This is a genomic window from Methylibium rhizosphaerae (assembly GCF_006386545.1).
In the GTDB taxonomy this organism is placed as follows: Bacteria; Pseudomonadota; Gammaproteobacteria; order Burkholderiales; family Burkholderiaceae_C; genus Pseudorivibacter; species Pseudorivibacter rhizosphaerae.
In genome coordinates this window covers 1-56536 of record NZ_SWAR01000036.1, presented here as the reverse complement: position 1 = coordinate 56536, position 56536 = coordinate 1, and the positions used below count along the sequence as shown (strand labels likewise).

The 56536-nt window shown below is 68.5% G+C and carries 51 protein-coding genes; 35 read left to right on the top strand and 16 right to left on the bottom strand.

Annotation, left to right across the window (positions count from 1 at the left end; all coding sequences use genetic code 11):
• The coding region (locus tag E8D38_RS21735; RefSeq protein WP_140635525.1) for a type VI secretion system Vgr family protein at nucleotides 1-651 on the bottom strand (651 nt) is incomplete at its 3' end.
• Nucleotides 652-726: 75 nt separating this feature from the next.
• Nucleotides 727-1536: a hypothetical protein gene (locus E8D38_RS21730; protein WP_140635523.1), complete on the bottom strand. Its 810-nt coding sequence runs from the start codon at nucleotides 1534-1536 to the stop codon at nucleotides 727-729.
• A 174-nt stretch (nucleotides 1537-1710) separates the two neighbouring features.
• On the opposite strand from E8D38_RS21730, the gene E8D38_RS21725 reads away from it, so the two are divergent.
• From E8D38_RS21725 to E8D38_RS21700, 6 genes are all read left to right on the top strand, one after another.
• Nucleotides 1711-2544: a M15 family metallopeptidase gene (locus tag E8D38_RS21725; protein WP_425462809.1), complete on the top strand. Its 834-nt coding sequence runs from the start codon at nucleotides 1711-1713 to the stop codon at nucleotides 2542-2544.
• A 186-nt stretch (nucleotides 2545-2730) separates the two neighbouring features.
• Entirely contained in the window at nucleotides 2731-3000 is a 270-nt protein-coding gene (locus E8D38_RS21720) for a PAAR domain-containing protein (protein WP_140635519.1), read from the top strand.
• Nucleotides 3001-3013: 13 nt separating this feature from the next.
• Nucleotides 3014-4534, top strand: coding sequence for a hypothetical protein (locus tag E8D38_RS21715; RefSeq protein WP_140635517.1), 1521 nt, complete (start codon nucleotides 3014-3016; stop codon nucleotides 4532-4534).
• Nucleotides 4535-4580: 46 nt separating this feature from the next.
• Nucleotides 4581-8414 (top strand): type VI secretion system membrane subunit TssM, encoded by a 3834-nt coding sequence (gene tssM, locus E8D38_RS21710; protein ID WP_140635515.1) that lies wholly within the window; start codon nucleotides 4581-4583, stop codon nucleotides 8412-8414.
• The gene (gene tagF, locus E8D38_RS21705; RefSeq protein ID WP_140635513.1) at nucleotides 8411-9388 is read left to right on the top strand and encodes a type VI secretion system-associated protein TagF; all 978 of its coding nucleotides are present in this window, start codon (nucleotides 8411-8413) and stop codon (nucleotides 9386-9388) included. The genes tssM and tagF overlap by 4 nt, the downstream gene beginning before the upstream one ends.
• 4 nt (nucleotides 9389-9392) lie before the next feature.
• Nucleotides 9393-10184: an OmpA family protein gene (locus E8D38_RS21700; protein WP_140635511.1), complete on the top strand. Its 792-nt coding sequence runs from the start codon at nucleotides 9393-9395 to the stop codon at nucleotides 10182-10184.
• Between the two features lie 30 nt (nucleotides 10185-10214).
• Here the strand turns inward: E8D38_RS21700 and E8D38_RS21695 are convergent, their stop codons facing one another.
• Genes E8D38_RS21695 through tssJ form a run of 5 tightly spaced genes read right to left on the bottom strand, consistent with a single transcriptional unit; the run spans nucleotide 10215 to nucleotide 14624 of the window.
• Nucleotides 10215-10712 (bottom strand): hypothetical protein, encoded by a 498-nt coding sequence (locus E8D38_RS21695; RefSeq protein ID WP_140635509.1) that lies wholly within the window; start codon nucleotides 10710-10712, stop codon nucleotides 10215-10217.
• Between the two features lie 6 nt (nucleotides 10713-10718).
• Nucleotides 10719-11783, bottom strand: a complete 1065-nt coding sequence (tssA, locus tag E8D38_RS21690; protein ID WP_140635507.1) for a type VI secretion system protein TssA — start codon at nucleotides 11781-11783, stop codon at nucleotides 10719-10721.
• Nucleotides 11784-11811: 28 nt separating this feature from the next.
• Nucleotides 11812-12618, bottom strand: a complete 807-nt coding sequence (gene icmH / locus E8D38_RS21685; protein ID WP_140635505.1) for a type IVB secretion system protein IcmH/DotU — start codon at nucleotides 12616-12618, stop codon at nucleotides 11812-11814.
• A 16-nt stretch (nucleotides 12619-12634) separates the two neighbouring features.
• Nucleotides 12635-13984 carry a type VI secretion system baseplate subunit TssK gene (gene tssK, locus E8D38_RS21680; protein WP_140635503.1) on the bottom strand — a complete coding sequence of 450 codons (1350 nt, stop codon included), beginning with the start codon at nucleotides 13982-13984 and terminating at the stop codon, nucleotides 12635-12637.
• A gap of 25 nt (nucleotides 13985-14009) precedes the next feature.
• Nucleotides 14010-14624 (bottom strand): type VI secretion system lipoprotein TssJ, encoded by a 615-nt coding sequence (gene tssJ, locus E8D38_RS21675; RefSeq protein WP_181179326.1) that lies wholly within the window; start codon nucleotides 14622-14624, stop codon nucleotides 14010-14012.
• Nucleotides 14625-14944: 320 nt separating this feature from the next.
• Between tssJ and E8D38_RS21670 the strand changes: the two genes are divergently transcribed.
• From E8D38_RS21670 to E8D38_RS21605, 14 genes are all read left to right on the top strand, one after another.
• Nucleotides 14945-15607, top strand: coding sequence for a tetratricopeptide repeat protein (locus tag E8D38_RS21670; RefSeq protein WP_140635499.1), 663 nt, complete (start codon nucleotides 14945-14947; stop codon nucleotides 15605-15607).
• A gap of 27 nt (nucleotides 15608-15634) precedes the next feature.
• On the top strand, nucleotides 15635-16150 hold the full coding sequence (tssB, locus tag E8D38_RS21665; protein WP_140635497.1) for a type VI secretion system contractile sheath small subunit: 516 nt from the start codon (nucleotides 15635-15637) through the stop codon (nucleotides 16148-16150).
• Nucleotide 16151: 1 nt separating this feature from the next.
• Nucleotides 16152-17645: a type VI secretion system contractile sheath large subunit gene (gene tssC, locus E8D38_RS21660; protein WP_140635495.1), complete on the top strand. Its 1494-nt coding sequence runs from the start codon at nucleotides 16152-16154 to the stop codon at nucleotides 17643-17645.
• 38 nt (nucleotides 17646-17683) lie between these two features.
• On the top strand, nucleotides 17684-18202 hold the full coding sequence (locus E8D38_RS21655; RefSeq protein ID WP_140635493.1) for an Hcp family type VI secretion system effector: 519 nt from the start codon (nucleotides 17684-17686) through the stop codon (nucleotides 18200-18202).
• Nucleotides 18203-18289: 87 nt separating this feature from the next.
• Nucleotides 18290-18787 (top strand): type VI secretion system baseplate subunit TssE, encoded by a 498-nt coding sequence (gene tssE, locus E8D38_RS21650; protein WP_140635491.1) that lies wholly within the window; start codon nucleotides 18290-18292, stop codon nucleotides 18785-18787.
• Nucleotides 18780-20630, top strand: a complete 1851-nt coding sequence (gene tssF, locus E8D38_RS21645; RefSeq protein WP_140635489.1) for a type VI secretion system baseplate subunit TssF — start codon at nucleotides 18780-18782, stop codon at nucleotides 20628-20630. Before tssE ends, tssF begins: the two co-directional genes overlap by 8 nt.
• Complete coding sequence (gene tssG, locus E8D38_RS21640; RefSeq protein WP_140635487.1) at nucleotides 20594-21700, top strand: type VI secretion system baseplate subunit TssG; 1107 nt, start codon at nucleotides 20594-20596, stop codon at nucleotides 21698-21700. Before tssF ends, tssG begins: the two co-directional genes overlap by 37 nt.
• Nucleotides 21701-21745: 45 nt before the next feature.
• Nucleotides 21746-24487, top strand: a complete 2742-nt coding sequence (gene tssH, locus E8D38_RS21635) for a type VI secretion system ATPase TssH (RefSeq protein ID WP_140635485.1) — start codon at nucleotides 21746-21748, stop codon at nucleotides 24485-24487.
• A 43-nt stretch (nucleotides 24488-24530) separates the two neighbouring features.
• Nucleotides 24531-24926, top strand: a complete 396-nt coding sequence (locus E8D38_RS21630) for a hypothetical protein (RefSeq protein WP_140635482.1) — start codon at nucleotides 24531-24533, stop codon at nucleotides 24924-24926.
• On the top strand, nucleotides 24916-28002 hold the full coding sequence (locus E8D38_RS21625; RefSeq protein WP_140635480.1) for a type VI secretion system Vgr family protein: 3087 nt from the start codon (nucleotides 24916-24918) through the stop codon (nucleotides 28000-28002). Before E8D38_RS21630 ends, E8D38_RS21625 begins: the two co-directional genes overlap by 11 nt.
• A gap of 15 nt (nucleotides 28003-28017) precedes the next feature.
• Nucleotides 28018-28536, top strand: a complete 519-nt coding sequence (locus tag E8D38_RS21620; RefSeq protein ID WP_140635478.1) for a hypothetical protein — start codon at nucleotides 28018-28020, stop codon at nucleotides 28534-28536.
• On the top strand, nucleotides 28533-29057 hold the full coding sequence (locus E8D38_RS21615; protein ID WP_140635476.1) for a hypothetical protein: 525 nt from the start codon (nucleotides 28533-28535) through the stop codon (nucleotides 29055-29057). The genes E8D38_RS21620 and E8D38_RS21615 overlap by 4 nt, the downstream gene beginning before the upstream one ends.
• Complete coding sequence (locus tag E8D38_RS21610; RefSeq protein ID WP_140635474.1) at nucleotides 29054-29860, top strand: DUF2345 domain-containing protein; 807 nt, start codon at nucleotides 29054-29056, stop codon at nucleotides 29858-29860. The genes E8D38_RS21615 and E8D38_RS21610 overlap by 4 nt, the downstream gene beginning before the upstream one ends.
• A gap of 43 nt (nucleotides 29861-29903) precedes the next feature.
• Nucleotides 29904-32702, top strand: coding sequence for a DNA repair protein (locus E8D38_RS21605; protein ID WP_140635472.1), 2799 nt, complete (start codon nucleotides 29904-29906; stop codon nucleotides 32700-32702).
• Nucleotides 32703-32735: 33 nt separating this feature from the next.
• Here the strand turns inward: E8D38_RS21605 and E8D38_RS21600 are convergent, their stop codons facing one another.
• Nucleotides 32736-33983 (bottom strand): formylglycine-generating enzyme family protein, encoded by a 1248-nt coding sequence (locus E8D38_RS21600; protein ID WP_219851820.1) that lies wholly within the window; start codon nucleotides 33981-33983, stop codon nucleotides 32736-32738.
• 84 nt (nucleotides 33984-34067) lie between these two features.
• On the opposite strand from E8D38_RS21600, the gene E8D38_RS21595 reads away from it, so the two are divergent.
• The 7 genes from E8D38_RS21595 to E8D38_RS21565 all read left to right on the top strand — a co-directional run bounded on the left by E8D38_RS21595 (nucleotide 34068) and on the right by E8D38_RS21565 (nucleotide 37964).
• Nucleotides 34068-34496 carry a hypothetical protein gene (locus E8D38_RS21595; protein ID WP_140635470.1) on the top strand — a complete coding sequence of 143 codons (429 nt, stop codon included), beginning with the start codon at nucleotides 34068-34070 and terminating at the stop codon, nucleotides 34494-34496.
• The gene (locus E8D38_RS21590; RefSeq protein ID WP_342779592.1) at nucleotides 34403-34930 is read left to right on the top strand and encodes a DUF6708 domain-containing protein; all 528 of its coding nucleotides are present in this window, start codon (nucleotides 34403-34405) and stop codon (nucleotides 34928-34930) included. The genes E8D38_RS21595 and E8D38_RS21590 overlap by 94 nt, the downstream gene beginning before the upstream one ends.
• A gap of 196 nt (nucleotides 34931-35126) precedes the next feature.
• A complete protein-coding gene (locus tag E8D38_RS21585) occupies nucleotides 35127-35624 on the top strand; it encodes a hypothetical protein (protein WP_140635466.1) in 498 nt (165 codons plus the stop codon).
• A gap of 178 nt (nucleotides 35625-35802) precedes the next feature.
• Nucleotides 35803-36273 carry a hypothetical protein gene (locus E8D38_RS21580; protein ID WP_181179325.1) on the top strand — a complete coding sequence of 157 codons (471 nt, stop codon included), beginning with the start codon at nucleotides 35803-35805 and terminating at the stop codon, nucleotides 36271-36273.
• A gap of 49 nt (nucleotides 36274-36322) precedes the next feature.
• Nucleotides 36323-36520 carry a YqaE/Pmp3 family membrane protein gene (locus E8D38_RS21575; protein WP_140635462.1) on the top strand — a complete coding sequence of 66 codons (198 nt, stop codon included), beginning with the start codon at nucleotides 36323-36325 and terminating at the stop codon, nucleotides 36518-36520.
• Between the two features lie 42 nt (nucleotides 36521-36562).
• On the top strand, nucleotides 36563-37510 hold the full coding sequence (locus E8D38_RS21570) for a nucleoside hydrolase (RefSeq protein WP_140635459.1): 948 nt from the start codon (nucleotides 36563-36565) through the stop codon (nucleotides 37508-37510).
• 76 nt (nucleotides 37511-37586) lie between these two features.
• A complete protein-coding gene (locus tag E8D38_RS21565; RefSeq protein WP_140635457.1) occupies nucleotides 37587-37964 on the top strand; it encodes a four-helix bundle copper-binding protein in 378 nt (125 codons plus the stop codon).
• On the opposite strand, the gene mdoH is transcribed toward E8D38_RS21565, so the two are convergent.
• From mdoH to E8D38_RS21540, 5 genes are all read right to left on the bottom strand, one after another.
• The gene (gene mdoH, locus E8D38_RS21560) at nucleotides 37958-40159 is read right to left on the bottom strand and encodes a glucans biosynthesis glucosyltransferase MdoH (RefSeq protein WP_425462808.1); all 2202 of its coding nucleotides are present in this window, start codon (nucleotides 40157-40159) and stop codon (nucleotides 37958-37960) included. The two genes, E8D38_RS21565 and mdoH, sit on opposite strands and share 7 nt — an antisense overlap.
• Nucleotides 40132-41676, bottom strand: coding sequence for a glucan biosynthesis protein G (locus E8D38_RS21555; RefSeq protein WP_140635453.1), 1545 nt, complete (start codon nucleotides 41674-41676; stop codon nucleotides 40132-40134). Before E8D38_RS21555 ends, mdoH begins: the two co-directional genes overlap by 28 nt.
• Before the next feature lie 181 nt (nucleotides 41677-41857).
• A complete protein-coding gene (locus tag E8D38_RS21550) occupies nucleotides 41858-43213 on the bottom strand; it encodes a sigma 54-interacting transcriptional regulator (protein WP_425462807.1) in 1356 nt (451 codons plus the stop codon).
• Nucleotides 43214-43433: 220 nt separating this feature from the next.
• Entirely contained in the window at nucleotides 43434-44105 is a 672-nt protein-coding gene (locus E8D38_RS21545) for a hypothetical protein (RefSeq protein WP_140635448.1), read from the bottom strand.
• A complete protein-coding gene (locus E8D38_RS21540) occupies nucleotides 44092-45516 on the bottom strand; it encodes an ATP-binding protein (protein WP_140635446.1) in 1425 nt (474 codons plus the stop codon). Before E8D38_RS21540 ends, E8D38_RS21545 begins: the two co-directional genes overlap by 14 nt.
• A 280-nt stretch (nucleotides 45517-45796) precedes the next feature.
• Between E8D38_RS21540 and rsgA the strand changes: the two genes are divergently transcribed.
• The 4 genes from rsgA (at nucleotide 45797) to E8D38_RS21520 (ending at nucleotide 49304) form a co-directional block, all read left to right on the top strand.
• The gene (gene rsgA / locus E8D38_RS21535; protein WP_140635444.1) at nucleotides 45797-46873 is read left to right on the top strand and encodes a ribosome small subunit-dependent GTPase A; all 1077 of its coding nucleotides are present in this window, start codon (nucleotides 45797-45799) and stop codon (nucleotides 46871-46873) included.
• 21 nt (nucleotides 46874-46894) lie between these two features.
• On the top strand, nucleotides 46895-47611 hold the full coding sequence (locus E8D38_RS21530) for a helix-turn-helix domain-containing protein (RefSeq protein WP_140635442.1): 717 nt from the start codon (nucleotides 46895-46897) through the stop codon (nucleotides 47609-47611).
• 76 nt (nucleotides 47612-47687) lie between these two features.
• Entirely contained in the window at nucleotides 47688-48539 is an 852-nt protein-coding gene (locus E8D38_RS21525; protein WP_140635440.1) for a DMT family transporter, read from the top strand.
• Between the two features lie 78 nt (nucleotides 48540-48617).
• The gene (locus E8D38_RS21520; protein ID WP_140635438.1) at nucleotides 48618-49304 is read left to right on the top strand and encodes a DUF4197 domain-containing protein; all 687 of its coding nucleotides are present in this window, start codon (nucleotides 48618-48620) and stop codon (nucleotides 49302-49304) included.
• 25 nt (nucleotides 49305-49329) lie between these two features.
• On the opposite strand, the gene E8D38_RS21515 is transcribed toward E8D38_RS21520, so the two are convergent.
• Both E8D38_RS21515 and E8D38_RS21510 read right to left on the bottom strand, forming a co-directional pair.
• The gene (locus E8D38_RS21515; RefSeq protein WP_140635436.1) at nucleotides 49330-50481 is read right to left on the bottom strand and encodes a hypothetical protein; all 1152 of its coding nucleotides are present in this window, start codon (nucleotides 50479-50481) and stop codon (nucleotides 49330-49332) included.
• A 177-nt stretch (nucleotides 50482-50658) separates the two neighbouring features.
• Entirely contained in the window at nucleotides 50659-51912 is a 1254-nt protein-coding gene (locus tag E8D38_RS21510) for a CaiB/BaiF CoA transferase family protein (protein ID WP_140635434.1), read from the bottom strand.
• A gap of 60 nt (nucleotides 51913-51972) precedes the next feature.
• Between E8D38_RS21510 and E8D38_RS21505 the strand changes: the two genes are divergently transcribed.
• The 3 genes from E8D38_RS21505 (at nucleotide 51973) to E8D38_RS21495 (ending at nucleotide 53389) form a co-directional block, all read left to right on the top strand.
• Complete coding sequence (locus E8D38_RS21505; RefSeq protein WP_140635432.1) at nucleotides 51973-52521, top strand: hypothetical protein; 549 nt, start codon at nucleotides 51973-51975, stop codon at nucleotides 52519-52521.
• A gap of 153 nt (nucleotides 52522-52674) precedes the next feature.
• Entirely contained in the window at nucleotides 52675-53151 is a 477-nt protein-coding gene (locus tag E8D38_RS21500; protein ID WP_140635430.1) for a PTS sugar transporter subunit IIA, read from the top strand.
• Entirely contained in the window at nucleotides 53120-53389 is a 270-nt protein-coding gene (locus tag E8D38_RS21495) for an HPr family phosphocarrier protein (RefSeq protein WP_140635427.1), read from the top strand. The genes E8D38_RS21500 and E8D38_RS21495 overlap by 32 nt, the downstream gene beginning before the upstream one ends.
• Before the next feature lie 26 nt (nucleotides 53390-53415).
• Here E8D38_RS21495 and E8D38_RS21490 read toward each other — a convergent pair whose 3' ends face one another.
• A complete protein-coding gene (locus tag E8D38_RS21490; protein WP_140635425.1) occupies nucleotides 53416-54267 on the bottom strand; it encodes a GNAT family N-acetyltransferase in 852 nt (283 codons plus the stop codon).
• Between the two features lie 168 nt (nucleotides 54268-54435).
• Between E8D38_RS21490 and ptsP the strand changes: the two genes are divergently transcribed.
• On the top strand, nucleotides 54436-56226 hold the full coding sequence (gene ptsP, locus E8D38_RS21485; RefSeq protein WP_140635423.1) for a phosphoenolpyruvate--protein phosphotransferase: 1791 nt from the start codon (nucleotides 54436-54438) through the stop codon (nucleotides 56224-56226).
• Nucleotides 56227-56536: the final 310 nt, after the last annotated feature.

Genomic DNA, 56536 nt, shown 5'->3' with positions numbered 1-56536 from the left:
CACGGCGGCGCTGTCGGCGAACAGCACCACGCCCACGCCGTCGGGGGTGTCTTCGAAGCGCAGGCCCAGGCCTTCTTCGGCGAGCAGGCGGCGCACGAAGGCCCAGTCGGTCTCGCGGCCCTGGGTGCACAGGCTGCGCGCGCGGGTGTCGGCGAGGAAGCCGGCGACGTCGTCGGACCAGCGCCACAGGGCGTGGGGGGCATACAGGCCGAACACGGCTTCGATGATCTGCACCACGGTCTTGTCCTGCCAGGTGCGCTGGCGCTGGGCCTGCTCGAGCAGCCAGGTCCAGGGGGCCAGGCGCAGGCGGTAGCGGGCGAAGCCGCCGTCGCTGGCGAGCAGGGCGGCTTCGCGGATCAGGCCGCTACGGCGCACGAGCGAGCCGTCGGCCAGCACGGTGAGCAGGCTGGCGCGCTGGCCCAGCAGCGGCTCGAGCGCGAGGTCGGCGCGCGGGCTCAACGCATGCACCTGCCATTCGAAGGGGGCGTTCAGCGCTTCGTGGCCGCGCCAGCTCTCCACCAGCAGCTCGCCCACCCCGCCTTCGCCTTCGAGGCGGTACAGGCGGGTCTGGCTGGTGAACAGGCCCATCAGGCTCTCGGCCCATTCGCCCGCCTTGCCGGCGGCCGCGGAGGCCAGCTCATTCACGTTCATGTTGTTGTCACTCCCTCATCCAACTCGCAGCTTCGTCAACTCGCCGCGTCGACAGCCCGACAGCCGGCCCGCCGTTCAGAGCGTCGAACGCGGCAGCGACGAGCACTCCGGGTCTGCGCCCCAGCGGCCCGAACACACCTTGGCGCGGCATGCGCTCGCATCGGCGCCGCTTTGCGCCTTGCAGCGCTTGAGCTGCTCTCGGGTGCTGGAGCGGACGCCGCGGGGCGCGCTCGTGGTGGCGGCGCTCGCGCTGCCGCCACGCTGGCCGCTGTTGATGTGCGCCACCATGGCCTCGAGCAGTGCAACGTCGGCGTCCGGTGTGCGGGCGCCGGGCGCTGCTGCCACCGCCTGCCGCTCCTTGCCGTCCTTGGCGGCGGCAGGCTTGCGCGCAGGCTCGCGTCTTGATGGCGGGGGCGCTGCTGCAGCGACCTTGCGCGGTGCCGGCTCGGCCGCCGAAGCCGGCGCCGACGCTTCGCTCGGCGCGCTCAGTGCCGCCAGCGGCGAGCCGGTGGAAGCCGGCACCGCCGATGCGGCGGCTGGCTGTGGTGCGGGTGAAGGCGCGTCGATCAGCACCGCTCCGGCGACCGGCTCGGACGCTGCGTCGGCCGCAGCGACCACCGGCACCTCAGCAGGTGCAGGCGCCTGGGCCAGTGGCGCTTGCGGTTCGGGCGAGGTGTTGTTCCACCAGGCGAAGCTCGCGCCCACGGCCACCACGAGCAGCAAGGCCAGCATCCATTGGCGGCCGTTGCTGCGTGGCTTGCGAGCAGGCGCAGAGAGGTCTGCGTCGGAGGCGAGCGCCCATAGAATCCGCGTGTCTTGCGCGTCGTTGCGCTCCGTGCCGCCGCTGTTGTCGTTGGGGCGGCCGGGCCCCAGCAAGCTGGGCATGCCTTCCGGCGCTGGCCGGCTCGATGATGGTTCGATGCTCAAGCGCCACCCTCCCTGGATTGGCTCTGCTTCTTCAGTTGTTTGCGCGCCGCGCGGCGCGCCCATTGAGGTGAGCGCCGGATTCTAGGGACGCCCCATGATTGCCTCGCCCGATACGAAACCACTCGTTACACCGTGTTCGTCCTGATCGTTGTCGCGTACCTTCTGCTGGCGAGCGCGCTGGTCGGACTGTGGCTGTTTCCCGAGCCGCGTCAACACCTGATCGGGTGGGCGAGGCGTCTCACGAGGCAGCTGCACAACGCCATGCAACGCCTGCTCAACGGCGGCCGCGGCGGTGTGCAGCAGGCCCAGCAGCGCACGGCTGCCGCGGCCGGCTGGCTGCAGCAGCGCGCGACGCTGATCGCCGCCACCGCGGGCCTGGTGCTGCTGCCGGCGCTGCTGATCCTGCTGTGGCGCGGCGTGCACACCTTCGACCCGCTGGAGCCCGATGCGCTCGACCCGCAGTCGCAGGTGGCCCAGCTTCTGCGCGGCGAGCAGCTGGTGCCGCCGCCGCCGCTGCCGCCCGAGGTGTTCACCCGGGCCGAGATCGAGGAATCGCGGCCGCAGCTCAGCACCGCCGACCGCCGCTGGGACCTGCTCGACCACGACTTCCAGCAGCGCCTGCTCATGGTCTTCAAGCTGATGCGTGAAGAGCACGGCTACGAGATGGTGCTGCTCGAAGGCTATCGCTCGCCCGAGCGCCAGGCCATGCTGCAGGGGCTCGGTCCGCACGTCACCAACGCCGCGGCCTTCCAGAGCTTCCATCAGTACGGGCTCGCGGCCGACTGCGCCTTCCTGCGCAACGGCCGTGTCGTCATCAGCGAGAAGGACCCGTGGGCGCAGCGCGGCTACGAGCTCTACGGGCAGGCGGCCGAACGCCTCGGACTGCGATGGGGCGGCCGCTGGCAGATGCTCGACCTCGGGCATGTGGAGCTGCCGCGCGCGGGGACGCTCGGCAAGAAGCCTTGAGTTCGGTTGTCGAGCCTGCTGATACCAACTGTCACATCTGGCGTTGTTGTTTGTCCCCTCAAACGGGGGTCCCTGGCATGCATCGCACGTGTCCGTGGATAGACTGCGCAGCGGCCGCCGGCGCCTCTGTCATGCGCAGCAGCGCGGTCCACAACACAGGCAAAACAGCTACAGGGAGCGGGCAGTATGGGACGACCCTTCATCACCTTGGGTGACAAGACCGACCACGGCGGAACCGTGATCGAGGCATCGGCCGTCTCCGACACCGGCGGCAAGCGTCTCGCCCGCGTGGGCGACAAGGTCTCCTGCCCGAAAAAGGGCCATGGCGGCACCACCGTCATCGCCACCGGCGACCCCACGATGATCATCGACGGCAAGCCGGCCGCGCGGCATGGCGACAAGACCGCCTGCGGCGCAACGCTGATCGCCTCGCAGGCGGTGAGCACCGACATCTGAGCCGGCTCTCGCGATGGGAGCGGTGCTGCGCCGGGCAGCAGTGGCGCTGTTGCTGCTGGCCTTCATCTTTGCGCTGGTCTGGGGCGTCACGCTGTGGCGCTGGGACAGCACGCGCAGGCTGATCGAGACACGCGATGTCGTGCTGTACCTGTTCTTCCTGCCGGTGTGCGCCTGGCTGGTGCTGCTGCTGGCGCGATGGGCCTGGAACAGCTCCGCCGCCAAGGCGGCTTCAGCCGCGGCGGCAGGTGCAGCGGCGGCGACGCCTGCTGCTGCAGCCCCGCCTTCCGCGGCAGAACAGGAACGCGCCTGGTCGTTTGCGCTGTTGTGGCACGGCCTGCACACGAGCGCGGCAGCCGACGCCGAAGGTACCGCGGCGGCCCTCGCCGGCGGCCAGCAGCGACCGCAGCTCGATGCCGCGCTGCGCGACCCCGACGGCCTGCCGGTGCTGAGCGGGCGCGCCGAAGGCGTGGACGGCGCGGTCGATGCGGTGAAGGCCGAATGGGCGCAGCTCGTGCTGCCGGCCCAGCTGACCGCCGCGCAGGCTGCGCGCACGCAGGCCGCTTCGCAGGATGCGCAGACGCCCTGGCTGCGTGCCGCCGCGCTGCTGCAGCTGCAGTGGCTCGCCGCCCTGTCACAGATCGACGAAGTGCTGCCGCCGCCGCGCAGCGATGCGGCTGTTCCGACGCGCATCCCGCGCCTGGCGGTGCGCTGCGGCGTGCCGGCCCATTGGCCGCAGGGCCAGCGTTCGCTGGTGGAGCAGTGGCTGCTGCAGTCGTTGAAGCAGCGCCGCGCCGAGCTGGCGGGCGTGGCGGCGGTGACGGTGCAGCCGCTCGAATCCGGCGAGGAGCTGCTGTCGGCAGGTGAACAGCAACTCGTGATGTGGCGCCGCGAGCAGATCGACGGCCTGCTGCTGCTGCTGTGCGCCGACAGCACGCTCGACGAGCAGCAGCTCGAGCGCTGGGCTGCGGCGCAGCAGCTGTTGTCCGGCCCGCGCACCGAAGGCCGCGTGCCGGGCGAAGCTGCCGCCGCGGTGATGCTGGCCACAGGGTCATGGCCCGCAGAGGCCGCCGACAAGCCGCCCGACAAGCCGCATCTGCAGCGCATGGCGCTGATGCGCCGCGACAAGCCGGCCGATGCGGCCGGCCGCATCTCGAGCGACGTCGCCGAACGGGCGCTGTCCGACTGCCTGAAGGCCGCCCAGCTGCCCAATGACAAGCTGGCCGCGCTGGTGAGCGACGCCGACCTGCGCCCGCGCACCATGCGCGAACTCACTGGCGCGCTGCTGCCCGCGGCCGAGCACCTGCAGCTCGGTGAAGACGTGCTCGCCCTCGGCACTGCCTGCGGCGAACTCGGCATCGCGCGGCCGTTGTGCCTGTTGAGCCTGGCCGCGGCGCAGGCGGTGCAGCTCAAGCAGCCGGTGGCCGCACTGGCGGTGGCGTCGGCGCACGAGCGCCTTGCGCTCCTCGTGCAGCCGGACGGCAAGCCCGTCGAAGCCGCTTCGTCATCTTCCTCTTCTGCTTCGAAGGCGAGCTGAGCCTGCGCTGGCGAAACCCGAACATCGACACGACCCACCCGTAGTCATGCAACGCATCTGGACCTTTCTTTTCGATCCGCGCACGCTCGTCGTGATCGGCCTGGTGGCGCTGGCCACCTTCTTGCTGCTGGGTGCCGACGTGCTCAAGCTGGGCATCGTGTGGGCGCTGGTGGCGTTCGGCGTGCTGCTGCTCGGCTGGGGCCTCTGGCGTGCATTCCAGTGGTGGCGGGCACGGCGCGCGGCACAGCAGTTCGAGCAGGGCATCGAAGGCGAGGCCGAGCGTGCGGCGAAAAAGGCCTCGGGCACCGCCAAGCGCGCCGAGGTGGCGGCGCTGCGCGAGCGCATGCAGGAGGCCGTGAAGACGCTCAAGAACTCGAAGATCGGTGTGATGTCGGGCTCGCAGGCGCTCTACGAGCTGCCCTGGTACATGGTGATCGGCAACCCGGCCGCGGGCAAGAGTTCGGCCATCACGATGTCCGGCCTCAAGTTCCCGTTCTCCGACAACAGCGGCGCGGTGATCCACGGCATCGGCGGCACCCGCAACTGCGACTGGTTCTTCACCACCGAAGGCATCCTGCTCGACACCGCCGGGCGCTATTCGGTGCACGAAGAAGACCGCGAGGAATGGCTGGGCTTCCTGTCGCTGCTGCGCAAGTACCGGCCCAAGGCGCCGATCAACGGCATCATCCTCGCGGTGAGCGTGGCCGAACTGGCAGGCAAGAAGCCGGACTTCACCATCCAGCTCGGCAAGCAGCTGCGCCAGCGGGTGCAGGAGCTGACCGAGAACCTGGCGGTGTTCGCGCCCATCTACGTGGTGTTCACCAAGGCCGACCTGATCGCCGGCTTTGCCGAGTTCTTCGAGGACGGTGACCGCGATGAACGCGAGCGCGTGTGGGGCGCGACCCTGCCGTACGACGCCCCCAGCAAGCCGGGCGGCGAACACAAGAGCGATGCGATCACGCTGTTCGACAAGCACTTCGACGAGCTGTTCCAGGGCCTGAAGGCGGCTTCGGTGGCGCGCATGTCGCTGCAGCGCGGCGAGGCCATGTCGCCCGGCGTGCTGAGCTTCCCGCTCGAGTTCGCGACGCTCAAGCCGTCGCTGCGCACCTTCATCAGCACGCTGTTCGAAGACAACCCGTACCAGTTCCGCCCGATCTTCCGCGGCTTCTACTTCACCAGCGCAGTGCAGGAGGGCACGTCGACCAGCCGCGCCAGCGAACGGGTGGCGCAGCGCTTCGGCCTGCAGGTGCGGCCGCACACCACCACCGCCCAGGTGTTCTCGCGCGACGGCTTCTTCCTGAAGCAGCTGTTCTCGAAGGTCATCTTCGCCGACCGCAACCTCGTCAAGCAGTACGCGAGCCCGGTGAAGGCGCGCTGGCGCCGCGCCACCTTCGCGGCCAGCGTGGTGGTGCTGGCCACCGTGCTGGGCCTGTGGAGCTGGTCGTACGTGGGCAACCGCCAGCTGGTGGCCAATGTGCAGGCCGACCTCGACAAGGCGGTCAAGCTGCAGGCCAGCCGCACCGACCTGCAGTCGCGCCTGGAGGCGCTGGAGCTGCTGCAGGACCGGCTGGTGCAGTTGCAGGCCTTCCGCGACAGCCGGCCGTGGTCGGTGTCGCTCGGGCTCTACCAGGGCGACGCGATCGAGGAACTGGTCCGGCGCGAATACTTCACCGGCATCCGCGAGCTGATGCTGGTGCCCGTGGCCGGCGCGATCGAGTCCTACCTTGCCGAGGTGAATGCCAATGCGGCCGAGCTGAAGCCGGCGACCGCCGGCAGCGAGGCGGCGGCGCCCACGCCGGTGTCCACACGCAACAGCAATGCGGCCCCCGGCAGCCCCTACACCAGCGCGTCGGCCACCAACGTGAACGACGCCTACAACGCCCTCAAGACCTACGTGATGCTGGCCGACCGCAGCCGCATCGAGCCGGGCCACCTGAGCGACCAGGTCACGCGCTTCTGGCGGGTGTGGCTGGAAGCCAACCGCGGCGTGATGCCGCGCGAGCGCATGATCCGCAGCGCCGAGCGGGTGCTGTCGTTCGCGCTGTCGCAGATGGCCGACCCGACCTTCCCGCAGATCCAGAACAACCTGGGCGTGCTCGACCAGACGCGCGAGAACCTGCGCCGCGTGGTGCGCGGCATGCCGGCGCGCGAGCGCGTGTACAGCGAGATCCGGGCGCGCGCCTCCACGCGCTTCGCGCCGATGACGGTGGCCCGCATCGTCGACGAGGCCGACAAGGACATCGTGGCCGGCAGCTATGCGATCTCGGGCGCCTTCACCCGCGACGCATGGGAAAAGTACGTCGAGGACGCCATCAAGGACGCCGCCTACAAGGAACTTCAGTCCGAGGACTGGGTGCTCAAGACCTCGGCACGCGACGACCTGTCGCTCGAGGGCAGCCCCGAGCAGATCCAGAAGGCGCTGATCCAGATGTACAAGACCGAGTACGTGCGCGAATGGCAGAAGTTCGTGCAGGGCGTCAGCGTCGCCGAGTTCGCAAGCTTCGAGCAGGCGGTGGTGCGCATGAACCGGCTCGGCGACCCGGCGGCCTCGCCGGTGGGGAAGCTGATGCAGACGCTCTACGACGAGACCTCCTGGGACAACCCCTCGCTGCTCAACGACCGCCTGGCCAAGACGCAGCAGGGCTTCATCGCCTGGATCAAGCGGGTGGTGCTCGGCCAGTCGCCTTCGCAGGTGCAGGTCAACGTCAACGTGCAGGCAGGGCAGGCGGCCATTCCGATGGGGCCGATCGGCAAGGAGTTCGCCGGCCTGTCGCGGCTGATGATGTCGCGCGACAACTCGCCCACCTTGATGAAGACCTACCTCGAGACGCTGGCCAAGGTGCGTTCGCGCTTCAACCAGATCAAGACCCAGGGCGATCCGGGGCCTGCGGCGCGGCAGCTCATGCAGCAGACGCTCGAGGGCTCGGGCTCCGAACTGTCCGACGCGTTGCGCCTGGTGGACGAGCAGATGCTCAACGGCATGACCGACACCGCCCGCAGCGCGCTGCGGCCGCTGCTGGTGCGTCCGTTGCTGCAGGCCTTCGACGTGGTGGTCAAGCCCACCGAGGCGGAGCTCAACCGCAGCTGGACGGCCCAGGTGTATGAGCCGTTCCAGCGCACGCTGGCCGACAAGTACCCGTTCCTGCAGAACGCGCGTGTCGAGGCTTCGCCGGCCGACATTGCCAAGATCTTCGGCACCGACGGCGCCATTGCGAAGTTCGCCGACAAGTCGCTCGGTGCACTGGTCACCCGCCGCGGCGACGTGCTCACGCAGCGCACCTGGGGCGACCTGGGCATCCGCCTCACGCCCGCCTTCAATGCCGGCTTCCCGGCCTGGGTGGCGCCGCTGGGCGGAGCGAGCGGCGGCGGCAACGGCGCCGCCGGTGGTGGTGCATCCGGCGAGGCGCAGACGATGTTCCAGATCCTGCCGCAGCCGGCCTCCGGCCTCACCGAATACACGATCGAGATCGACGGCCAGACGCTGCGCTACCGCAACACCGCGGCCAGCTGGACCAATTTCGTGTGGCCGTCGCAGCAGGGCGCGCCGGGCGTGCGCATCAGCGGTGTCACCTTCGACGGCCGGTCGGTCGAGTTCATCAACCACCCCGGCCGCTTCGGCCTCGAGAAGATGATCGAGTCGGCGCAGCGCCGCAAACTCGACGGCGGCGGCTTCGAACTGAAGTGGCCTTCCGGCGACCTGGCGGTGCCGGTGCACCTGCGCATCGTGAGCGCGCCGGGGGCCGGCGCCAGCAGCGGCGCGCCCGCGGCCGCGGCTGGCGGCAACGGACTCAAGGGCGTGACGCTGCCGGCCACCATCGCCGGCGTGGTGGAAGCCGGACCGCCTGTGGCGCAGGCCTCTGCGCAGGGGGCACGTCAATGAGGGCTGTGCCGCTCATCTATTTCGGGAAGCTGCCCTCGCGCGGCGACTTCGTTCGCAGCACCACCGGCGCCGGGCTGATCCAGATGCTCGACCGCTGGCTGTCGCAGGCGATGGAGCTGCTGGTGGCCGACCTGCGCTGGAAGCTCGTCTACGACGAGTCCTCGCCGATGCACTTTGCGGTGCTGGGCTCGCGCAGCCCGCTTGGCCTCGCCGGCTACCTGATGGCCAGCCAGGACAGCTCGGGCCGCCGGTTCCCGTTCGTCACCGGCGGGTCCTTCGAAACCCCGCAGCCGCTCGAGTTCATTGCGCGCAGTCCTCTCGCGCTGAGCCGCCTGTGGGCGCGGCTCGAACGCACCGCGCAGCAGGCGCGCACCGCCGGCGACTTCGCCGACGTGCAGGGCCACCTGCAGCAGGGCACGCTCGAGCTCGAAAGCTCGCCGGCTGCCTACGAGGCGCAGTTCCGCGACTTCACCGAGATGCAGACGGTGGCGTCGCTCGGGTCGCTGTTGTCGCAGTCGGGCTTCGACATCTCGGTGCGGCAGAGCCTGTTGGCCTTGGGCATGCTGCTGCGGCCCCTGCTGGTGCCTGGCAGCGGCCGGCTTGAAAAAGGCCTGGCCCTGCCGCTGGCGGCCGACCCGCTGTACCGCCCGCTCGTCGCGGCGTTCTGGCTCGATCTCATCGTGCCCTTCGTCGCGCGCTCCGACGTGGAGCTCGCGATCTTCATGACCGCCGGCACGGTGCAGCGGCCGGTGCTGCTGCTGGGCTTTGCCGGGGCGTCGCCGCACACGCTGCTGTCGGCGCTCGACCCGCAGGTGCGCGAGCGCGAGCATGTGTGGCTGCCTGCGGCCGAATGGGTCGAGGGGTATGTCGATGCCGACTACGGCGTGCGCAAGCTGTCGACCTACCTGCGCGAGCCGCAGATGTCGATCGCGCAGGCCCTTGCCACCTTCCGTGAAGTGTTTCTAGGAGAGTGAAGAGATGAGCTTCACCCAGCTTCGGGCTGCCGCTGCGCTGCTGGCGACCGCCTGCATCGCGATGCCGGCCGCCGGCGCCCCTGCCGCCGCACCGTCGGCACCGAACCAGATCGTCGTGACCGGCAGCGTGCCCGACGAGGCCACCCGTGCCTCCATCGTGGGCCGCCTGCGCGACCTGTACGGTGCCCAGCGGGTGGTCGACCAGCTCAGCGTCGAGCCGGTGGTGGCCCCGCCCAACTGGGGCACGCTGGTGCCCAAGCTCCTGACGCCGTCGCTCGGCCAGGTGAGCCGCGGCCAGCTCAGCGTGCGCGGCCAGGACGTCGAGCTGCGCGGCGAGGTCGCCCAGGAAGCGCAGCGACAGCAGATCGCGGCCGATGCCGCTGCCGCGCTGAACCCGACCTATACCGTGACCAACCTGCTGCGCGTGTCGGCGGCCGAGCAGAACCTGCTCGACGCCGCACTGGCCAACCGCATCGTCGAATTCGAGCCGGGCAGCTCGGTGCTGCGCCCGCAGGGCGTGGCCATCCTCGACGAGATGGCGGCGGTGCTGACCAAGGTGCAGGGCAAGAAGGTCGAGATCATCGGCCACACCGATGCCCAAGGCTCGCGTGCCGCCAACCTGGCCCTGTCGCAGGCGCGGGCCGACACGGTGCGCAACTACCTCGTCACACGCAAGGGCGTGAACCCAGGCGTGCTGTCATCGTCGGGCGCGGGGCCCGACCGGCCGGTCGCTGCCAACGACACGCCGGAAGGGCGCGCGCGCAACCGGCGCATCGAGTTCCGCGTGGGGCAGTAGTGGCCGGGCAACCAGGCGCGATGGCGCGGCCTACTGAATGCTGATCTTCGGGTGGTGCAAGTGCGCAGCGTACGGGCTGGTCACCTTGATCACCACATCGGGCCGCAGCGGCGCCGGCCAGATCAGGAGCTCGTAGACATGCGTCGGCTCGGTGTCAGGTCGGTCGTCACGGAAGTCGAGGGCCGAATAGCGCAGGCGGTAAGTGCCCCTCGGGATATGGATCGCAGGTCCCTGGGGGGCGCCGTCGTGGACCAGGAACATGTCCTGGTCAATCTCCGCTTCCATCGGTGACTCCACCACCTCCGTCCAGCGGTCATCAAGGGGCGGACGTCGGGCAGCCATGGCAACAGTCAGGTGGACCTTGCCAGTGTGCCGGCCGAACCGGAGAGCGATCACCCGAGGTATGGCCGAACCGCACAGGCCGTTGTCCTGGCCGGAAAATGCCAGCTCTTCCAGGTCGGCGCCCGGCACGCAGATCTCAATGCCGTGGAACCACGAAAGGACCTGCTGCGAAAGGAGGATCTTCATCCGTCGCTACGACTGAGGATCACCGAGGCCCAGCAGCTCTTCCAGCTGCGCCAGCGAGGTCTGGTCCTTGACCACCTGCCGCAGCCACTCGTGCAGCGGCAGCTCGCCCCAACGCGCCGCCTTGTCGGCCAGGTAGGCCACCGGGCTGTGCGGCTCGGTGCGGCGGAAGAAGTCCGAGACCTGGCGCAACTGCGCCAACGCCTGATCCCGCGTGGTCGGCACGCCGGCAGCGGCCGGCGCGGCCTGGCTTGCGGGGGTGGCGGCAGGGTCGCCTTCGCCGGCCGCGGCAGTCGGCGTGGCCGCAGCCGAGCCTTCCACCGCGCCGGTTTCGCGCGCCAGGCGTTCGAGGTCGTGCAGCGCGCCGGCCAGGGCCTCGCGTGCCGACACGAAGCTCGGCCCGTCGGCGCCGAGGTGGCCGTCGACCGACGCCTGCAGGCTGCCGAGCGCCGCCACCGCGTCGTGCAGTGCGGCGAGCTGCTCGCGCAGCCAGGGGCGCGGCGTTTCCTTCTGGATGCGTGCCACGTCGGCCAGCGCCAGCTTGCCGCGCGACAGCGACTCGGCCGCATCCGGCTGCCTTTCGATGGCCAGCTGCAGCGAGCGGGCTTCGGCCATGTCGGTGAGGCTCGCGGTGCGCTGCGCATTGCGCAGCACCGGCAGCTGGCGCGCCAGCGTGGTCACGCGGTTGAGCAGCCAGGCGAGCGTGCCGATGCGTTGCTCCAGGTCACCATCGTCGGCTTGCGGGTGCAGCGGCTCCCAGTGCCGCTCGCACAGGCCGGCGCAGAGCGCCAGGCCGCGGGCGAGGCCGGCATAGCCGCGGGTGAGCGCGTCGGCTTCGGTCAGCCAGTTGACCACCCGCAGGTCCTTGGTGCGCTCGCGCAGCAGCTGTTCGCACAGCCGGGCCACGGCGGGCCAGTCGGCCTGCTTCAGGCTGGTGACCCACTCGCCCTGGTCGAGCGTCGGGTCGTCCTGCCGGCGCAATTCGGCGATCTGGTCGAACTCGGTTGAAAACGACAGGTCCTCGCCGCACGCGGCATCGCCCGGCAAGGCATCGAGCAGCGTCGTATCGCTCATTGGGACACCCACGTTGGCACAGGAGATCTCATGGCAGGGTGATGGTCACGTTGGCCACCTTGGGCGGCATCTTGATCACGTCCTGGTAGGCCGCGAGGTCTTGCTGCGTGCCGCGCGACAGGTGCCAGTTCAGGCCGATGAAGGCCCCCACCGCGAGCAGCCCGAACACCGAGGCGATGGCCCACAGCGGCACCTCGTGGCGCAGCGTGTGGGCAATGCGGTCGGGCGCGGCCCAGCGGGGCGACAGCTCGGCGTGGCGGCCGCGCCATTGCGCGATCTCGTCACCCAGCCGGGCGGTGAGGTAGTTGAGCTTCTCGATGCCTTCGATCAGGTACTTGCCCTTGAAGCCGAGCAGCAGGCACATGTGGAAGACCTCCAGCACCTGCAGGCGGGCCGCGCCCTGGCGGCGCAGGTCTTCCAGGCGGGCAAAGAAGTTCTCGCCGGCGAGCTGCTCGCCGAAGAACTGCAGCTGCAGCGGCTGGCGCTCCCACGCGTCGCGCACGCTGAACTGGGACTGCAGCACGACTTCGTCGACCAGCGCGCAGAAGGCGTACTTCGACAGGTACACGTCTTCGCTGGCCGCGCCGAGCTTGCTGCTGCCGCGCTCGAACTCGACGAGGAACTCCCGCACCTTCTCGCGAAAGCCCTCGGCTTCTGCCGGCGCCTGCTGGTTGCGCAGCAGGAACAGCATGTAGAAGCCGTCGTACATGAGGTCGAGCAGGCAGCTCGCCTCGAGGGCGGCATGTGCCCGCTGCGGCGCCGGCATCGCCGGCACGGTGTTGCCGAACAGCGAAGGCGGCTGGGTGGGGAGGCCGGCGTTGGGATTGACGTTCATGGCAACGCGCAAGAGGTCAGGGGTTGACGGCCAGCAGCTCGAGCTTCAGGTCGCCGATGCTGCCGGGCGTGTAGAGCGTGATCGCCTGGGCCGCGAGCATGCGCTCGTAGAGCTGGCCCCGCGGCTCGATGAGGAAGTAGTAGGTGCCCGGCCGCACCGGAATGGCAGGCGGCACCTGCGGCTGGTGCACGAGGCGCACGCCCGGCATCGCCGAGAGCACCAGCTTGTCGACGTCGTCTGGGGCGCCGAGCTTGAAGCGCAGCGGCACCATGTCGACCAGCTCGGCCGGCGGCACGCTGCCGCTCACGCCCACGTACAGCGAGGTGTTGCCGTCGATCTGCTGGCTGTCCAGGCGCCCCTGGTGGTAGGCCGGCTTGATCTCGTTGAGCGCGATCGCGAAGTAGCGGGTGGAGATCACCGTCTCGAGCAGGTCGCGCACGATGTCGTCGAGCTTGGTGAAGGCGGCCGTGGGCGCTGCATGGTCGTAGGCCGGCAGGTCGGCGAGCCGGTAGCTCTTCGAGAAGGTGAGCAGCGCGCCGGCCAGCGACAGCAGCGACTGGTACAGCCGCTCGGGGTGCAGCCCGGGGTGGCGGAAGTAGTGCGACAGCTCGGCGAAGGCGCCGCTGGCCGTGTGCAGCAGCCAGAACGACGCCACGTCGCCGGAGCGGAATTCGATGATGTTCTTGCTGGGCTCGCGGTGAAAGCCGTACAACGCCTCCACCTTGGCCTCCAGGGCGTCGAGCAGCCGCCGAAGCCGCAGCGACAGGGCCGGCGATGCCTGGATCGACAGGCAGGGCGGCACGAACCGGCCGTCGAGCTCGAAGCCGCCGGTGGAGGTGCGGCGCAACCGCAGCACCGGCACGCTCACCAGGTGGTCGCGCGGCTGGTGGTCGGCCAGCAGCCGCACCGACTTGCGCAGCACGGTCACTTCGGAGTCGACGGCGCCGGTGAAGAGGTCGGGAGCGTTCTGCTGGTGCTGCACGTAGCGCACCGCGGTGTCGGCCTCCTCGAGCGAGGCGGCGAAGTTGCTGCCCGACGTGCGCAGCGGCGCAAGCGCCAGGTGCAGCACGACTTCCGAGCTCACGTCCGGCAGCGACGACAGCGCCAGGGGAGGCGGCAGTTCGTCCTCGCCGGGGGCCTGCAGGATCTCGCCGTCAGGGAACACCACGTGCGCCTCGAGCAGCCGCACCATGCCGGACTGCAGAGCGTCGGTGTCCAGCTTGAGCGACTGCACGCCCCAGGCATACGGGTGCAGCGCCCGTGCGGTGCGCGCGAGGCGCCACTCGTGGTAGGCGTCCTGCCGCTGGAAGTGCTGCGGGCGCAGGAACAGGCCCTCGCCCCAAAGAAGTTTCTGTGTCGGGATCACGACTGCATCCTGGAAACTGACGGACCTACGCGCACACGCCCGGGCCGAGCCGGGCCAGCGCGGGATCGAGGTAGAGCGGCTCGCCCGCCAGCACGCTCAGCGAGCAGGCATGTGCGCCCATCGCAAGGCCGCTGAACTCGAGCTTGCTGGCGGCAAACACATAGCGCCAGCGCTGCGGCGCGGGCGAATGGAACAGCGCGACGACGCCGACATAGCCGACGTCGCGCGACATCTTCTCGCGCAGGTTGATCTGCTGGCCGGGCACGAGCTGGATGTCGCGCACCTCGACGATGTCGTCGCCCAGCAGCTCCTTTTCTTTGGCGCTGTTGCCGAAGGCGGCATAGGGCGCCTTCCAGAAGGCATCGGGCGACTTGAGCTTGTACAGGCGCGCCACCAGCGACAGCGAACGGCCCTGGCCGTCGATGTTGAGCGCCGGGCTCGCATGCAGCTTGAACGACACGAAGCGCGGTACCTGCGACAGCTCGAGCTTCGAGGGGTCGAGCTTGGAGACGTCGGCGTCGGCGAGCGGATTCTTCGGGGGCTCGGGGGCCTTGAGCCCGGTGGCTTCGAGCGCCTTGCTGACCATTTCGGACGGCGTCGGCAAGCTGGCGCAGGCGGCCAGCACGAAGCAGATCGGCAACACGGCAATGCTGCGCACAACACTGCGGCCCCATGCGCGAAACGACAGCGCACAACCGCTCGCTAGCATCTCCCTCGGCACCGGAGATCCCCCTGTTGAGTTTGTTTGCAAGGCTCGAAAAAGCTCCGCGAGTGTAGGGGCCTCGGTGTGGGCGAGTGCCCCCCGATCGAGGGTGCCTACCACACGAAAGGTAAGCAGTTGAAACGATCCCCTAACGTGGGGGGGACAGTCGCTAGGCTGCTCGGGTTTAATCCAACCCCGCTGGCGCTCCGAGGCTTGGCGCCGGTGATGAACAAAGTAGTAGCAGGGAGGTTCCCAACATGACGCAGCGCGTACGTTTCGCGCAACTGGGTGTGCTGTCTTGCGTGATGGCGTTGTTGGTGGGGTGCAGCTCCGCGCCCAAGGCACCGACCCCCGAACCCGAACTCGGTGCAATGCTCGAGGAGTCTCGGGCAGCGCAACAGGCCGGCGACACCGCCAAGGCCTTGTCTGTTCTCCACGCCGCCACCCGCGCACACCCCTCGGCCACTGCGCCGTGGTCCCGCATGGCGCAGATCCACTTCGACGGCGGCAACTACGGCGCTGCCATCGTCGCCGCACAGGAAGTCCTGCAACGCGACACCAAGGACGCCACCGCCAACAGCCTCATCGCCGTGAGCGGCCTGCGTGCTTCGGCCATGGCCCTGCAGCAGCTGCGCCAGGGCGACGCGGTGAGCGGCACCACGCGCACCGAGGCCGAAGGCCTGGCCCGCAAGATCCGCGAGTCGCTCGGTGAAACCGTGCTCGTGCCGGCGCCGGCCGTGATCGAGGCGACCGCGCCCGGTCCCAAGCCCGCGGCGTCCCGCCGCTCGGCCGCCACGCCGCCCAAGCGCGCAGCCGATGCACCCGCCACCCCCGCCGCCGCCGCTGCGCCGGCGGCTCCCGCTCCCGCCAAGAAGGAAGCGAGCGCGGCGCCGCGCAACCCGTTCGGCGCCCTGCAGTAACCCAACAGCTCCGCCAAAGGACTCACCATGGCCAAGAAAGACAGTGTGCAAAAGCGTCTCGAGAAGGTGCGCCCGCCGCGCGTGCAGCTCACCTACGACGTCGAGATCGGCGACGCGATCGAACAGAAGGAGCTGCCCTTCGTGATGGGGGTGGTCGGCGACTTCACCGGCCAGCAGGACCCGAACAATCCGCTGCCCAAGCTCAAGGAGCGCAAGTTCGTCAACGTCGACCTCGACAACTTCGACGAGGTGATGGAAGGCATGGCGCCCAAGGCCTCGTACCGCGTGAAGAACAAGCTCAGCCCCGAGGGCGGCGAGTTCGCGGTGAACCTCGAGTTCAAGGAAATCGACGACTTCCGCCCCGAGGCGGTGGTGCAGCAGGTCGAGCCGCTGCGCAAGCTGTTGGAAGCGCGCACCAAGCTTTCCGACCTGCGCAACAAGCTGGCCGGCAACGAAAAGCTCGAGGACATCCTGGCCGATGTGCTGACCAACACCGAGAAGCTCCAGAAGCTGGGTGCCGAAGCCAAGCCCGAGGAGAACTGACATGAGCGCCCAACCGCAAGCCCTGGCTGAAGCCGCCTCCACCGCCACTGCCACCACGACCAGCCTGCTCGACGACATCGTCGCGCAGAGCAAGGTCGCCAAGACGCAGACCGAACACAGCCGCGCGAAGGACATCATCGCCGAGCTCGTGCGCGAGGTGATGCAGGGCACCGTGGTGGTGTCCGACAACCTCTCGGCCACGCTCGATGCCCGAGTGGCCGAGCTTGATCGCCTCATCTCCGAGCAGCTCAGCGAGGTGATGCATGCGGCCGAGTTCCAGAAGCTCGAAGGCACCTGGCGCGGCCTGCACTACCTGTGCAAGCACACCAGCACCGGCGAGCAGATGAAGATCAAGGTGCTCAACACCACCAAGAAGGAGCTGATCCGCGACTTCAAGACCGCGATCGACTTCGACCAGAGCGCCCTGTTCAAGAAGGTCTACGAGGAGGAGTTCGGCACCTTCGGCGGCTCGCCCTTCGGCGCGCTCATCGGCGACTTCGACATCACCCGCCAGCCCGAGGACATGTACTTCGTCGAGCAGATGGCGCATGTGGCCGCGGCCTCGCACGCGCCCTTCATCTCGGCGGCATCGCCCGAGCTGCTGGGTCTCGAGTCGTTCACCGAACTCGGCAAGCCGCGCGACCTGTCCAAGGTGTTCGATACCGTCGAATACGCCAAGTGGAAGTCCTTCCGCGAGTCCGAGGACTCCCGCTACGTGGCGCTCACCCTGCCGCGCTTCCTGGGCCGCCTGCCCTACAACCCCAAGGACGGGACCACGACCGAAGGCTTCAACTTCGTCGAGGAAGTGGACGGCAGCGACCATTCGAAGTACCTGTGGGTCAACACCGCCTATGCCTTCGGCGCTCGGCTGACCTCGGCGTTCGAGAGCTACGGCTGGTGCGCGGCGATCCGCGGCGTCGAAGGCGGTGGCCTGGTCGAGGACCTGCCCACCCACACCTTCAAGACCGACGATGGCGAGGTGGCGCTCAAGTGCCCGACCGAGATCTCCATCACCGACCGCCGCGAGAAGGAGCTCTCCGACCTGGGCTTCATCCCGCTGGTGCATTGCAAGAACACCGACTACGCAGCCTTCTTCGGCGCCCAGTCGACGCAGAAGCCCAAGAAGTACGACCTCGATTCCGCCAACGCCAACGCGGCGCTGGCGGCCCAGCTGCAGTACATGTTCTCGGTGTGCCGCATCGCGCACTACCTCAAGGCCATGATGCGCGACAAGATCGGCAGCTTCGCCTCGGCCGACAACGTCGAGGTGTTCCTGAACAACTGGATCCACCAGTACGTGACGACCGACGACGCCGCCACGCAGGACGTCAAGGCCCAGTACCCGTTGCGCGAAGCGCGGGTCGAGGTGTCGGAAGTGCCGGGCCGCCCGGGCCACTACCGCGCCGTGTCGTTCATTCGTCCGCACTTCCAGCTGGACGAATTGACCGTGTCCCTGCGGCTGGTTGCGGAGCTCCCGCAGTCGGCCAAGGGATGATCCTGTAGAGAAGTACCCTGCTCAGAGAGGAAAAACCAATGAAAGACATCTACGTTGACTTCAAGTCCGGCGACATCAAGGGTGACAGCCGCGACACCTCGCACGCCGACACCGTTGAGGTGACCTCGTTCTCGCACCAGATTCGTCAGCCGAAGTCGGCAACGTCGTCCACCTCCGGCGGCCACACCGCGGAGCGCGTGGAGCACGGCGAACTGATCTTCACCAAGGACATCGACAGCGCCACCCCGTCGCTGCTGGTGGCCTGCTCGTCGGGCACCGTGGTGAAGGACGTCGAGATCCACTTCTACCGCGCCTATGGCGGCAACACCGCCGCCGGCAGCCAGACGCGCAAGAAGTACCTGCAGATCAAGCTGAAGAACGCCATCGTGTCGTCGGTCTCCAACGTCGTCAGCGGCGAAGGCGTGCCGAGCGAAACCTTCAGCCTCAAGTACTCCGCCATCGAGTGGACGTACGACGAGATCAAGATCGACGGCAGCAACGGCAAGAAGCTCACCAAGCAGTGGAGCCTCGAGAAGAACGCTCCGGTGTTCTCCTGATCGTCCCGCGCTAGCTCAGGAAGGGCGGGCCTGGCTCGCCCTTCTTTTTGGCGCATTGCAGTCCGCGCACAAGCACCAGCGTCAGAGATGCACCGCTTCATTCCCTCGCTGCTCGACCGCCTGATCGACCATCCGCCGCGCGCCGGCGGCTCGGCCGTGAAGCCCACCTTGTCGATCGACGAGCTGAAGGCCAGCGTCGCCCGCGACGTGGAAAGCCTGCTCAACAGCCGGCGGGGCACGCTCGCACGAGACCTCAAGGGCTTCCCGCTGTCGCAGCGTTCGCTGCTGGCCTTCGGCCTCGACGACTTCGTGTCGATGTCGATGGTGAGCTCGGTCGACCGCGACGCCATCTGCCGCTCGCTCGAAGGTGCCATCGCGCGCCATGAGCCGCGCCTGGCGCAGGTGCGGGTGAGCATCGAGAACGACCCGGGCGCCACCGACCGGCTGCGCTTTGCGATCCATGCGCTTCTGCAGGCGCACCCGTTGCAGGAGCCGGTGAGTTTTGACGCCGTGCTGCACACGATGACGCAGCAATACGACGTGCGCAGCGGTCGCCCGCAGGCGGAGGGTGCACGCCGTGGATGAACTGCTGCCGCACTATGAGCGCGAGCTTGCCTTCCTGCGTGCCCACGCCGGCAGCTTCGCGCGCCAGTACCCCAAGATCGCCGGCCGACTGATGCTGTCCGGCGACGTCGGCGAGGACCCGCACGTCGAACGGATGATCGAGGCGTTTGCGCTGCTCACCTCGCGCATCCACAAGCGGCTCGACGACGACTTTCCGCTGTTCACCGAGACGTTTCTCGACGTCCTGTATCCGCACTACCTGCGGCCGTTTCCATCGTGCTCGATCGCGCGCTTCGACCTCGGCAGCGGCGCCTCGCAGATGAGCAAGGCGGCAGTCGTGCCGCGCGGCACCATGCTCGTGTCCAAGGCCATCAAGGGCGTGACGTGCAAGTTCCGCACCGCCTACGACGTGCCGCTGTTGCCGCTGCGGCTCGCGTCGGCCGCTTTCCGCGGCTCGGTGTCGGCACCCGACGGCACGCCGCTGCCCAAGGGCTCCACCTCGGTGCTGTCGCTGCAACTCGAGCTCACTTCGGCACAGGTCAGCTGGGCTGCCATCGGCGCCGCATCGCTGCGCTTCTACATCGACGGCGAAGGCTCGCAGGTCAGCACCCTTCGCGAGGCGCTGACCTCGCGCGTGACGGGCGTGCTGGTGCAGTCGGCCGCGACCGGCCCGTGGCGCAGCGGCGGCCCTGCGCTGCCGGTCAGCGTCGGCTTTGCCGAAGACGAGGCGCTCATCGATTTCAGCGCCCGTTCGCATCCGGCCTACCGCTTGCTCACCGAGTACTTCGCCTTCGCCGAGAAGTTCAACTTCATCGACATCCCGCTGCCGCAGGCGGTGCTGCAGGCCGGCGCCGCGCCGGTGACGCTGCACCTGGTGATGGGCGGCATCCGCGCCGACTCCGACGAAGCGCGCCTGCTCGAAACCGTGGGACGCGACAACCTGCTGCTGGGTTGCACGCCGGTGGTCAACCTGTTCCGCCAGAACGCCGACCCGATCCGGGTGACGCACCAGAGCGCGAGCTACCCACTGCTGCCCGACGCGCGCCGTGCCTTCGCCTACGAGGTCTATTCGATCGACAAGGTGTTCCGGGTGCGCCAGAGCGCGCAGGGCGAAAGCATCGACGAGTTCCGCCCGTTCTATTCGCTGCGCCACGACGACCTGTCGGGCGAAGAGGGCGAGGAGTCCGCGCGCTACTGGTATGCGCACCGCGACGAAACCGTGGCCGAGCACAGCCCGGGGTTCGAATACGAACTCGCCATCGTCGATGCCGACTTCAACCCGGCCTCGCCCCAGACCGACACGCTGTCGATCGAGGTCACCGCCACCAACCGCGACCTGCCGGCCATGCTGAGCTTCGGCAACGCAGGCGGCGACCTGTTCCTCGAAGGCGGCAGCGTCGCGCGCGAGATCATGCTGCTGCGCCGGCCCACCCAGCCGCATCGCTTCGAGCGCGGCCGAGGTGCGTTGTGGCGCCTCATCTCGCACCTGTCGCTCAACCACCTGTCGCTGTCGGCCGGCGGCGTCGACGCCGTCCGCGAGATGCTGCGGCTGTACGACCTGCCGCGCAGCGCAGTCACGCGCCGGCAGATCGAGGCCCTGGTCGCCATCGACTTCAAGCCGGCCACCGCATGGCTGCCGGGCCAGCCCTTCCCGACCTTCGTGCGCGGCACCGAGGTGCGCCTTACGCTCGACGAGCAGGGGTTTGTCGGCACCGGCCTGCGCCTGTTCGTGCAGGTGCTCGACCACTTCTTCGGCTTGTACGTGCACGCCAACAGCTTCACGCAGCTCGCCGTGGTGTCGGCTCGCACGCAGGAAGAGATCATCCGATGCCCACGCCGCAGCGGCGACAGCCCCTTGCTGTGATCGAGCGGCTGTTCGAGCAGCCGCACCGCTTCCAGTTTTTCCAGGCCGTGCAGGTGCTGGAGCAGTGGTTCGCCCACGAGGAAGGGCTCAACCGCTCTGCGGTGCTGTCGCTCAAGCTGCAGTTCCGCAATTCGCTGTCGCTCGCCTTTCCGGCAAGCGAAATCGCCGAGCTCGACACCGTGCCGCCCGAGCGGCCCGAGGTCGACCTCGAACTGCCGGCCGAGGCGGCGCAGCCATCGGCACCATCGGCCGGCCCGCGCTCCAGGGACATCGGCCAGGTGCGCATCACGCCGGCCTTCATGGGCCTGCTGGGCGCGGGCGGGGCGCTGCCCAACTTCTACACCGAGCTGTTCGCTCAGCGCGAGGTGCTGCACCGCGACCGCGCGGCACGCGCCTTCCTCGACATCTTCCAGCACCGGGCGCTGGTGCTGTTCTACGAGGCATGGCGCAAGCACCGCCTGGCGGTGCAGTACCAGGCCGACCGCCACAACCGCTTCACGCCGCTGGTGCTGTCGCTGGCCGGGCTGGGCCAGCGCTCGCTGCGCCAGCGCCTGGCGGCCGACGGCGGCGTGCAGGACGAATCGCTCGCCTTCTTTGCCGGCACGCTGCAGCGCCGGCCGGTGTCGCCGGTGCAGCTGCAGCGCATGGTGGCCGAATACTTCCGCGTCCCGGTGCGGGTGGAGCAGTTCGTGGGGCGCTGGTTCGACCTGCCCGCCGAAGGCGCTTCGCTGCTGGGGCAGCAGAACGGCGTGCTGGGCCAAAGCGCGGTGATGGGCCAGCGCATCTGGCAGCGCGACCTGCGGCTGCGCCTGTCCATCGGGCCGCTCAAGCGCGCCGACTACGAACGCTTCCTGCCCGGCGGCCGGGCGGCGCGCTCGCTTTCGCAGCTGCTCCAGCTCGTGAGCGGCACGACGCTCGAATACGAAGTGCGCCTGGTGCTGCGCGCGGCCGACGTGCAGGGCGTGTCGCTCGACGGCGGCGCGGCGCTCGGCCTCAACACCTTCCTGCACGGCGGCGCCAGCAATGACGACCGCAACGACGCTTCCTACGAAATCCTCGCGGCCGCGTAGCGGCTGCGGGCCAGAACATCGCTGTCATCACCTTCTTCGCAGTCCATGTCCACCAACCTGAAAACGCTGATCTCCAAGCTCAACGACACCACCCGCCGCGCAGCCGAGCGCGCTGCCAGCCTGTGCATGGCCCGCGGCCATTACGAGGTGGACCTGGAGCACCTGTTCCTCGCGCTGCTGGAGCAGCCGGCCAGCGATTTCAGCCTGCTGTGCCGCCACAGCGGCATCTCGCACACCGAGCTGCAGCGCGACCTCGAACAGGAGATCGGCCGCTTCAAGGCAGGCAACACCCGCACGCCGGTGTTCAGCGCCCACCTGCCGGTGCTGCTGGAGCACGGCTGGCTCATCGCCTCGCTCGAGTCGCACAACGTGCGCATCCGCAGCGCCCACCTGCTGCTGGCGCTGCTGACCGAACCCTCGCTCAGCCAGCTGGCCTATCGCGGCTCCAAGCTCTTCGCGCGCTTCAAGCTCGACGACCTGAAGCACCAGCTCGACAAGCTGACCCGCGGCTCCGAGGAAGCTCAGCAGGTGCTGCGCGAGGCCGACGCGCCGGCACCCACCGGCGACGACGAGGCCGACGGCACGCAGGCGGCCGCCCCCGGCAAGACGCCCGCGCTCGACCAGTACACCACCAACCTCACGCAGCGCGCGAAGGACGGCAAGGTCGACCCGGTGATCGGCCGCGATGCCGAGATCCGCCAGGTGATCGACATCCTGATGCGCCGGCGCCAGAACAACCCCATCCTCACCGGCGAGGCCGGCGTGGGCAAGACGGCCGTGGTCGAAGGGCTCGCATTGCGCATCGCGCAGGGCGACGTGCCGCCGCCGCTGCAGGGCGTGGCGCTGCACGTGCTCGACATGGGCCTGCTGCAGGCGGGTGCCAGCGTGAAGGGCGAATTCGAGAACCGCCTGAAGAACGTGATCGACGAGGTGAAGAAGAGCCCGCACCCGATCATCCTGTTCATCGACGAGGCGCACACCATGATCGGCGCGGGCGGGCAGGCCGGCCAGAACGATGCGGCCAACCTGCTCAAGCCGGCGCTCGCCCGCGGCGAACTGCGCACCGTGGCCGCCACCACCTGGGGCGAATACAAGAAGTACTTCGAGAAGGACGCCGCGCTGGCGCGGCGCTTCCAGGTGGTGAAGGTCGAGGAGCCCAGCGAGGAGCTCGCCTGCGCCATGCTGCGCGGCATGCGCCCCCTGATGGAGAAGCACTTCAACGTGCGCATCTTCGACGAGGCCATCACCGAGGCGGTGCGCCTGTCGGCTCGCTACATCAGCGGCCGGCAGCTGCCCGACAAGGCCATCAGCGTGCTTGACACCGCCTGCGCCAAGGTGGCGCTGGGCCAGAGCGCGACGCCGGCCCCCATCGAGGAGGCGCGGCGCAAGCTGGAGCGCCTGGCGGCCGAGGAAGAGGCGCTCAAGCGCGAACGCGCGGCCGGAGCCGACCACGGCACGAGGCTGGCCGAGCTGGCCACGAGCCGCACCATCACCCAGGCCGAGCTGGCCGCATGCGAGGCGCGCTGGGAGCAGGAGAAGGCGCTGGTGCAGCAGATCAGCGAGCTGCGCAGCCGTGTCGAGGCGCAGCCGGCCGGCGAGGTGCCGGAGCTCGTCACCGAAGGCGCGGCCGAGCCGGCCAAGGGCCCCGCTGCCGCCAAGGGGCGCAAGAAGGACGCCGCGGCGCCCGCCATGAGCCCGCAGCGCGCGGCCCTGGCGGAAAAGCTCGCCGAGCTGGCCGCGCTGCAGGGCGAGGTACCGCTGGTGCCGATGCAGGTGGACGGCACCGTGGCCGCCGGCATCGTGGCCGCCTGGACCGGCATTCCGCTGGGCAAGATGGTCAAGGACGAGATCAAGGCGGTGCTGCAGCTCAAGCCCTCGCTCGAGGCGCGGGTGGTCGGCCAGCCGTTTGCCATCGAGGCGGTGGCGCAGCGGGTGCGCACCGCCCGCGCCAGCCTCGAAGACCCGAACAAGCCCAAGGGCGTGTTCCTGTTCGTGGGCCCGTCGGGCGTGGGCAAGACCGAGACCGCGCTGGCGCTGGCCGACGTGCTGTACGGCGGCGAGCGCAACCTCATCACCATCAACATGAGCGAGTACCAGGAGGCCCACACGGTGAGCGGCCTGAAGGGCTCGCCTCCGGGCTACGTGGGGTATGGCGAAGGCGGCGTGCTCACCGAAGCCGTGCGCCGCAAGCCCTACAGCGTGGTGCTGCTCGACGAGGTGGAAAAGGCCCACCCCGACGTGCTGGAGATGTTCTTCCAGGTCTTCGACAAGGGCGTGATGGACGACGCCGAAGGCCGCGAGATCGACTTCCGCAACACCGTCATCATCCTCACCAGCAACGTCGGCTCCGGCGCGCTGATGCAGGCCTGCCTCAACAAGCCGGCCGAGGAGCTGCCCGATGCGGACACGCTGGCCGAGATGCTGCGGCCGCAGCTGTACAAGGCCTTCAAGCCGGCCTTCATCGGCCGCATGAAGGTGGTGCCGTTCTACCCGCTCAACGACGACGTGCTCGAACGCATCATCCGCATGAAGCTCGACCGCATCGCCGCGCGGGTGCTGGCCAACCACGGCGCGCAGTTCCAGTACGACGACCTGCTCGTCGAAACCGTGCTGGCGCGCTGCACCGAGGTCGATACCGGCGCGCGCAACGTCGACCACATCCTGAACGGCACGCTGCTGCCCGAGGTGGCCGAGCATGTGCTCGCCCGCCTGGCCGAAGGCGCCGCGCTCCAGAAGGTGAAGGTGAGCGCGGGCAAGGACGGGCAGTTCCGCTACAAGGTGGCTTGACGGCCGGCCCGCCGCGCAGCCCAAGCCACCAGGGAGAACAAGCATGAGCGACCAGAACGATTCGAAAACCGCGCAGCAGCGACTCGCCGACGCCGTGCTGGAGAACAGCGCATCGGCCCACTGGCCGGCGGCCGCGGGGCAGCTCAAGGCGCTGGGCAGCGCGGCGGACTCCTGGTCCGCGCTGGCCATCCAGATGCTGCTGGCGCCCGCGCCGCAGGCGGCGGTGAGCGCCCAGCGGCTGCTGCAGCTGATGCAGTCGTCGCGCTGGAGCGTGGAGCCGGCCGAACCTGCGCCCGGCAGCGGCGAGCTGCTGCTGCCCGTGCTCGCGGCCGGCCAGCGCCACTGCCTCGTGTTGCGCCGCGACCCGCTGCAGCTGCAGCGCGTGCTCCTGCTGGCGGCGGCGTCTCCCTTGCTTGCAGGGATCCAGCATGAAGCTTGACGTCGCGCTCCTGGCCAGCCTGTTCGGCGGCCCCGTGCAGCACGAGCGGCTGCTGCGCCTGCATACGCCGCTGGGTCCCAACGTGCTGCTGGCCGAGACGCTCGACGGCGTTGAAGCGGTGGCGCCCGCCACCGGCCATGCCGGCTTCCGGCTGGAAATCACCGCGCTCTCCACCAGCACCCACCATGAGCTGAAGCAGCTCATCGGCCAACCGGTGCTGCTGGAGCTGCTGACCGGCGCAAGCAGAACCTCGCTACGCCCCTGGCACGGCCACGTCACCCAATTCAGCCTGCTGGGCAGCGACGGCGGCCTGGCGCGCTACCGGCTCGTGGTCGAGCCATGGCTCGCGCTGCTGGCCCACCGCACCGACAGCCGCAGCTTCCAGGGCCTGACGGTGCCCGAGGTGCTGGAGGCGGTGTTCGGCCGCTACCAGTCCCATGGCCGCCTGGCGGCGCAGTGGCGCTTCGAGCTGGCCGATGCGGCGGTGTACCCGCAGCGCAGCCTCGTCACGCAGTACCAGGAAAGCGACCTCGCGTTCGTGTCGCGCCTGCTGGCCGAAGAGGGCCTGTTCGCCTGGTTCGAGCACCAGGGCGACGCGGCCAGCGAGGGCCTGGGAGCGCACACCCTGGTGATCGCCGACCACAACGGTGCCGTGAAGCCGGCCCCGCAGGCCCGCGTGCGCTTTGCGCAAAGCGGCGCCAGCTTCAAGGAAGACACGCTCACCCGCTGGGGCGCCACCGCGCAGGTGACCACCGCGGCCATCGAACTGCAGAGCTGGGACTACCGGCGCAACGCCCTGCGCCCGGTGCGCGCCGAGGGCGCGTCTGCAGCCGGCCTGCCGCCGCTGGTGCGCCGCGACCTGCCCGGCGTGTACGTCTACGAAAGCCGTGAGCAGGGCGAACGCATCGCACTGCGCCAGCAGCAGACGCTCGACGCGGCAGCTCGCCTGTGCGAGGCCCGCGGCGGCTTCCGCATGGCCGCGCCCGCCACCACCTTCGAGTTGGCCGAGCATGCGAGCGCCGGCGGCCGCTACACGGTGATGGCGGTGCACCACCGGGCCCGCAACAACCTCGCGGCCGACGCGCAGGCCGGCATCGCCCGGCTGCTGGGCCTGGTGGCGCAGGCTGGAGAAGACGCGCCGCTGTACGAATGCGACCTGGTGGCATTGCCGGCCGAGCTGCCGGTGCGCGCCCTGGGGCTCGATGCGCAAGGCGCAGCCCACGTGCACGAGCTCACCACGCTGCTGCCGCGCCCGGCGGTGCATGGCACGCAGACGGCCATCGTGGTGAGCGACGGCGCTCCGATCCACACCGACCGCGACCACCGCATCAAGGTGCAGTTCCACTGGCAGCGCGGCGGCCAGGCCAGCCATCGCCTGGCCGACGAAGGCGGCGACGACAACGCCCCCGCCAGCGACCGCTCGGGCACCTGGGTGCGCGTGGCCACGCCGCTGGCCGGCGCCAACTGGGGCAGCGTGTTCACGCCGCGCGCCGGTCAGGAAGTGGTGGTCGAGTTCATCGACGGCGACATCGACCGCCCGGTGGTGGTGGGCAGCGTCTACAACGGCGTGGGGCAGGCCAATGCCCAGGGCAACCAGGTCACCGGCGGGCAGGCCGGCAGCACAGGCAACGCGCCGGCATGGTTCCCCGGCGACGCCAGGAGCGGCGCGCTGCAGGGCCACCAGCACAGCGCCGTGCAGGTGGGCTTCAAGACGCAGGAGCTCAGCGCCAGCGCCAGCGGCATGGGCGGCGCGAACCAGCTGGTCTTCGACGCAAGCCCGGGCGAGGCGCGGGTGCTGCTGGCCACCAGCACCGCGACCAGCCGGCTGCAGCTGGGCCACCTGCTGTACCAGCGTGACAACCAGCGGCTGCAGCACCAGGGCCATGGCGCGGAGCTGTTCACCAGCGCCTGTGGCGCATTGCGCGCCGGCAGCGGCTTGCTGATCAGCACCCACGGCCGTCAGGCCAGCACGGCCTCGGCCCACCAGCTCGACACCCGCGAAACCCAGGCCCAGCTCGACGCCAGCCGCGAGCTGCAATTGGCGCTGGCCAAGGCGGCGCAGCAGCACCAGGCCAAGATCGGCAGCGAGCCGGAGCCGGACAAGCTGCCGGTGGCAGAGGCGATGGCCGGCATGCAGGAGGTGCTGCAGGCGGTGGACACGCTCGCGCTGGCCACGGCTGGCGCAGCGCTCGCAACGTCGGCGGCCGAAGGCGCCGAAGCGCCGGAGGAAGCGCCGTCCTTCGACGAACAGATCCAGTTCCTCAATGCCAAGGGAACGCCGCTGGCCAACGTGGCCTACGAGCTGAAGCTCGCCGACGGCAGCGTGGAGACGGGGCAGACCGACGCCCAGGGCCTGACGCAGCGGGTCGTGACTGCCCAGGCCCAGCCCATCGTCGAAGCGAAGCTGAGCCCCAGGCCGCTGGAGTCCTGCTGCACCGCGCATGCGCAGCAGGCGGGCGCCACGGCCGCCGCCGCGCTGGTGGTGCCCATCAGCGGCGTGACCACCAACCCGCAGAACCTGGGGGCGTCGGTGGTGCAGGTGCAAACGCCCAAGGGCAAGTCCCGGCCCATGACACCCGGCGAGATCGCCATGGCGAAGGTGATCTTCAAGGACTCGATCGACTATTCGCAGGTGAAGGTCCACAACGGCGAATACCTGTGGTTCGGTCTGCAGCCGGACAACACGGCGATGACGCCGAACGGGGAGATGTACTTCAACCCGGACTACTTCAAGGAAGACTTCTCGGTGTCCGAGAACGACGGCGACAAACACTGGTTCATCCACGAGATGGTGCACGTGTGGCAGTACCAGCTCGACTACCCGGTGAAGCTTCGCGGAGCCATCCGGATTGGTCTTTCATACAAGTACACGCTCGAGGAAGGCAAGTCACTGAGCGACTACAACATGGAGGCGCAGGGCGAGATCGTCGCTGACTACTTTGCTGTGAAGGTCCTGGGCAACCCGGCGCCGATGTCGCAGCGGCGATATGCCGACTCGTTGAGCCTCTATGAGGACGGCGTCTTGAAGACGTTTCTGGCCAACCCGGCAGATCGGTCTTCGCTGCCGGGCGGCTAGTGATCGGGAGTTGACATGGGAAGGACCTCTTCAATCCTGCCGGTGCTGATGCTGGTGATTGCCAGCGGTTGTGCTGCCCGCTCCGGGATGGGTACTGCAGTGGTGAGCCAAGCGGGTGAGGTGCCGTGTTTCGGTGTTGAAAGCACGGTAGCAACGCGACACGGAAATCCGGAACTACAAGCCATTTCGGTGACGGATCAGAAAGGCAACGCTGTGTGGCGATTCATATTCGCCCCATCTGCACCAGGTATCCCGCTCGCCGTGGGGCAGTGCATCCAGTACGGCGCCAAGCTGCCGGAGATGCGTGTCTACGTCGAGCCTCGGCAACTGGAGGCGGGCGCGCTGTACACGGTCATGGTCAACGCTTCGGTGGACGATCCGAAAGAAGCCATTCACCTGTATAGCGCCCGGTTCTGTGTGGTTCGCCAGCCGGGGGCGGCAGTACAGGTGCATCAGATCGAGAGCAAAGAGGGCAAGCCGCAGGCGGCAGTGTGTGGTGTTCAGCAGCCTCCTGCCGCGAGTGGAGGGCAATGAGCCTGACTCACAGCCCAATAGCCGGTGCCGTCCTGTGTGGATGTGTGGTCGCGGCGCTGATGACCGCCTGCTCCCGCATGGGCCGCGTTGTCGTCGAGGACCACGATGGGCAGCCCTGCTTCGGCATTGAGAACACGGTGGCAACTCGCATGGGCGATCCAGAACTTTGGGGGCTTCACATCGAGACACAGGGCGATCGCGGATATGAAACCGTCTGGTCGTTCACCATGGCGAAGCCTGTTCCATTCCCGCCGGGCCGGTGTCTGCGCTATGGACAAGCGCCTGCGGAGGCAAGAATGGACAGTGCGCCGCCACCCCTCCAGGTGGGGCGGCTTTACTCCGTCGGGCTGGGCGCGCGCGTGAAAGATCCGAGCGACCAGACGTTGGCCTACACCGCCGAGTTCTGCGTGATTCGAAGTGCCGCAGGCGCGCCGCGCGTCCACGAAGTGCGCTGGGACGAGAAGGCCGGCATCTGGGACCGCGCCGCCTGCGCAACGCCCTCTGCAGGGAGCCACTCATGAGTGAATCGAAGAAGACCATCCCCGCCACCCCCAACGTCACCGGCGAATTCGGCATCGGCGGCGGTGGCGGCACCATCCCCGTCTTTGCGAAGCCCGACCTCGTGCTGGCAGGCGCGGGCGGCATCGGTGCCTACACGCCGGCCAGCGCCCTGGCCAGCGCCGGCCAGACGCTGAGCCTGGTGGCCGGGCAGGATGCCAACCTCAACACGCAGCGAAACCAGGCCGTGGCGGTGAAGGACGGCATTGCCCTGTTCACCTACGGCAAGGCGCAGGACAGCCAGCACACCGTGCAGGACGTGGGCATGAAGCTGCATGCCGCCAGCGGCAAGGTGAGCGCGCAGGCGCAAAGCGCGAAGGCGCAGCTCAACGCCGACAAGGCAGTGACGATCGCCAGCACGAGCGCCGGCATCACCATCAGCGCGCCCAACAGCATCCTGCTCACCGGCGGTGGCACCTACCTCAAGATCGAGGGCGGCAACATCGAGCTGGGCACCAGCGGAGCCGCGAGCTTCAAGGCGGCGATGAAGGAGCTGGCGGGCGGGGCGAGTGCTTCGGCACCCTCTTTGAGCTTTGCTGCGGCAGCTTCCTTTCCCAAGCACTACTTGCGTTTCGTGGCAAGAGATGCGGCCGGGGATCCCTTGGCCAACAAGCCGTATGTGCTGCTGATGCCGGACGGCACCACCCGAGCCGGGGTCACCGACGGTTCGGGAGCGACCGAGCAAGTGGTCACCGACGGACCCAAGAGCGTGAACGTGTACGTCGAGGACGCCGACCACGAAGGCTTCTACGTGACTCAGCAGTAGCCGCAACAACGCAACAAAGGCAGGGTGAGGGAGCTCTCTTCAGATGGCAACGGGCAAGTTCAGACTCTTCTACAAAGATGGACACGTGGAGCATCCGTGCGTCGGTGTGCATTACCAGGTGGTGTCTTCCACTCATGCAATTGCTGCCTCCGGCCTGACAGATGCACAAGGCGAAACAGCCTTGTTCAGATCGTTGGGAGACGGCGGCCGGTACCGACTGCTGGTGCGTCAAACAGCAGCAGGGGGATATGCCGAACCAGACGCGGTCGAAGAGCGGGAATACAAACCGGAACTCGAGCTCGGTGCGGCGCAAGACGGTAAGCACGCCCTCCAGCGGGTGCGGATCAAGCCCTACTTTCGCGTCCGCTTCCACACGCATCCTGACGGCAAGCCCGTCGTCGGAGCGAAGTTCACGGCGTACACCTTGGACGCTCATGGCAAGGAAGCGATTGCCCGCGACCTGGTGAAAGCCAGCAACGTTTCGGGGAAGACGGATGCCAAGGGGGAGACCGCAGTCATCTACTGCGCCAGCAACGTCGTATTCAAGTTCGAAGTGCCTGGTGCTGGCATCAAGGTGCCAACCAGGCGCTTGCAGCCGCTGATCAAAGGGCAAGACACGACCATCTACGACTTGCCGTTCAAAACCGTGAGGGCCACGACCGGACCCGCGCAGAACCACGAAGCTCTTCTGTCCGGCAAGACCAGTGCACCGGTTCTCATCTCCCCTTCGGACCAGGAACTCATCATGGTGCCGCAGGGTGACTTCGACGAGTTCGAGGAGATGAGCGGTCGACTGGAAAAGATCATGGAGGCCGCCCACCTTGCCAAGCTGGATCTCAGCCGTGCGCTTGAGTCTCAGAACGAGCAAGAAATCTCCGCCGCGGAAAAGGCACTCGGACTGGCCGAGGACAAAGTGAAGAGCGAGCTCAACAAGAACTTCTCCAAACTTGCGGACCTGAAGGAAGTGGTGACGCTGGAGACGTACAACAAGGGCAAGAACAGCGCCACAGGCGCCTCGCAGATGGGTTTGCGCAGGCGCTACCTCAAGACGGACAAATACCTTGAGCTGAAGAACAAGCGGCTCAACAAGGCCGAATACAAGCTCAACATCAAGTTCTCAGGCGCAGCAGGAACGAAGGCCAGTGCGGGGGTGAATCCGAAGGCGCTCGACGTCAACGCGCTGAAGGAGTCTTTTCAGAAGATATCCAAGAGCTTGAAGAGCAGCAAGGAGTGGAAGACTGATCCGCAGGTGCTGAACATGCTCGATCTGGCCGGGAACGAGTACGCGGACAACATCATCAAGAGCGAGACCTACGAGGTGGAGGCACAGGCGCAATGGCTGCGCCTGGTGGGTGGAGCAGGCGCAAGCGCCGAGGTCGACTGGACCAAGCGCAAGGCGCAGATCCAAGGCAATCTGCAGGGCAAGGCCGTGCTGTGCGAAGGCAAGATGACCGGGCGATGGGCGGTCCCATCGCTCAAGGGCTGGATGATGAGCTTTGGCGGCGAAGACCTTGGCGCTGTCAGATTCATCGTTGAATGCGAGCTGTACGGCTTCGCGGGGGCCAAGGTTGTTGCCTCCGGAGCGGTGGGGATCAGCCTTGAAGGCGGCAAGCAGGTGGCCAAGGCCATCAAGAGGGACCGCAGCGAAGTTCTCGCCAAGCTGATCGATCCCAAGACGAAGCTGCCTCGTTTCGAAGCGGACGGACCGTATGCGAAGGGTCCGGAGAACCTTAACGGCGTACAGGCGGACCTCGATGCGTTTGCTGGCGTTGAGGCCGGCCTCACGCCGGGCGGCAAGATCCAGTGGCTACCGCCGCAGGAGAAGGACTTCGTGAGCTTTGCCGAGGTGTCAGCGACCCTAGCAGTGAGTGCAGGTGCCGGCGCGGGGGCGCAACTGTCCATCTATCTGGCAGGAGGCAAGTTCCGCATCAAGGCTTCGGCGCGCTTGTGCTGGGGCGTGGGGGCGAAGGGCGCGCTGGAGTTCACGGTCAATGCAGACAAGGTGGCGGAGTTTGTGCGCTGGCTGTACTACCAACTCCTGCATGCGGGGTTCCGGACGCTGGTATATGTGGAGCACCAAGCTTTTCGGGCACTTTCGCAGTTGTTGTTGATGCTGGTTGCGGAAGGAACTCCATCGCACAAGTACATCGAGCAAGTAAGCCAAAACGTCAATGAAAGCTTCATCCAGTTTGAGCAGAGCCTTGAACTGGCTCAGAAGCGCAAGGCCATGGTGGACAACATCAATCGTGTGCCGCACTGGTTGGTGCATGCCACGCCGGAAACGCGCGGCATGCTGCTGTATCAAATCACCCGGCACGGTATGCCCAGCCACATGCGAGATGCACCGAGTCTGGGCGAAGGCTCGCTGTTCGACCCTCAGGTGCACTACCTGCCTACACACAAGCAGGCGGTTCTCAACATCATGGGAACGGTGCAGACGCGCAGCGAGTGGGACAACGTCATGCAGCACATGACGTCGAACGGGCAAAAGAGTCCGCGCAGTGCCGGCCAGAACGAGGGCGACGTGCTGCGCTTCCTGAACAATGGCGTCTCATTGGCTGAACTGCCATCGGTCTTCGAGGCGTTGAACGAGGCTGGCCCTGTCATGAAGCCGGTGGGCGACAAGAAGGACACCGGCAACGCCTACTTGGACAAGTACCTGAAGATGCGCGGCAAGTTGTTGGGCAAGTTCCCCAAGGGCTACCGCGTAGCACGCTTGGATTCGGCAGGGTTCGAGATGTATGCGGTGCTCGACGGTGCGCGGTCACTCCAGTTTGCGCAGATCCAGACGGCTGGTCTCGGGCAGGCGATGGCGGGGGATCCCGGTTCGTCCGTTGCTTGATTGATATGAATCTTGTACGCCAACGCAAGCTTGTTACGGCGCCGATGTCGGCGCGGCTCGATTGACCACGCAGCGGGCCGCTGTGCCGGTGGTCATATTGAGGTCAGGATCGATCTTGCGGGTGAAGATGTTCAACTTCGGTGGATCGGGATGACGGTGGTTTCGTGTGAAGGTCATACCGTCACCCCAAGACAGCGACGAGCCGTCCTGACTCTGAAAACTCCGAAGTACCTTCTCCTTGCCCTTTGCCGGCCCTGACGGGTTGTATTCGGGCGAAGACTTGTAGTAGTTCGGGTCGTACCAATCCAACACCCACTCGAAGCCGTCGGTCATCATGTCGTGTAGCCCGAGCGGCGTGGGAGGGAACTGGCCCAGCGGGAGGGACGGGGCAAGTGGGTGGAGCGAATGCTCGTCAGCGTACCTCTGCCGCTGCTCATATTCCCAAACGTTTCGGCCGGGCTCCGACTTGCCGTTGTCGGTGGCGAACACGAAGAACTGACCTCTATTGCGTGCCGCGTATTCCCACTGTGCTTCGCTAGGCAGATCCATCGGCAGGTTCAACTGCTTGCCAAGCCACTGGCAATAGTCGCGCGCCTCTTGCCATTTCAATCCCGCAGCACTTTCCGGATGACGAAGCTTCTTTCTGGTCAAGTCATCCATGCCGACCTTCGGCCTCCCAGTCGCTTCGCTGTACACGTCGTGGTCGGCATAGGTGGTCTTGTAGGCGCTCATCGAGAAGCTGTCGAGCGTGACCTTGTGCAGGAATTTGTTGTCGGTTGCGCTGCTGTAAGGAAGCTTGTCGGGACTGTGCAGCGGGCCGAAGTCGCCCATCATGAAGGAACCCCCTTCAATGAAACGCAGGTTCTTGAGCGTCTTGTCGAGTAGGGCCCGAACCTTGGCCTCAGTGCCGTTGGCACTGTTCGACGAGATCTTGGTGCTCTCGTCAGGTGTGTCGGCTTGGCAGGCCACCGCAATGAGGCAGGCAATGGTGCCTAGTGCGATGCCCGGCAATCGGCGCTTTCCACGCTCGCAGCTGCCTTTGTTGTCTCTGACGTACCGTGGCGTGGTGCAAGAATTCATGCCTTCTTCCCTGAGGTCTATGTCGCGAATCTTATGCGGGCTTTCGCTTGCCAATTCACCGGCCTTCGCGGTGAGCCTCTGGAAAGCAAGCACCTTGGCTTCGTCCAGCCGTTGTTCGCCCCGATGTTCAAGGACAACGGCGAGCGCCCGCGGCATTGGTGAACTGGCGGCTGGTGTGGTTGCGCTGCAAGGGCCGATCACGACGCGTGCCTCATTAACCATCCTGGGCCGCAAGAAGTGGCAGGAAGCCCTGGGTGGGTGTTCAAGTACTGAAGGGGCAAAGGATTGAACTTCCTCTCAGCGCTGAAGTGGCGTGTGGCAGCCATGGCGTGCCTGTCATCCAGCGCCATGGCCGCGGATCCAACGACGCTAAACGAGCCGTCGATCATGCGGGCGGTGGACGCTGTCGTCGCCGAGCACCGGCTGTACGCCACCTGCCTTTCTCTTACGCCGCAGATGCTTCCCCTGGTGCAGGAGAACTGGAAGCGTGAGGTGAGTGAGGCGGTCGATGCGCTGAAACCCTTGAAGCCAAGTCCGGGTTTCATGGCGAAGTTTGTTGCGGCGGTGGACTTCTCCAACCTGCTGGATCGCGGCATGAGTCTTTCGGCAGCGATCGACCTTTGCCAGCGAAACGAGAAGGTGGTCAACAAGTTCCACGAGTTCGGCTACACGCGGCTGGGCACTGCCATTCGCAAGGCCGCCAAGGGCAGCTGACCCGACCCCACTGGCACCGCAAGAACCGCAAGAACCGCATGGTCTACGTCTGGCGCCCCAAGCCCCGTGGCGGCACCCTGCGGGCCCGCTGGGACGACATCTACTGGCACATCCGGCACAACAAGAACAAGTTCGTCGAGTACGACTGGTTCGTCGCCGGCCATGCGGTGGACAAGGATCGCAGGACGGTCACGGAGACCTTCGCATTCGGCTACGTCGGCTCACCGGCGGAGGCCGTCTATCCGCAGTGGGAATACGTGCGCCGCTACATGGAAGAAGGGCCGGAGGCGGTGCCGGCGTCGCAGGTCCATCTGCCGATCGACGGGCGGCGTGAGGGTTTCTGGTGGGGGGCGCACATGCTGCTGAATGTGGCGCCGGGTCACTGGCTCGCGAGCCTGCTGCTGTGCCGTTGCTCACGCCGGCGGTGTGCATGAGGTGGCTGTGCATGCTGAGCAACCGCGTGCCGCGCTGGCCTGCGGTGGGGCGCGTGTTTCCCGGGACCGCAAGAGCGACCAGACAGCGGCTTGTTTTCACAAGACCCGTTGAGAAGCATTGGGGCGAAGTTTGTTGGTATTGCGCTCCATTGCGGATCCGATAGAACACATCGCTCCATTCCGCTAGGAGAAGAACGTGAACCTCACCTTTCAGCCGCGAGAGACGCCTGCCATGACGCAGCTCACAGCATGGCTACGACCGACGCTCACCGCCCGTCGAAAGACCCTCTTCACACTTGCCATGACGCTGGCCGCCAGTGCCGCCTTCGCCCAGGCCCCCAAGATGGACGAAGGCGCGTTGCTACGGGCCACGGAGGAAGTGGTCGCCGAGTACCGCGTCTATGCCACCTGCTTCGCCATCAACAGCGCCGCCTTGAAGCTTGCGCAAGACCAGTGGCGCCAGGAGGTGAAGGACGCGATCGACGTGCTCAAGCCGATGAAGCCCACTCCCGCCTTCATGACGAAATTCGCCGCAGCCACGCAGTTCAGCCGGCTTCTCGACCCAGACATGAAGTTTTCGGCGGTGATCGACCTGTGCCATCGCAACGAAGACAAGCTGCACAACTTCCTGGCTCTCAGCTACACGCGGCTGTCGGCCGCCATGGCGTCGACGCGCGACGGCGCGCGCCAGTAAGGGAATGCGGAGACCCGCCGCGCGGCGCCTCGTGCGCGCCGTGGCGCGCAACTTGCCGCCTCCCTGGACCGGAACACTCGCGCCGCATCTGTCGGATTGGCGTTCTTCCTTGCCGCCGCTTCGGGGGCTTGACGTCTTGGCCGCGGTTCTCGTGCCCACGGCCCTGACGGCCGCTTGCATGCTGCCGGTCGCCCTCCTGGCCGAGGCGCTGGTCATGCTGGCCTCATGGCTGCGGCACCTGGACTACACGCCGTTCTCGTATTGGGCGCACCCCGAGCTGTGGGTGCTGTTGCTGGGCGCGCCCGCTCTCGTCGGCGGGCTGGTCACCTGGTCGTTGTGCAGCCCGACGATCACGGCCTTTTCATTCGACAGATCGGGTCGCCTGCTGCGCTACACCGAGGCGCGCTCCTGGCGAGCCTCGCGTACAACGACGGTGCCGTTCGAATCCATTGCGTCGGTACGAGCCTGCCTGCCGAAGGCGGACAGCGAGACCGGCGGTTTCGAGGTTCGCATCGACCGTGGTGGCGGGCGCTTCGGGTCCATGCAGCTGGGAAGCCACATTCCGCTTGCCACGCTGAGGCAGCACCTCACCTGGCTCAGGGAAGACCTGAAGGAACACGTCGTGTCCACGCTTCAGTGGGACACCTGAGCTGCGGGTACGCTTCCGTACCTTTCGCAACGCCTCCAGCCACGCCACCATGCGCCTCCTCCTCGCCATCTTCCTGCCCTTCGTCGCGTTCTTCACCATCGGCCGGCCCATCGCCGGCATCGTGTGCCTGATCCTGCAGGTCACGCTCATCGGCTGGCTGCCGGCGGCCATCTGGGCCGTCTATGCGCTGGGCCAGTACAAGACCGACAAGAAGATCGAAGCGGCACTCGGCGGCCATCGCCGCTGACTGGAATGCGGCCCGGGCCGGGGCCGACGACAATCGGCCGCTATGCGCAAGATCTGGCTCGACACCGACCCCGGGTTCGACGACTGGTTCGCGATGCTGCTGCTCGCCTGCAATCGCGACGTCGAATGGCTGGGCACCAGCGTGGTGGCCGGCAACGCGCCGCTCGACATCACGCTGGCCAACGCCCTGGCCATCAAGCACCACTACGGGCTCACCACGCCGCTCTACGCCGGTTGCGCGCAGCCGCTGCTGGGCAAGCGCGAAACCGCGCAAGGGGTGCTGGGCGTGATGGGCATGCGCACCACCGGCGAGCCTCTGCCGGCGGTGGAGGCGGCCGCCCCGTCGCCCGAGCACGGTGTCGACATGCTGATCGACACCATCAGGCGCCACCCCGGTGAACTGTCGGTGCTGGCCATCGGGCCGCTCACCAACATCGCCACCGCCTTCATCCGCGACCCGTCACTGGCCACGCAGCTGCGCGAGCTGCTGCTGATGGGCGGCTCCACCGGCCGGGGCAACCACACGCCGGCGGCCGAGTTCAACATCTATGCCGACCCGGAGGCCGCGGCGGTGGTCTTCAACTCGGGCGTGCCGCTGCGCATGTTCGGGCTCAACGTGTGCGACCAGCTGCTGCTCACCCAGCGCGAGGTGGGACGCGTGCAGCAGATCGCCAACGCCGCCGGCACCCCGCAGGCCCGCTGGTTCGCCGGCTACCTCGACGCCTACCAGCGCATCCGCAACCGGGACGGCACCGTGCCGATGCCGCTGTTCGACCCGATCGTGCCGGCGTACCTGCGCTGGCCGCAGCTGTTCAAGTTCATGTCGGCCCGGGTCGACATCGAGCTGCGCGGCACCTTCACCCGCGGCATGACGGTGTGCAACCTGCGCCTGCCCGCCGGCACCGCCGGCAATGCAGAGGTCGCGCTGCAGGTTGACGGCGACAGCGCCATGACCCTGCTGCTCGACGAGGTGGCCCGCCTGCTGGTGTAACGCTGCCGCCCCGCGCGGACGGGTGCGCCGATTGCCGCGCCAGCCATGAGCCGCCCCGCCTGAAAGGAGAAGCACCATGGCCCATGAACAGCATCATCACTGCATTGCCGAGTGTTACGCCTGCGCCGACGCCTGCGATCACTGCGCGGTGTCCTGCCTCAACGAGCCCGACCCGAAGTCCATGGCGCGCTGCATCGCGCTCGACATGGACTGCGCCCAGGCCTGCCGTCTGGCGGCCTCGCTGATGGCCCGCGGCAGCCCCAACGACAGCGCGGCCTGCGCTTTCTGTGCGCTGCTTTGCGAGGCTTGCGCAGAGGAATGCTCGCGCCACCCGATGGACCATTGCGAAGCCTGCGCGCAGGCCTGCCGCCGGTGCGCGCAGGCCTGCCGCGACATGAGCCACCAGCCCATGCCGCGCAGCGCGTCAGCCGCCGGCACGCACGCCCATCACTGAGCCGCCAGGGCGGAGGCCGCGCGCAGCTGCTGCAGGCTGCCCGGCTCGCTCAGGAAACGCATGCGCTCCGCCGCAGACAGCTCGGCGGCCGGCGTCGCACGCAGCTGCTGGATGCGCAGCTGCCGGACATGCCCGCGCAGGCCTTGCGAGGTACGCCGCGCGCCCATGGCGGCGGCGGCCAGCGCACACAGGCCTGCGTCGCGCAGCAGCTCGGTCCATGAAGGGCATGCCTGCGTCTGCGGCAGGCGTGCATAGGCCCAGGCTTGGCGCAGCACCGAAGGCGACCACGACTCCTCGGGCACGAGCAGCCAGCCGCCGTTGCGCACCCGTTCGCCCAGGCTGGCGCGGCTGGTCAGCACGGTGAAGGGCACGGCCAGCAGCAGCGGCACGCCCACCGGCAGCAGCCACACCACCGCCGGCGGGTGCACCAGCAGCAGCGCAGCCGCGATGGCCAGCACCACGCCGCCCACCGGCGCGAAGCGCTGGGCGGCTTCGCGCCAGGGCACGTCGGTCGCTTCGCGCGGGGGCGACTTCCACTCGAGCTTCCAGCCGGTGAGCGCGCCCACCACGAAGAGGCTGTGCGCCACCATGCGCAGCGGTGCCTGCAGGACCGACAGCCCGGCTTCGAGCACCGCGCTCTGCAGCAGCTTCCAGGCGCCGCCGTAGTAGTGCTGTTCGCCGCGCATCAGCACCGCCAGCACGCCCAGCACCCGCGGCAGCGCCAGCATGGTGATGGTGCTGGCCCACAGGCCGAACACGCCGAGCGCGAGGCTGCCGTCGGGTGCGAAGAACACGTTGCCGCCCACCAGCCACAACGCGGCGCCCAGCGCCACGTACAGCAGCCACAGCGGCGCCGACAGGTAGGCCATGGCGCCGGTGGCCAGCATGCCGCGGTGCACCGCATGCAGGCCGGGCTCGGCAATGAGCCGGGCGTTCTGCAGGTTGCCCTGGCACCAGCGGCGGTCGCGCTGCAGCTCGGCCAGCATGTGCGGCGGCTGCTGCTCGTAGCTGCCCACGAGGTCGTGCACCAGCCACACGTGGTAGCCGGCGCGGCGCATCAGCGCGGCTTCCACGAAGTCGTGCGACAGGATCTCGCCGGCCAGCGCGCCGCGGCCGGGCAGCCGGGCCAGCGCGCAATGCTTCATGAAGGGCTCCACGCGGATGATCGCGTTGTGCCCCCAGTAGTGCGCTTCGCCGAGCTGCCAGTACTGCATGCCGGCGGTGAACAGCCGACCGGTCACCCGCGCGGCGAACTGCTGCGCGCGGGCATGCACGGTGGCATGGCCCACTGCCTGCGGCGCCGTCTGCAGGATGCCGGCGCTGGGGTGGGCCTCCATCAGGCGCACCAGAGTGAGCAGGCAGTCGCCGCTCATCACGCTGTCGGCGTCCATCACGACCATGTAGCGGTGGTTGCGGCCCCAGCGGCGGCAGAAGTCGGCCACGTTGCCGGCCTTGCGCTTGGTGCGGCGCTGCCGCCAGCGGTAGTGCACCCGCGCACCCGAGGCCTGCAGCTGGTCGCGCAGCCGGCCCCAGGCAGCCAGCTCGGCGGCCCGCACGGCCGGGTCGGCGCTGTCGGACAGCACGTAGAAGTCGAACAGGCGCAGGGCACCGGTGGTGGCCAGCGATTCGCAGGTGGCGCGCAGCCCGGCGAACACCGTGGCCACGTCTTCATTGCAGATCGGCATGATGACCGCGGTGCTGGCCTGCGGCCCGAGCGGCTGCTGGCCGGCCGACTGCCTGGAGAGCGCGAAGCGGTCGCCGCGCAGCGTGACCCAGAAGCCCATCACCGCCGTCACGCAGCCAGCCGACACCCAGGCGAACAGCAGCGCGAAAAGGCCGATCTGCACCCACTGCAGCAGCGGATGCTCGTACTGCGGCTGGGCATGCGCCAGCACGGCGGTGGAGCCGGCGGTGGTCAACGCCACCAGCGCGAGCAGCATGCGCCTGCGGCTGCGTGCCGCCAGCTCCCAGGGGGCGAGCTCCGCGGGACTCCCGGTGGTGGTGGAGCGGCCGGTGGCCGCGAGCCACAGGCTGCGCCAGAAACCCACCCAGGGCTGCGCCACCATCGAGCCGCGTGCAATGGGCGGCATGCTCGGCCCGTGCGCGGCCTTGTGCGCCGGCACGGGGGCCAGGGCCGGCGGGTTGGCACTCGTGGTCGCACGAGCGCTCATTGCGGAGGGATGACGTTGCTCCATGTTTCGCTCAGGATGTCGTTGCCGTGTTGAAGGAAACCGCGCAGCTCCACCGGCTGCGTGGCCTTGATCTGCTTGACGCGCAGCGTCATGCGCCACGCACCGGTGGCTTCGTTGCGGAAGGCGTTGCGCTCGACGATCTCGCCGTTGGCATCGGCCGAGACGACCGCCTTGACCGGCGCGTCGGCCGGCAGCTTGTCGATGGCGGGGCCGGCGAAGTCGACGACGTACTGGTGCTCGTTGGGGGCCAGCTCGTCGAAGCCGCGGCCCAGCCGCGACTGCACCACCCAGGCGCCGGGCGGCCGCTGCGGCTGGCTGCCCTGCCAGCGCATCTGGTAGGCCAGCTCGAGCGGCTGGCCGGGGGCCGGCGGCTTCTCGGGCACCCAGTAGGCAACGATGTTGTCGTTGGTCTCGTCGGGCGTTGAAAGCTGCACCAGCTCCACCCGGCCCGGGCCCCACTCGCCCACCGGGGAGATCCATGCGCTGGGCCGCAGTTCGTAGCGTGCTTCGGTGTCCTCGTAGTTGGCGAAGTTGCGGTCGCGCTGCAAGAGCCCGAAACCGCGCAGCGACTTCATCGCGAACGAAGTGGTCAGGGTGCGCTTGGGGTTCTGCAGCGGGCGCCAGATCCATTCGCCCTCGCCGGTGGCCACCATCAGGCCGTCGGAGTCGTGCACCTCGGGGCGGAAGTCGGTGCGGTGCGGCTGGTTCTCGCCGAACATGAACATGCTCGTGAGCGGCGCCACGCCCAGCGTGGCCACGCCGGCGCGCAGGAAGAGCTTCGAGCGCACCTCCGTCACCGTCTCGGTGCCGGGCTTCACCTCGAAGCGGTAGGCCCCGGTGGCCCGCGGCGACTCGAGCAGCGCATGGATCACCAGCGACTTGGCGTTGGCGCCGGGCCGCTCGATCCAGAACTCCGAGAAGCGCGGGAACTCCTCGCCCTTGCCGCCCACCGTGTCGATGGCCAGGCCGCGGGCCGACAGGCCGTAGCGCTGCTGGGCGCCGAGGGCGCGGAAGTAGCTGGCGCCGAGGAAGACGACGACCTCGTCCTTGTACTTGTCGTTGTTGAGCGGGTAGTGCACCCGGAAGCCCGCATAGCCCACGTCGCCCCAGGCCTGGGGCGCGAGCTTGTTCTTGCCGTAGTCGAAGTCGTTGCGGTCGAAGGTGAGGTGCTTCACGCCCTGCGGCGTGACTTCGTTGATGAGCACCGGCTCGGTCTGGAATTTCCCGAGGTGGAAGAACATCACCTCGAAGGGCAGCTTCTCGCGGCGCCACAGCGCGCGCTCGGGCTTGAAGCGGATGTCGCGGTACTGGTCGTAGGTGAGCGCCTTCAGCTCGGCGGGCAGGGTCGAGGCCTTCGGGCGATACGGTTCGCGGGCGAGCGCCTGTGCACGCTCGGCCACGTCTTCGAAGCCGAAGCTCGCAGCGTGTGCGGTGCCGCCGGCCACCAGCCCGGCGAGCAAGAAACCGACACACACCGCGCCCGGCCTGAGAGGGAGGCGAAAGGGGCGGGAGATTTGCATCCCGGACCTATCGCAACGCCTATGCCAAAGGGGGAAGTCCTTTTAAATCAATGACTTGTGAGCGTTCCGGCGGCAAATTGCGCGCAAATGCGGCATTGCAACAAAAAAAGCGTCGGGCCCTGGCGACTGCGGCGCCCGAGGGCGCCGCAAGTGCTTGATGCCATTGAAGAAAAGCCAGTCGCTATTCAGCGACCAGGGGTTCGGCCGGCGGGTCGCCGCGGAACTGCCCAGGGGTCAGGCCGTGCTTCTGGAGCAGGCGGTAGAACTCGGTGCGGTTACGTTCTGCCAGGCGCGCGGCATCGGCCACGTTGCCGTCGGTCATCTTCAGCAGGCCCACCAGGTACTCGCGTTCGAACCGGGTGCGGGCCTCGGCATAGCTCAGCACTTCCATCGTGGGCACGCGCAGGGCGCGCTGCACCAGGGCCAGCGGAATGAGCGGCGTGGTGGCCAGCGCGGTGACCTGCTCGACCACGTTGTGCAGCTGGCGCACGTTGCCCGGCCACGAGGCGGTGGCCAGCGCCTTCAGGGCGTCGGAGGCGAAACCGTTGACCCGCTTGCCGTATTTGTCGGCCAGCCTCGAGAGGAAATGATTGGCCAGCAGCGGGATGTCTTCGCGGCGCGCCGCCAGCGGCGGCACGGTGAGCGACACCACGTTGAGGCGGTAGTAGAGGTCTTCGCGGAACTGGCCTTCGCGCATCGCGCCGTCGAGATCGCGGTGCGTGGCCGACATGATGCGCACGTCCACGGGAATGGCTTCGGTGGCGCCCACCGGCCGCACCATGCGCTCTTGCAACACACGCAACAGCTTCACCTGCAGCGGCAAGGGCATGTCGCCGATTTCATCTAGAAACAAGGTGCCGCCATCCGCCGCCTGGAACAGCCCTCTGTGGTTGGCCACGGCGCCGGTAAAAGCGCCTTTCACGTGTCCAAAAAGTTCCGACTCGAGCAGGTTCTCGGGTATGGCGCCGCAGTTCACTGCGACGAAGGGCCGGCTCGAGCGTGAGCTCGCATCGTGGATGGCATGCGCGAGCAGCTCCTTGCCGGTGCCGCTCTCGCCGCGGATCAGCACGCTGGCGTCGGAGCCGGCCACCAGCTTGGCCTCGGCCAGCAGCTCGGCCATCACGTTCGAGCGGCTCACGATGGCTTCGCGCCACACGTCGCCTTCGCGCGGGCCGATGCCCGGCGGCGCCGCGAGCGACAGCGCCTGCGCAATGGTGTCGAGCAGCGCCTTGCCGTCGAAGGGCTTGGTGAGGTAGGTGTAGACGCCGCGCGAGGTGGCTTCCACCGCGTCGGGGATGGTGCCGTGCGCGGTGAGCATGATCACCGGCAGCGACGGGTGCTTGGCGCGGATCGCATCGAACAGCTGCATGCCGTCCTTGCCGGGCAGCTGCACGTCGCTCACCACCAGCTGCGGGCGTTCGACCGCGAGGCGGGCGAGGGCGTCCTCGGCGCTTTCGACGGCGGTCACGCGATAGCCGGCGGCGGAAAGGCGCATCGACAGCAGGCGCAGCAGGTCGGCGTCGTCGTCGACCAGCATCACATGATTCATGACTGCACCCCGCTCGCCGAGTACGGCGATCGACCCTCCGGGAGGGTCGGGCCTTGCTTGGGGCGGCCCGGCGCGGCGGCCCGGCATGACTGCACCCCGCTCGCCGAGTACGGCGATCGACCCTCCGGGAGGGTCGGGCCTTGCTTGGGGCGGCCCGGCGCGGCGGCCCGCGTGGATGGGTAAGGCAGGAGGCTCATTTCGTCGGTCACTACGGTGCGGGTCGGGCCGCCGGCGCGGGTGACGCCGGCGACGGGGGCGGCCCGGGTTGGGGCCGGCTGTTCAGGCTGCGCTCGATGTTCTTGAGCGCTTCCAGCTTCTCGTTCAACTGGTCGATCTTTCGCTGGTTGTCGCGCTGCGCGTCGCGCAGCTGCGCATTCAGCTTTTCGGTCTGCTCCTCGGCGCGCCGCTGCTCGACGTACCGGGCCTGCAGCAGCCGGGCAAAGGCATGCCAGGGCTGCGCCTGCGGCGAGCTGTTGCGCAGCACCTGGTCGAGCAAGCCCTGCGCGCGCAGCAGGTCGCCGGGGCTGCGGGTGTGGCCCAGCGCAAGCGCGAGGTCCATGGCGGCCTGGGGCGAAGCGGAGCCGTCTCCCAGGCGTGCCACTTCCTGGGCGAGATCGCCAGGGCTCAGCTGCAGCAGGCGCTCCTGGTAGCCCAGCAGGTGGCGCGCAGCCACGTCGACCGGCTCCAGCTGCGGCACGTACACCGTGACCGCGGGCGGCGGAGGCGGTGGCGGCGGCGGTGATGGGATCGCCGGAGCCGGTGCCGGCTGCGGCATGAGGGGCGTACACGCCAGACCGATGCCGGCCGCCAGCAGGCAGGCGGCCGCACAACGGCTGCGGCGCCTCCAGGCAGGTGAGGTATGGGCGTCAGTCAGCGGCATGTGGAAGTTCGATACGGAAATGGGCGCCCGGGCCGTCGGGCAGCAACTCGACCCGGCCGCCGTGCGCTTCGATGTATTCGCGCACGATCGACAGGCCGATGCCGGTGCCGCGCAGCGCCCCTTCGGGCTGGCGTTCGCCACGATAGAACGGCTCGAAGACTCGTGCGCGGTCGCCTTCGGCCACGCCCGGGCCCTGGTCGCTGATGTCGATGCAGGCCAGCCCCCGCTGCCGGCTGAGTGCGAACCGGATGCTACCGCCCGGCGGACTGAACCGAATGGCATTCGACAATAAGTTACCGAGTGCAGCGCTCATTTTCTCGGGGTCCACGTCGGCCGCAAGCGGGCCGCCTTCGATGAGCACCTGCAGCTGCCGCGCCTGCCATTGCAGCTGCTGTTCGGCGGCCAGGCTGCGCAGCAGGCCGCCCAGCTCGATCTTGCGCCGGCTCAGCTGGCGCGCCTCGAAGGCCGCCGCGTTGAAGCGCAGCAGGTTCTCGATCTGCGCCTGCAGCGACAGCGCGTTGTGATGGAGGATGCGCACGATCTCGCGCTGGTCGGCGCTCATCTCGCCGGCCACGCCGTCCTCGAGCAGCGCCACGCCTTCGCGCAAGGCCGCCAGCGGCGTCTTGAGTTCGTGCGACACGTGGCGCAGGAAACGCGCCTTGTCCTCGTCGAGCTCCTTCAGGCGCAGGCGCAGCCACTCGAGGCGCTGGCCCAGCGAGCGCAGGTCGGCCGGCCCGCGGATGCCCACCGGCTGGTCGAGCCGGTTCTCGCCCAGGCCCACGATGGCCTGCTCGAGCCGCTTGAGCGGCCGCGTGAGCCAGAGGCCGAAGCCCAGCGCCAGCACGATGGCCAGCACGATGGCGCCCAGCACCTGGCGGCCCAGCGCCTCGCGGCCGGCTTCGAGCTCGTCCTGCAGCAGCCGGTTGCGTTCCTCGTTGCCCTTGCGCACCTGCTGGGCGATGTCGGCATTGACGAGGTCGAGCTCGCGGAATTCGGCGGCCAGCGCCAGCTCGCGCTGCCGCACCGTCGGCTTAGGCCCTTCGAGCTGCTCGGTGATCAGCGCCAGCCGGCTGCGCCACTGGTCGGCCAGCGCACGCGGCAGCTGCTGCGCCAGCAGCTCTTCGAGCACGCGGGTCGCGTCGGCCGTGGCTTCCTCGAAGCGGCTCAGCAACGCCGGGTCGTCGAGCACCATGTACTGCCGCGCGGCGCGCTCCATCGCCACGCTGCGCTCGGCCAGCTGCTGCGTGGCCGCGGTGAGCTGCACCGCACGATCGGCGGCGGCGCGGCTCTGGCCGAGCAGCCGCTCGAGCGTGAACAGGCCGCCGAGCGACGCGGCAGCCAGCAGGCCGGCGATGAGCAGAAACGCCACCAGCAGCAACTGCCGGAACGAGGCGCGGGAGATGGTGAACATGCGGCGCGAACTGTAGCGGGTTGGTTGACCGCGGGCGCCGGCGCCTGCACACTTGCGGCCTTCTTCAATGTTCGATCCGGAAAGGAGACAGCCATGGAACGACTCGCGACTGATCTCTGCGCCTCCGGAACGGCACGCTCGGCCATCGCGCGCTGAGCCGCTTCCCGCGGACTGCCGAGTCCGCGCCTGCTGCCGAGAGTTCCGTTCCGTTCATCCCGCCGTTGCCGCGCAGTCTGGTGCGCGGCCCGCCCTGTCTTTTCCTTGCGGATGGAACCTCGCCATGCAGGACCTCGATTTCGAGCGCCTGCGCCGCATCGGCCTTTCCTCGGCCGTGGCGCAAGCCCTGTTCAACCTTGCCTCTGAAGAAGAAAACGAAAACGCCCGCGCGATGCGGGTGATCGAAGTGCACCGCGAAACGGTGCAGTTGCACGACGGCGAACGGCAGTTTGCCGCGCGGCTCCTACCCCGGCTGTACCGGGCTCTGGCCGACGAAGGCGATGCCATCGCCACCGGCGACTGGGTGCTCGCCGAACCCGACGCGCACGGCGGCCTGTGGGTGGCCGAACGCTTGCCGCCGCTCGCATCGCTCGCCCGGCGCGACGGCGACGGCCGGCGTCATGCGGTGGTGAGCAATGTCGACACCGCGCTGCTCGTGATGGGCCTGGACGGCGATTTCAACCCGCGGCGGCTCGAGCGCTTCCTGGCCATCGTGTCGGGCAGCGGCGTGTGGCCGGTGGTGGTGCTGAGCAAGGCCGACCTGTGCGCCGACGTGGACGCGTCGGTTGCGCTGCTGCGCGAGCGGCTGCCCGCCGACCTGCCGGTGCATGCGCTGGACACCCAGTCGGCGTCGGCCGCGCAGGCGCTCGAGCCCTATCTCGGGGCCGGGCAGACCGTCGTGCTGCTGGGCTCGAGCGGCGCCGGGAAGTCCACGCTCACCAACACCCTGCTTGGCGAGGCGACACAGGACACCGGCGCCGTGCGCGCCGGCGACCAGCGCGGCCGCCACACCACCACGGCGCGCTCGCTGCACCTGCTGCCCGGCGGGGCCTGCGTGATCGACACCCCCGGGGTGCGCACACTGCGGCCCGATGGCGACGAGCAGGTGCTCGACGCGGCGTTCGCCGACATCGCCTCGCTCGCCGCGCACTGCCGCTTCCGCGACTGCGGCCACCAGGGCGAGCCGGGCTGTGCGGTGCGCGCGGCGGTGCCGGCCGACCGGCTGCACAACTTCCACAAGCTGCAGCGCGAGTTGCGCCGCGACACGATGACGGCGCTGGACCGCAAGCAGGAGGTCAGCCTGTGGAAGGCGCGCGGCCGTGCGGCGCGCGTGCACATGAAGGCCAAGCGCGGGGAGTGAGCGCTATGCTCGTGGCCCACCATGGCCGACATGCCCCTCGAACATCCCACGCTCAGCCTGCGGCGCTATGGCGCATCGCCGGGCAGCCATGCGCACGGGCACTACCAGGTGCTGTGGGGCTGGGACGGCGCGCTCGAGCTCGACGTCGAAGGGCGCGGGGCACGCATGACGGCGGGGCTGGTGGCGGTCATTCCACCGGGCGCCCGGCACGACTTCTGGGCGGCCAGGCACGAGCGGGCCCCGGTGCGCTGCTTCGTGCTCGACATCGCCGAGTCGGCGCTCGAGCCGCTGGCCGGGCGGGTGTGGTCCACCGACCCGGGGCTCGCCCACCTGCTGCGCTACTTCGACAGCCGCGGCACCGAGCCGCTGCCTGCGGCCGCCATCGAACTGCTGAGCGCCTCGCTGTGGGCCGGGCGGGAGGCCGCCAGCGCGCTGCCGAGAGCCCGGCGCCCGATCGACTGGCCGCGGCTGCAGGCCTGGGTGGATGCGCATCTCGATGCGTCGCTCGACGTGGCCGCGCTTGCCGCGCAGGTGCACCTGAGCCCGTCGCAGTTCGCCGCGCGCTGCGTGGCCGAACGCGGGTTGCCGCCGCTGGCATGGCTGCGCGCGCGGCGGCTCGTGGCGGCCCGCCGCCTGCGTGAGCGGGGCGTGCCGGTCGCCGAGGTGGCGCAGCGCTGCGGCTACCGCTCGCCCTCGGCGCTGACGGCCGCCATGCGCCGTGCCGGCCTTCGCCCCTGAACCGTGATTGCGCGACGACCGGCCGGCGTTGCGCAACGAGGCGCCGGCGCGTCTGCCCTTAGGCTCTCGCGCCATCATGTCTCCCACTGCACTGCATCCCAACCTGCTGGCCCTCGGCGCGATTGCGCTGTGGGCTCTGCTGGCCTCGCTCGGCGTTGCGCTGTCGCATGTGCCGCCCTTCCTGCTCACCGGCCTGGCCTTGCTGGCGGGCAGCCTGCCGGCCTGGCCGCACTGGCGCGCCTGGCGGGTGAGCGGCAAGGCGCTCGCGCTGGGGGTGTATGGCCTGTTCGGTTTTCACTTCCTGCTGTTCATCGCGCTGCGGATGGCGCCGCCGGTGGAGGCCAACCTCGTCAACTACCTGTGGCCGCTGTTCATCGTGGTGCTGGCGCCGCTGTTCCTGCCCAGCGTGAGGCTGCATGCGGTGCATGTGGGCGCGGCGGTGGCGGGTTTTGCCGGCGCGGCCCTGGCCATCGTGGGCGGCCGCGGGCTCACCGGCGGGTTTGCCTGGGGCTACCTGCCGGCGCTCGGATCGGCGTTCATCTGGGGCAGCTATTCGTTGATGTCGCGCCGGCTGGTCGAGCGCGGTGAAGCCTTCCCCACTGCGGCGATCGGGCTGTTCGGCATCGTGTCGGGCCTGCTGGCGCTGGGTTGCCACCTGCTGCTGGAGCCGGCAGCCGCCTTGGGCGGGCGTGACCTCGGCCTCATCGCGCTGATGGGGCTGGGCCCGCTGGGGGCGGCGTTTTTTCTGTGGGACGCGGCGCTCAAGCGCGGCGACCCGCGCACGATCGGCGTGCTGAGCTACCTGACGCCGCTGTTGTCGACCGCCTTGCTGATGGTGGTGACGCAGCGACCGTTCACGCTGCACATCGCGGCGGCCGCCCTCTTGATCGTCGGTGCGGCGCTGGTGGCGGTGAAGACCAGGGCATAGTGGGCGCCTGCACCAGTTGCCAGCGGCGCGGCCGCGGCGGCAACATGGCTGGTCTTTCTGCATGCGAAGGTGGCACCGATGAAGCGACGAGATTTTGCGGGTGGGGTGGGGGTGTTGGGTCTGGGCGGCTGGTCCTTTGCGGCTCATGCGCTGTCGCTGAGCGATGCCGATGCGGTGTCGGGCCTGCGAGCGGCCCTCGAGCGCGGCGCCGGCTCGGCGGTGAACCTGCTGGGCCGCACCGACGGCTTCCTGGGCAACCCGCAGGTGCGCATTCCCTTGCCCGAGTGGCTCGAGAAGTCGGCCGGGCTGCTGAGGGCGGCCGGCCAGGGACACCGGGTGGACGAGCTCGAAACCGCGATGAACCGGGCCGCCGAGGCGGCCGTGCCCGAGGCCAAGGCCTTGCTGGTCAATGCGGTGCGCAAGATGAGCGTGAGCGATGCAAAGGGCATCCTGACCGGCGGTGACACCTCGGTGACGCAGTTCTTTGCCGACAAGACCCGCGAGCCGCTGGGCGTGCGGTTCCTGCCCATCGTGACCCGGGCCACCGAGAAGGTGTCGCTGGCCAGCAAGTACAACCGCGTGGCCGGCAAGGCGGCCCTGTTCGGACTGGTGAAGGCCGAGCACGCCAACATCGAGCAGTACGTGACCGGCAAGGCGCTCGACGGCCTGTACCTGATGATCGGCGAGGAAGAAAGGAAGATCCGCCAGGACCCGGTGGGTACGGGCAGCGCGATCCTGCGGCGGGTGTTCGGCGCCCTGAAGTGACCGAACGACAGGCGCGCGGCGCGGCTCAGGCGCCCTTGGACAGCTCGAACACCAGCGCCGAGGGCAGCGAGCTCATGATGGCGTCGCGGCCCACGCGGGCGAAGCCGCTGCCGCTGAAGCCCGAGATCTCGAAGCTGGCGCCTTCTTCCACGATCTCGATGAAGACGAAGTCGGCGACCTCCGCCCGGATGTCCTCGGCCAGCTGATCGAAGCGTTCGCCGCGCAGCACCGCTTCCACGATGATGGCGTGCGGCAGGCCCTCGCGGCAGAAGTCCACCGCCTCCTCGACCGAGTTCACGAAGTCGAGCACGAGGCCCATGCTGCGGATCGCCTCGCGGATCTGGATGCGCACGTCGCGCCGGGAGGCCACCACCAGCACGTGGCTGCCGGCCATGGGGCGCGAGTTGAAGGTGCTCGAGAAGCCGCTGTCGAGTTCGACCGCGCTCACCCCCGGCAGCTCCTCGTTGACGATGGTGCGCGGGAACTCGAGCGTGAGCGCCACCTGCGCCGCTTCCATCTTGCGCGACAGCTCCAGACCCATGGTCCGCGCCGTCTGCTCCAGCAGGTGCCAGGTCAGGGAGTCGAGCCCGAGGATTTCGGCTTCGCGGGGCAGCCCGTCGGCCAGGTCGAACTGCTGATGCGCGAAGCGGCAGGTGATGCGGCCGTGCTGGGGCCAGGGCTTCATGTCGAGCCGGATCTCGATGTTCGACTGCGCGGATTCGAGCACCCAGTCGAGCAGCGTGTTGAGCAGGCTGAACAGCAGCGACGGGTCGACGATCACCTCGACCGGACGCATCACCTGCTTGACCTGGATGCCGCGGGCCTGGGTTTCACGGGCGCGATGCGTCAGCACGCCCTGCAGCGTCTGCGTGAGGTGCAGGCGTTCCTGTGCCTGCTGGATGCGGCCCGAGGCAAAGCGCGACAGCTGCTGGCTCACCATGCCGGCATGGCGGGCGTGCTCGATTTCGTTGCGCAGCGCGCGCAGTCCCTGCCGGTCGATGCGGCCGGTGGTGGTGAGCTCGGTCACGCGTTCGAGTGCGGCGGTCAGCGGTCCGGCGATCTCTCGTCCGATCTGCGTGATGAGCCCGCACCAGGGCGCCGGGTCGGACGCGGGGGCCGCGAGTGCGGCAGCGCCGTCGCCACTGCGCTTGGAGGAGGTGAGATCAGACATGTCCATGGGGCCTCCCGATGTGCAATCGGGTCATGACGCAGGGAGCAGCGAGCCGCGTCGTTGCTTGAAAGGAGTTACATGTCAGTGTTGGGGCAAGGTAGGGGGGTGTCCACCCCGCGAATGGGTGCTGAGCCCCGAACGGCGCGGCTTTCCCCACTGCTCGCGGGAAGGGTTGCCCCGGGGTCAGAGCGCGCCGTCGCTGCGCAGCTGCGCGATGCGGGTGGCGTCCCAGCCCAGCCAGTCGCGCAGCACCTCGTCGGTGTGCTGTCCCAGCAGCGGTGGGGCGCAGCGCGTGCGCGCTGGCGTGGCCGACAGCTTGAGCGGGCTGGCCACCAGCCGCAGCGTGTCGGTGAGCGGGTGAGCGATCGCTTCGACCATGTGCCGCGCATGCACCTGCGGATCGGCAAACACGTCGTCGAGCCCGTTGATGGGGCCGCACGGCACCTTGGCCGCTTCGAGCGACGACAGCCACTGCGAGCGCGTGCGCGTCTTCAGCAGGGCGGCCAGCACCGGCACCAGTACCGCGCGATGGCGCACGCGGTCGGCGTTCTTCGCGAAGCGCGGGTCCTCGGCCAGATCCGGGCGGCCGGCCACGGCGCAGAACTTGGCGAACTGGCTGTCGTTGCCCACCGCGAGGATCAGGTGCCCGTCGGCCACCTCGAACACCTGGTACGGCACGATGTTCTGGTGGGCGTTGCCGGCGCGGCCGGGCACCTGGCCGCTCACCAGGTAATTGGCGCCCAGGTTGGCCAGCATCGCGACCTGCGTGTCGAGCAGCGCCATGTCGATGTGCTGGCCGGCGCCCGTGCGCCAGCCGCGGGCGTCGCGATGGCGCAGCGCGGCCAGGATGGCCACCGTGGCGTACAACCCGGTGAAGAGGTCGGCCACCGCCACGCCCACTTTCTGCGGGCCGCCGCCGGGCTGGTCGTCGGCGATCTCGGCGCGCGACGGGCCGGTCACGCTCATCAGGCCGCCGATGCCCTGCACCGCGTAGTCGTAGCCGGCGCGGTGGGCGTAGGGGCCGGTCTGGCCATAGCCGGTGATCGAGCAGTAGACCAGCTGCGGATTGAGCGCGTGGAGGCTGGCGGGGTCGAGCCCGTAGCGGGCCATGTCGCCGACCTTGTAGTTCTCGACGAACACGTCGGCCTGCTTCGCCAGCTCGCGGATGAGCGCCTGTCCGGCGGGCTGGCTGATGTCGACGGTGATCGAGCGCTTGTTGCGGTTGGCGCCCAGGTAGTAGGCCGACTCGCCCGTCGGCTGCCCGTCGCGATCGTGCAGGAAGGGCGGGCCCCAGCCGCGGGTGTCGTCACCGCTGCCCGGGCGCTCGACCTTCACCACGTCGGCACCCAGGTCGCCCAGCACCTGGGTGCACCAGGGGCCGGCCAGCACGCGGGACAGGTCCAGGACCCGCACGCCTTCGAGGGCTTGCGGGGACATCGCGGGAGCAGCGGGTTCGTTCATCGGCGGTGATTGTGAGCCCGCCGGGATAATGCCCGCATGTTGTCCACGACCTGCTGCCGCACGCTGCTGCCCGGGCTGGCTGCCGCGCTGACCGCCTGCTCGCCGGCGCTGAACTGGCGCGAAGTGCGGCCTGAGGCCACCGCGCTGGTGGCGATGTTCCCGTGCAAACCCAGTCGCCAGAGCCGAGAACTGCCGCTGGCCGGGGCTCGGGTGCGCATGGAGCTCCTGGCTTGCGAAGCCGCAGGGGCCACCTGGGCGGTGAGCCATGCGCAGGTGGGCGACCCGACGCGGGTAGGCGCGTCACTCGCAGCGCTCAACGAGTCGCTCGCGGCCAATCTGGGCATGGGCATGGCGCCCGACGGCGTGGCGTGGTCGGTGCCCGGCATGACGCCCCAGCCGCAGGCACGGCGCCTCCAGCTGCGCGGGCAGCGCGCCGACGGCGGCACTGAGGTGCGAGTGGAAGCCGGCGTGTTCGCCCACGGGACCCAGGTCTTCCAGGTGGTGGTGATGCAGCCGGCCAAGGACACGGCGCCCGACGGCGAGGCGCTTCAGGCGTTTTTCGGGGGTCTCAAGGTGCGGGTGTGAGCGCAGCACCGGATTCGGGGCGGATCCGGCCTTCGCGTCGGCCTGATGGCCGGCCCGCGCGTTGGTGGCTGCATGCTGTCTCTTCTCTTACTTGTGGTTCTTGTGGTACAGACCACGCCCTGTGACCGCGGTGCCCGCTAATAATTGAAGTCCATGGCTGGCATCCTCATCATCGCCCACACGCCGCTCGCCTCGGCCCTGCAGGTCGCAGCGCGGCATGCCTTTCCGGAGGCTGCGGCGCAGGTGGAGGCGCTGGACGTGCTGCCCAACGTGCCGCTGAGCGAAACCGAGGCCCAGGCGCGGCTGCTGCTGCAGCGAGTGCTCGACCATTCGAGGGGTGCCAGCGGCGCGATGCGTCCCGAGGCCCTCATCCTGACCGACGTGTTCGGCGCCACGCCGTCGAACCTGGCCCAGCGCCTGGCCGACGGCTCCAGCGTGAAGGTCATCACGGGGGCCAATGTGCCGATGTTGTGGCGCACCCTCAACTACGCGCACGAGCCGCTGGACATGCTGGTGGCGCGCGCTCTGGCCGGCGGTTCGCAGGGCGTGATGCAGATCGCGACGTCCCGGCCGCAGAACCAGGCCTACAAACCCGGAAATGATCAAGACCACCATCACCATCAGCAATAAGCTGGGCCTGCATGCGCGCGCCTCGGCCAAGCTCACCAAGCTGGCCGGCGGCTACCCCTGTGAAGTGTTCATGAGCCGCAACGGCCGGCGGGTCAATGCCAAGAGCATCATGGGCGTGATGATGCTGGCCGCAGGCATCGGCACCGAGGTCGAGATCGAGACCGACGGTGACCGCGAGCAGGAGTGCATGGACGCCCTGCGCGCATTGATCGACGACAAGTTCGGCGAGGGCGAGTAGCCCTGCCTCGCCATGCAACCGGGCGTTCAGGCGCCCAGGAAGTGCTTGCGGTACTTCGACGGCAGGTCCTGGATGCGCATCAGCATCGGCAGGTCGGCCGTGTTGAAGTCGGGGTCCCAGGCCGGCGGTCCCAGCACCTTGGCGCCGCAGCGCAGGTAGCCGCGGATCAGCGCCGGGGGCTCCACCGCCAGGTCGCTCTGCAGTTCCTCGACCGGCAGCGGCAGGCGCGGGCGCACCTGGTGCTCGATCGGGGCGAGATGCGTCTGGCGCAGCTGTTCCCAGAGGCTGGCCGCCACATGGCCGCCATCGCGCATGCTCACGCTCGCGCAGCCGACCATGGTGTCGAGCTCGTTGCGCACCATGAACTCGGCCAGCGCACCCCAGAGCGCGAGGATGGCGCCGCCCGAGCGGTGTTCCGGGTGCACGCAGGAGCGGCCCAACTCCACCATCTTGGGCCGCAGCGAGCGCAGCCGGGTGAGGTCGAACTCGGTTTCGCTGTACAGGCCGCCCACTCGCCTGGCAGCCGCCGGGGTGAGCACCCGATAGGTGCCGATCACCATGCCCGGCTCGCCGGCCTGGCCGGCAGCGCGCACCAGCAGGTGCTCGCAGTAGGGGTCGAACACGTCGATGTCGTGCCCGGCGGGGGAACCGGCAGGAGGCGACAGGCGCGCGCCCATCTCCTCGGCGAACACCAGATACCTCAGGCGCTGCGCTTCACGAACTTCGCTTTCATCGCGAGCCCAAGTGACCTCCAGTCGAACGCGCTCACGCGCAGCGGGTTCTTGCGGCGAGCTTTCGTGAAGTGACCTCCGTGGCGCACGGAGCTCAAGGCCCGACAGGTCTTGCAGCGGCAGCGTCGGCAGGGGCAACTCCCTCATCGCGTACTCCTTTTCAAGGTGCCGCAATGCTCGGGAGCCGCCATGACGCAGCCATGAAATGCGCGTGACCGGGCCGTGACAGTCGCGCGGGCGTCACACAGGCCGTGACGCGACACGCGTGAGAACCCGGAGTGCGGAAGGAAAAGCCGCGCTGCTAGCATGCGCCGCATGAGCTTCCAGGTCTTCGGTCTGCCCGTCTCCCGCGGGGTCGCCATCGGCCGTGCCGTGCTGGTGGCCTCCAGCCGCGTCGACGTCGCGCACTACTTCATCGAACCCTCCCGCATCGAGGGCGAAATCGAGCGCCTGCGTGCCGCCCGGGATGCCGTCGTCAACGAGCTAGAAGTGCTCAAGCGGGACCTCCCCGCGGACGCCCCGAGCGAGCTGCCGGCTTTGCTTGACGTGCACCTGATGCTGCTGCACGACGAGGCACTCACCGGCGCCACGCGCCAGTGGGTGATCGAGCGGCACTACAACGCCGAGTGGGCGCTGTCTGCCCAGCTGGAAGTGCTGGCGCGCCAGTTCGACGAGATGGAGGACGAATACCTGCGCGAGCGCAAGGCCGACCTCGAACAGGTGGTCGAACGCCTGCTGCGTGCGCTCGACCGCAGCGGCGCACCGGCATTTGCGCCGGCGCCCGGGGTGAGCGAGCGCGATTTCGGCGGTGAGGATCCGCTGGTCCTGGTGGCCAACGACATCGCCCCGGCGGACATGCTGCAGTTCAAGAAGAGCGTGTTCACCGGCTTCATCACCGACGTGGGCGGGCGCACGTCGCACACGGCCATCGTCGCGCGCAGCCTCGATATCCCGGCGGTAGTCGGTGCGCGCGAGGCCAGCCGCATCATCCGGCAGGACGATTGGCTCATCATCGACGGCGATGCAGGCATCGTGATCGTGGATCCCTCGCCCATCGTGCTGGAGGAGTACCGCTTCCGGCAGCGTCAGAGCGAACTGGAGCGTGAACGACTGTCCCGCCTGCGCCACAAGGCGGCCGTCACGCTCGACGGGGAGCCGGTCGAACTGCTGGCGAACATCGAGATGCCGGGCGATGCCTCTGCGGCCCTCGCCGCGGGTGCGGTGGGCGTCGGGCTGTTCCGCAGCGAGTTCCTCTTCATGAACCGTGAGGGCGAACTGCCGGGCGAAGACGAGCAGTACGAGGCCTACCGCGCCGCGGTCGAGGCCATGCAGGGCTTGCCGGTCACGATCCGTACGGTGGATATCGGCTCCGACAAGCCGCTGGACCGCATGTCGGCCAACGAACTGCGGCATGAGCACGCGCTCAACCCGGCGCTCGGCTTGCGGGCGATCCGCTGGAGCTTGTCGGAGCCCAGCATGTTCAGGCAGCAGCTGCGGGCCATCTTGCGGGCCAGCGCCCACGGCAAGGTGCAATTGCTCGTTCCCATGCTTGCGCACGTGAGCGAGATCCGGCTCACCTTCGAAGCCATCGCCCGTGCCCAGCAGCAGCTGAGCGAGGCTGCGCGGCCGTATGGACAGGTGCGGGTGGGCGCCATGATCGAAGTGCCCGCGGCCGCGCTGATGCTGCCTACCTTTCTGAAGCACTTCGACTTCGTCTCGATCGGCACCAACGATCTCATTCAATACACACTGGCCATCGATCGAGCCGATGAGGCTGTCGCGCATCTGTACGACCCGTGGCATCCCGCGGTGCTGCAGCTGGTGGCGCAGACGATCCGCACTGCCCGGGCTGCCGGCAAGGGGGTCAGCGTTTGCGGCGAGATGGCCGGGGACCCGGCTTTCACCGAGCTCCTGCTAGGGATGGGGCTGCGCAGCTTCTCGATGCACCCATCCCAGATCAGCGCCATCAAGCAGCGCGTGCTGCGTGCCGATGCGCGGCGCCTGGCGCTTCATATCGACGAAGTGCTCTCGAGCGAGGACCCTGAAGCGGCATATCGGCAAATGCTCACGGCAGCGGCGGCCCGAGAGGCGCTGGAAACCACCTGAATTTCTCGCCTTGAAACATTTGCCGCAGAGATACTTGCGCGGACGGAAAAATCCGTGCTACAGTCGCTGTCTTCGCTGATCGCAACGCAGCGCCGTCGAAAGGCAGCAACGCAAAGCAAGCGGCGAAGAAAAAAGAAGTTGAGTGCTTGACAGGGTTAACGAAATCAAGTCATAATCTCGCTTCTCTGCTGATGACAACACAACGAAGTCAGCGACGCGCCGAAGGGTGCAGTTCTTTAAAAAGTTACAGCCGATAAGCGTGGGCGTTTGAAGGCGAATGCCAAGGATCTACGGATCCACAAACGCTCAC

Bases quoted from the DNA above. Each gene is read 5' to 3' on its own strand.
- E8D38_RS21730 (WP_140635523.1), bottom strand. From the start codon at position 1,536: ATGCCCAGCTTGCTGGGGCCCGGCCGCCCCAACGACAACAGCGGCGGC.
- E8D38_RS21720 (WP_140635519.1), top strand. From the start codon at position 2,731: ATGGGACGACCCTTCATCACCTTGGGTGACAAGACCGACCACGGCGGA.
- E8D38_RS21715 (WP_140635517.1), top strand. From the start codon at position 3,014: ATGGGAGCGGTGCTGCGCCGGGCAGCAGTGGCGCTGTTGCTGCTGGCC.
- tssM (WP_140635515.1), top strand. From the start codon at position 4,581: ATGCAACGCATCTGGACCTTTCTTTTCGATCCGCGCACGCTCGTCGTG.
- tagF (WP_140635513.1), top strand. From the start codon at position 8,411: ATGAGGGCTGTGCCGCTCATCTATTTCGGGAAGCTGCCCTCGCGCGGC.
- E8D38_RS21700 (WP_140635511.1), top strand. From the start codon at position 9,393: ATGAGCTTCACCCAGCTTCGGGCTGCCGCTGCGCTGCTGGCGACCGCC.
- E8D38_RS21695 (WP_140635509.1), bottom strand. From the start codon at position 10,712: ATGAAGATCCTCCTTTCGCAGCAGGTCCTTTCGTGGTTCCACGGCATT.
- tssA (WP_140635507.1), bottom strand. From the start codon at position 11,783: ATGAGCGATACGACGCTGCTCGATGCCTTGCCGGGCGATGCCGCGTGC.
- icmH (WP_140635505.1), bottom strand. From the start codon at position 12,618: ATGAACGTCAATCCCAACGCCGGCCTCCCCACCCAGCCGCCTTCGCTG.
- E8D38_RS21670 (WP_140635499.1), top strand. From the start codon at position 14,945: ATGACGCAGCGCGTACGTTTCGCGCAACTGGGTGTGCTGTCTTGCGTG.
- tssB (WP_140635497.1), top strand. From the start codon at position 15,635: ATGGCCAAGAAAGACAGTGTGCAAAAGCGTCTCGAGAAGGTGCGCCCG.
- tssC (WP_140635495.1), top strand. From the start codon at position 16,152: ATGAGCGCCCAACCGCAAGCCCTGGCTGAAGCCGCCTCCACCGCCACT.
- E8D38_RS21655 (WP_140635493.1), top strand. From the start codon at position 17,684: ATGAAAGACATCTACGTTGACTTCAAGTCCGGCGACATCAAGGGTGAC.
- tssE (WP_140635491.1), top strand. From the start codon at position 18,290: ATGCACCGCTTCATTCCCTCGCTGCTCGACCGCCTGATCGACCATCCG.
- tssG (WP_140635487.1), top strand. From the start codon at position 20,594: ATGCCCACGCCGCAGCGGCGACAGCCCCTTGCTGTGATCGAGCGGCTG.
- tssH (WP_140635485.1), top strand. From the start codon at position 21,746: ATGTCCACCAACCTGAAAACGCTGATCTCCAAGCTCAACGACACCACC.
- E8D38_RS21630 (WP_140635482.1), top strand. From the start codon at position 24,531: ATGAGCGACCAGAACGATTCGAAAACCGCGCAGCAGCGACTCGCCGAC.
- E8D38_RS21625 (WP_140635480.1), top strand. From the start codon at position 24,916: ATGAAGCTTGACGTCGCGCTCCTGGCCAGCCTGTTCGGCGGCCCCGTG.
- E8D38_RS21620 (WP_140635478.1), top strand. From the start codon at position 28,018: ATGGGAAGGACCTCTTCAATCCTGCCGGTGCTGATGCTGGTGATTGCC.
- E8D38_RS21615 (WP_140635476.1), top strand. From the start codon at position 28,533: ATGAGCCTGACTCACAGCCCAATAGCCGGTGCCGTCCTGTGTGGATGT.
- E8D38_RS21610 (WP_140635474.1), top strand. From the start codon at position 29,054: ATGAGTGAATCGAAGAAGACCATCCCCGCCACCCCCAACGTCACCGGC.
- E8D38_RS21605 (WP_140635472.1), top strand. From the start codon at position 29,904: ATGGCAACGGGCAAGTTCAGACTCTTCTACAAAGATGGACACGTGGAG.
- E8D38_RS21580 (WP_181179325.1), top strand. From the start codon at position 35,803: ATGCTGCCGGTCGCCCTCCTGGCCGAGGCGCTGGTCATGCTGGCCTCA.
- E8D38_RS21575 (WP_140635462.1), top strand. From the start codon at position 36,323: ATGCGCCTCCTCCTCGCCATCTTCCTGCCCTTCGTCGCGTTCTTCACC.
- E8D38_RS21570 (WP_140635459.1), top strand. From the start codon at position 36,563: ATGCGCAAGATCTGGCTCGACACCGACCCCGGGTTCGACGACTGGTTC.
- E8D38_RS21565 (WP_140635457.1), top strand. From the start codon at position 37,587: ATGGCCCATGAACAGCATCATCACTGCATTGCCGAGTGTTACGCCTGC.
- mdoH (WP_425462808.1), bottom strand. From the start codon at position 40,159: ATGGAGCAACGTCATCCCTCCGCAATGAGCGCTCGTGCGACCACGAGT.
- E8D38_RS21555 (WP_140635453.1), bottom strand. From the start codon at position 41,676: ATGCAAATCTCCCGCCCCTTTCGCCTCCCTCTCAGGCCGGGCGCGGTG.
- E8D38_RS21550 (WP_425462807.1), bottom strand. From the start codon at position 43,213: ATGCTGGTCGACGACGACGCCGACCTGCTGCGCCTGCTGTCGATGCGC.
- E8D38_RS21545 (WP_140635448.1), bottom strand. From the start codon at position 44,105: ATGCCGCTGACTGACGCCCATACCTCACCTGCCTGGAGGCGCCGCAGC.
- E8D38_RS21540 (WP_140635446.1), bottom strand. From the start codon at position 45,516: ATGTTCACCATCTCCCGCGCCTCGTTCCGGCAGTTGCTGCTGGTGGCG.
- rsgA (WP_140635444.1), top strand. From the start codon at position 45,797: ATGCAGGACCTCGATTTCGAGCGCCTGCGCCGCATCGGCCTTTCCTCG.
- E8D38_RS21530 (WP_140635442.1), top strand. From the start codon at position 46,895: ATGGCCGACATGCCCCTCGAACATCCCACGCTCAGCCTGCGGCGCTAT.
- E8D38_RS21525 (WP_140635440.1), top strand. From the start codon at position 47,688: ATGTCTCCCACTGCACTGCATCCCAACCTGCTGGCCCTCGGCGCGATT.
- E8D38_RS21520 (WP_140635438.1), top strand. From the start codon at position 48,618: ATGAAGCGACGAGATTTTGCGGGTGGGGTGGGGGTGTTGGGTCTGGGC.
- E8D38_RS21515 (WP_140635436.1), bottom strand. From the start codon at position 50,481: ATGGACATGTCTGATCTCACCTCCTCCAAGCGCAGTGGCGACGGCGCT.
- E8D38_RS21510 (WP_140635434.1), bottom strand. From the start codon at position 51,912: ATGTCCCCGCAAGCCCTCGAAGGCGTGCGGGTCCTGGACCTGTCCCGC.
- E8D38_RS21505 (WP_140635432.1), top strand. From the start codon at position 51,973: ATGTTGTCCACGACCTGCTGCCGCACGCTGCTGCCCGGGCTGGCTGCC.
- E8D38_RS21500 (WP_140635430.1), top strand. From the start codon at position 52,675: ATGGCTGGCATCCTCATCATCGCCCACACGCCGCTCGCCTCGGCCCTG.
- E8D38_RS21495 (WP_140635427.1), top strand. From the start codon at position 53,120: ATGATCAAGACCACCATCACCATCAGCAATAAGCTGGGCCTGCATGCG.
- E8D38_RS21490 (WP_140635425.1), bottom strand. From the start codon at position 54,267: ATGAGGGAGTTGCCCCTGCCGACGCTGCCGCTGCAAGACCTGTCGGGC.
- ptsP (WP_140635423.1), top strand. From the start codon at position 54,436: ATGAGCTTCCAGGTCTTCGGTCTGCCCGTCTCCCGCGGGGTCGCCATC.